At 68.0% G+C, this 54,091-nt stretch carries 56 protein-coding genes and 2 tRNA genes (2 of these 58 running past the window's edge); 34 read left to right on the top strand and 24 right to left on the bottom strand.

The window, feature by feature from the left end; translation table 11 throughout:
- Nucleotides 1-474, bottom strand: partial view of a methyltransferase domain-containing protein gene (locus tag AC6LKG_RS02860; RefSeq protein WP_498162565.1) — the 5' portion only. 459 nt of this gene lie to the left of the window's left edge; 474 of the gene's 933 nt are visible here — the first part of the coding sequence; its start codon is at nt 472-474; its stop codon lies off the left edge, out of view.
- 219 nt (nt 475-693) lie between these two features.
- Here AC6LKG_RS02860 and AC6LKG_RS02855 point away from each other — a divergent pair, with 219 nt between their 5' ends.
- Nucleotides 694-1,287 carry a ComF family protein gene (locus AC6LKG_RS02855; protein WP_498162564.1) on the top strand — a complete coding sequence of 198 codons (594 nt, stop codon included), beginning with the start codon at nt 694-696 and terminating at the stop codon, nt 1,285-1,287.
- 120 nt (nt 1,288-1,407) lie between these two features.
- The gene (locus tag AC6LKG_RS02850; RefSeq protein WP_498162563.1) at nt 1,408-1,878 is read left to right on the top strand and encodes a tRNA (cytidine(34)-2'-O)-methyltransferase; all 471 of its coding nucleotides are present in this window, start codon (nt 1,408-1,410) and stop codon (nt 1,876-1,878) included.
- A gap of 77 nt (nt 1,879-1,955) precedes the next feature.
- Here AC6LKG_RS02850 and AC6LKG_RS02845 read toward each other — a convergent pair whose 3' ends face one another.
- The 5 genes from AC6LKG_RS02845 to AC6LKG_RS02825 all read right to left on the bottom strand — a co-directional run bounded on the left by AC6LKG_RS02845 (nt 1,956) and on the right by AC6LKG_RS02825 (nt 5,409).
- Nucleotides 1,956-2,951 (bottom strand): Bug family tripartite tricarboxylate transporter substrate binding protein, encoded by a 996-nt coding sequence (locus AC6LKG_RS02845; protein ID WP_498162562.1) that lies wholly within the window; start codon nt 2,949-2,951, stop codon nt 1,956-1,958.
- 65 nt (nt 2,952-3,016) lie between these two features.
- Nucleotides 3,017-4,066 carry an NAD(P)H-dependent glycerol-3-phosphate dehydrogenase gene (locus tag AC6LKG_RS02840; RefSeq protein ID WP_498162560.1) on the bottom strand — a complete coding sequence of 350 codons (1,050 nt, stop codon included), beginning with the start codon at nt 4,064-4,066 and terminating at the stop codon, nt 3,017-3,019.
- Nucleotides 4,067-4,084: 18 nt separating this feature from the next.
- Entirely contained in the window at nt 4,085-4,618 is a 534-nt protein-coding gene (secB, locus tag AC6LKG_RS02835; RefSeq protein ID WP_498162559.1) for a protein-export chaperone SecB, read from the bottom strand.
- 61 nt (nt 4,619-4,679) lie between these two features.
- Nucleotides 4,680-4,937 (bottom strand): glutaredoxin 3, encoded by a 258-nt coding sequence (gene grxC / locus AC6LKG_RS02830; RefSeq protein WP_068950383.1) that lies wholly within the window; start codon nt 4,935-4,937, stop codon nt 4,680-4,682.
- 49 nt (nt 4,938-4,986) lie between these two features.
- A complete protein-coding gene (locus AC6LKG_RS02825; RefSeq protein ID WP_498162557.1) occupies nt 4,987-5,409 on the bottom strand; it encodes a rhodanese-like domain-containing protein in 423 nt (140 codons plus the stop codon).
- A gap of 161 nt (nt 5,410-5,570) precedes the next feature.
- Between AC6LKG_RS02825 and gpmA the strand changes: the two genes are divergently transcribed.
- From gpmA to AC6LKG_RS02790, 7 genes are all read left to right on the top strand, one after another.
- Nucleotides 5,571-6,323, top strand: a complete 753-nt coding sequence (gpmA, locus tag AC6LKG_RS02820) for a 2,3-diphosphoglycerate-dependent phosphoglycerate mutase (protein ID WP_498162556.1) — start codon at nt 5,571-5,573, stop codon at nt 6,321-6,323.
- A gap of 3 nt (nt 6,324-6,326) precedes the next feature.
- Nucleotides 6,327-7,910, top strand: a complete 1,584-nt coding sequence (locus tag AC6LKG_RS02815) for a murein hydrolase activator EnvC family protein (RefSeq protein WP_498162555.1) — start codon at nt 6,327-6,329, stop codon at nt 7,908-7,910.
- A gap of 41 nt (nt 7,911-7,951) precedes the next feature.
- Nucleotides 7,952-9,397 carry a S41 family peptidase gene (locus AC6LKG_RS02810; RefSeq protein ID WP_498162554.1) on the top strand — a complete coding sequence of 482 codons (1,446 nt, stop codon included), beginning with the start codon at nt 7,952-7,954 and terminating at the stop codon, nt 9,395-9,397.
- Nucleotides 9,394-10,149 (top strand): HesA/MoeB/ThiF family protein, encoded by a 756-nt coding sequence (locus AC6LKG_RS02805; protein ID WP_498162552.1) that lies wholly within the window; start codon nt 9,394-9,396, stop codon nt 10,147-10,149. The genes AC6LKG_RS02810 and AC6LKG_RS02805 overlap by 4 nt, the downstream gene beginning before the upstream one ends.
- Before the next feature lie 127 nt (nt 10,150-10,276).
- On the top strand, nt 10,277-11,467 hold the full coding sequence (locus AC6LKG_RS02800) for a diguanylate cyclase (RefSeq protein ID WP_498162551.1): 1,191 nt from the start codon (nt 10,277-10,279) through the stop codon (nt 11,465-11,467).
- 77 nt (nt 11,468-11,544) lie between these two features.
- Nucleotides 11,545-12,267, top strand: coding sequence for a FadR/GntR family transcriptional regulator (locus AC6LKG_RS02795; RefSeq protein ID WP_498162549.1), 723 nt, complete (start codon nt 11,545-11,547; stop codon nt 12,265-12,267).
- Entirely contained in the window at nt 12,264-13,676 is a 1,413-nt protein-coding gene (locus AC6LKG_RS02790; RefSeq protein ID WP_498162548.1) for an FAD-binding oxidoreductase, read from the top strand. The genes AC6LKG_RS02795 and AC6LKG_RS02790 overlap by 4 nt, the downstream gene beginning before the upstream one ends.
- A gap of 177 nt (nt 13,677-13,853) precedes the next feature.
- Here AC6LKG_RS02790 and thiC read toward each other — a convergent pair whose 3' ends face one another.
- Nucleotides 13,854-15,767, bottom strand: coding sequence for a phosphomethylpyrimidine synthase ThiC (thiC, locus tag AC6LKG_RS02785; RefSeq protein ID WP_498162547.1), 1,914 nt, complete (start codon nt 15,765-15,767; stop codon nt 13,854-13,856).
- A 380-nt stretch (nt 15,768-16,147) separates the two neighbouring features.
- On the opposite strand from thiC, the gene AC6LKG_RS02780 reads away from it, so the two are divergent.
- Complete coding sequence (locus tag AC6LKG_RS02780) at nt 16,148-16,714, top strand: SecDF P1 head subdomain-containing protein (RefSeq protein WP_498162545.1); 567 nt, start codon at nt 16,148-16,150, stop codon at nt 16,712-16,714.
- A gap of 75 nt (nt 16,715-16,789) precedes the next feature.
- Here AC6LKG_RS02780 and AC6LKG_RS02775 read toward each other — a convergent pair whose 3' ends face one another.
- Nucleotides 16,790-17,239, bottom strand: a complete 450-nt coding sequence (locus AC6LKG_RS02775; protein WP_498162544.1) for a helix-turn-helix domain-containing protein — start codon at nt 17,237-17,239, stop codon at nt 16,790-16,792.
- Nucleotides 17,240-17,318: 79 nt separating this feature from the next.
- Between AC6LKG_RS02775 and AC6LKG_RS02770 the strand changes: the two genes are divergently transcribed.
- A complete protein-coding gene (locus AC6LKG_RS02770) occupies nt 17,319-18,020 on the top strand; it encodes a response regulator transcription factor (protein ID WP_498162543.1) in 702 nt (233 codons plus the stop codon).
- Nucleotides 18,021-18,032: 12 nt separating this feature from the next.
- On the opposite strand, the gene proB is transcribed toward AC6LKG_RS02770, so the two are convergent.
- From proB to rplU, 4 genes are all read right to left on the bottom strand, one after another.
- Nucleotides 18,033-19,169: a glutamate 5-kinase gene (gene proB / locus AC6LKG_RS02765; protein ID WP_498162541.1), complete on the bottom strand. Its 1,137-nt coding sequence runs from the start codon at nt 19,167-19,169 to the stop codon at nt 18,033-18,035.
- A 57-nt stretch (nt 19,170-19,226) separates the two neighbouring features.
- Nucleotides 19,227-20,363 (bottom strand): GTPase ObgE, encoded by a 1,137-nt coding sequence (obgE, locus tag AC6LKG_RS02760; RefSeq protein ID WP_498162540.1) that lies wholly within the window; start codon nt 20,361-20,363, stop codon nt 19,227-19,229.
- A gap of 342 nt (nt 20,364-20,705) precedes the next feature.
- Nucleotides 20,706-20,966: a 50S ribosomal protein L27 gene (gene rpmA, locus AC6LKG_RS02755; RefSeq protein WP_006389959.1), complete on the bottom strand. Its 261-nt coding sequence runs from the start codon at nt 20,964-20,966 to the stop codon at nt 20,706-20,708.
- Between the two features lie 35 nt (nt 20,967-21,001).
- Entirely contained in the window at nt 21,002-21,313 is a 312-nt protein-coding gene (rplU, locus tag AC6LKG_RS02750) for a 50S ribosomal protein L21 (protein ID WP_006389960.1), read from the bottom strand.
- Nucleotides 21,314-21,743: 430 nt separating this feature from the next.
- Between rplU and ispB the strand changes: the two genes are divergently transcribed.
- The 3 genes from ispB (at nt 21,744) to AC6LKG_RS02735 (ending at nt 23,986) form a co-directional block, all read left to right on the top strand.
- Nucleotides 21,744-22,709: an octaprenyl diphosphate synthase gene (ispB, locus tag AC6LKG_RS02745; protein ID WP_049076730.1), complete on the top strand. Its 966-nt coding sequence runs from the start codon at nt 21,744-21,746 to the stop codon at nt 22,707-22,709.
- Nucleotides 22,710-22,859: 150 nt separating this feature from the next.
- Nucleotides 22,860-22,936, top strand: a tRNA-Pro gene (locus tag AC6LKG_RS02740).
- 132 nt (nt 22,937-23,068) lie between these two features.
- Nucleotides 23,069-23,986: a class I SAM-dependent methyltransferase gene (locus tag AC6LKG_RS02735; protein ID WP_498162539.1), complete on the top strand. Its 918-nt coding sequence runs from the start codon at nt 23,069-23,071 to the stop codon at nt 23,984-23,986.
- Between the two features lie 90 nt (nt 23,987-24,076).
- Here AC6LKG_RS02735 and AC6LKG_RS02730 read toward each other — a convergent pair whose 3' ends face one another.
- From AC6LKG_RS02730 to AC6LKG_RS02715, 4 genes are all read right to left on the bottom strand, one after another.
- Entirely contained in the window at nt 24,077-24,892 is an 816-nt protein-coding gene (locus AC6LKG_RS02730) for a carbon-nitrogen hydrolase family protein (RefSeq protein ID WP_498162538.1), read from the bottom strand.
- Between the two features lie 12 nt (nt 24,893-24,904).
- Nucleotides 24,905-25,768, bottom strand: a complete 864-nt coding sequence (locus AC6LKG_RS02725; protein ID WP_498162537.1) for a serine hydrolase — start codon at nt 25,766-25,768, stop codon at nt 24,905-24,907.
- An 11-nt stretch (nt 25,769-25,779) separates the two neighbouring features.
- Nucleotides 25,780-27,225: a gluconate:proton symporter gene (locus AC6LKG_RS02720; protein WP_498162536.1), complete on the bottom strand. Its 1,446-nt coding sequence runs from the start codon at nt 27,223-27,225 to the stop codon at nt 25,780-25,782.
- A gap of 437 nt (nt 27,226-27,662) precedes the next feature.
- Complete coding sequence (locus AC6LKG_RS02715; protein WP_498162534.1) at nt 27,663-28,049, bottom strand: MerR family transcriptional regulator; 387 nt, start codon at nt 28,047-28,049, stop codon at nt 27,663-27,665.
- Between the two features lie 90 nt (nt 28,050-28,139).
- Between AC6LKG_RS02715 and AC6LKG_RS02710 the strand changes: the two genes are divergently transcribed.
- Complete coding sequence (locus tag AC6LKG_RS02710; protein WP_498162532.1) at nt 28,140-29,048, top strand: alpha/beta fold hydrolase; 909 nt, start codon at nt 28,140-28,142, stop codon at nt 29,046-29,048.
- A 38-nt stretch (nt 29,049-29,086) separates the two neighbouring features.
- On the opposite strand, the gene AC6LKG_RS02705 is transcribed toward AC6LKG_RS02710, so the two are convergent.
- Nucleotides 29,087-29,521, bottom strand: a complete 435-nt coding sequence (locus AC6LKG_RS02705; protein ID WP_063569587.1) for a SecDF P1 head subdomain-containing protein — start codon at nt 29,519-29,521, stop codon at nt 29,087-29,089.
- Nucleotides 29,522-29,715: 194 nt separating this feature from the next.
- On the opposite strand from AC6LKG_RS02705, the gene AC6LKG_RS02700 reads away from it, so the two are divergent.
- The 6 genes from AC6LKG_RS02700 (at nt 29,716) to otnK (ending at nt 34,925) form a co-directional block, all read left to right on the top strand.
- On the top strand, nt 29,716-30,162 hold the full coding sequence (locus AC6LKG_RS02700; protein WP_498162530.1) for a hypothetical protein: 447 nt from the start codon (nt 29,716-29,718) through the stop codon (nt 30,160-30,162).
- 166 nt (nt 30,163-30,328) lie between these two features.
- Nucleotides 30,329-30,967: a 3-oxo-tetronate 4-phosphate decarboxylase gene (gene otnC / locus AC6LKG_RS02695; RefSeq protein ID WP_498162528.1), complete on the top strand. Its 639-nt coding sequence runs from the start codon at nt 30,329-30,331 to the stop codon at nt 30,965-30,967.
- A gap of 31 nt (nt 30,968-30,998) precedes the next feature.
- Complete coding sequence (otnI, locus tag AC6LKG_RS02690) at nt 30,999-31,790, top strand: 2-oxo-tetronate isomerase (RefSeq protein WP_498162526.1); 792 nt, start codon at nt 30,999-31,001, stop codon at nt 31,788-31,790.
- The gene (denD, locus tag AC6LKG_RS02685) at nt 31,787-32,764 is read left to right on the top strand and encodes a D-erythronate dehydrogenase (protein ID WP_498162524.1); all 978 of its coding nucleotides are present in this window, start codon (nt 31,787-31,789) and stop codon (nt 32,762-32,764) included. Before otnI (AC6LKG_RS02690) ends, denD begins: the two co-directional genes overlap by 4 nt.
- On the top strand, nt 32,761-33,666 hold the full coding sequence (gene ltnD, locus AC6LKG_RS02680) for an L-threonate dehydrogenase (RefSeq protein WP_498162522.1): 906 nt from the start codon (nt 32,761-32,763) through the stop codon (nt 33,664-33,666). Before denD ends, ltnD begins: the two co-directional genes overlap by 4 nt.
- Nucleotides 33,663-34,925: a 3-oxo-tetronate kinase gene (gene otnK / locus AC6LKG_RS02675; protein WP_498162521.1), complete on the top strand. Its 1,263-nt coding sequence runs from the start codon at nt 33,663-33,665 to the stop codon at nt 34,923-34,925. The genes ltnD and otnK overlap by 4 nt, the downstream gene beginning before the upstream one ends.
- Nucleotides 34,926-34,970: 45 nt before the next feature.
- Here the strand turns inward: otnK and AC6LKG_RS02670 are convergent, their stop codons facing one another.
- Together AC6LKG_RS02670 and AC6LKG_RS02665 are read right to left on the bottom strand one after the other, a co-directional pair.
- Nucleotides 34,971-35,678: a FadR/GntR family transcriptional regulator gene (locus tag AC6LKG_RS02670; protein WP_498162520.1), complete on the bottom strand. Its 708-nt coding sequence runs from the start codon at nt 35,676-35,678 to the stop codon at nt 34,971-34,973.
- Between the two features lie 49 nt (nt 35,679-35,727).
- Complete coding sequence (locus AC6LKG_RS02665; RefSeq protein WP_498162519.1) at nt 35,728-36,648, bottom strand: LysR substrate-binding domain-containing protein; 921 nt, start codon at nt 36,646-36,648, stop codon at nt 35,728-35,730.
- 176 nt (nt 36,649-36,824) lie between these two features.
- Here AC6LKG_RS02665 and AC6LKG_RS02660 point away from each other — a divergent pair, with 176 nt between their 5' ends.
- The 5 genes from AC6LKG_RS02660 (at nt 36,825) to AC6LKG_RS02640 (ending at nt 43,516) form a co-directional block, all read left to right on the top strand.
- Complete coding sequence (locus AC6LKG_RS02660) at nt 36,825-38,156, top strand: MFS transporter (protein WP_498162518.1); 1,332 nt, start codon at nt 36,825-36,827, stop codon at nt 38,154-38,156.
- Nucleotides 38,156-39,250: a M14 family metallopeptidase gene (locus AC6LKG_RS02655; protein ID WP_498162516.1), complete on the top strand. Its 1,095-nt coding sequence runs from the start codon at nt 38,156-38,158 to the stop codon at nt 39,248-39,250. The genes AC6LKG_RS02660 and AC6LKG_RS02655 overlap by 1 nt, the downstream gene beginning before the upstream one ends.
- Nucleotides 39,251-39,475: 225 nt before the next feature.
- Nucleotides 39,476-41,557 carry a TonB-dependent receptor domain-containing protein gene (locus AC6LKG_RS02650; RefSeq protein ID WP_498162676.1) on the top strand — a complete coding sequence of 694 codons (2,082 nt, stop codon included), beginning with the start codon at nt 39,476-39,478 and terminating at the stop codon, nt 41,555-41,557.
- 78 nt (nt 41,558-41,635) lie between these two features.
- Nucleotides 41,636-42,421 (top strand): 2-oxo-tetronate isomerase, encoded by a 786-nt coding sequence (gene otnI / locus AC6LKG_RS02645; RefSeq protein WP_498162514.1) that lies wholly within the window; start codon nt 41,636-41,638, stop codon nt 42,419-42,421.
- Between the two features lie 111 nt (nt 42,422-42,532).
- The gene (locus AC6LKG_RS02640) at nt 42,533-43,516 is read left to right on the top strand and encodes a Bug family tripartite tricarboxylate transporter substrate binding protein (RefSeq protein WP_498162513.1); all 984 of its coding nucleotides are present in this window, start codon (nt 42,533-42,535) and stop codon (nt 43,514-43,516) included.
- Between the two features lie 35 nt (nt 43,517-43,551).
- Here the strand turns inward: AC6LKG_RS02640 and AC6LKG_RS02635 are convergent, their stop codons facing one another.
- Entirely contained in the window at nt 43,552-44,451 is a 900-nt protein-coding gene (locus tag AC6LKG_RS02635; RefSeq protein WP_498162512.1) for an EamA family transporter, read from the bottom strand.
- Nucleotides 44,452-44,644: 193 nt separating this feature from the next.
- Between AC6LKG_RS02635 and AC6LKG_RS02630 the strand changes: the two genes are divergently transcribed.
- Both AC6LKG_RS02630 and AC6LKG_RS02625 read left to right on the top strand, forming a co-directional pair.
- On the top strand, nt 44,645-45,121 hold the full coding sequence (locus AC6LKG_RS02630; protein ID WP_498162510.1) for an Lrp/AsnC family transcriptional regulator: 477 nt from the start codon (nt 44,645-44,647) through the stop codon (nt 45,119-45,121).
- 12 nt (nt 45,122-45,133) lie between these two features.
- Nucleotides 45,134-45,742, top strand: a complete 609-nt coding sequence (locus AC6LKG_RS02625; RefSeq protein ID WP_498162508.1) for a LysE family translocator — start codon at nt 45,134-45,136, stop codon at nt 45,740-45,742.
- 101 nt (nt 45,743-45,843) lie between these two features.
- Here the strand turns inward: AC6LKG_RS02625 and AC6LKG_RS02620 are convergent.
- Nucleotides 45,844-45,919, bottom strand: a tRNA-Phe gene (locus AC6LKG_RS02620).
- Nucleotides 45,920-46,202: 283 nt separating this feature from the next.
- Here AC6LKG_RS02620 and hemA point away from each other — a divergent pair.
- The 5 genes from hemA (at nt 46,203) to AC6LKG_RS02595 (ending at nt 50,516) form a co-directional block, all read left to right on the top strand.
- Entirely contained in the window at nt 46,203-47,477 is a 1,275-nt protein-coding gene (gene hemA / locus AC6LKG_RS02615) for a glutamyl-tRNA reductase (RefSeq protein WP_498162506.1), read from the top strand.
- 81 nt (nt 47,478-47,558) lie between these two features.
- On the top strand, nt 47,559-48,641 hold the full coding sequence (prfA, locus tag AC6LKG_RS02610; RefSeq protein ID WP_498162504.1) for a peptide chain release factor 1: 1,083 nt from the start codon (nt 47,559-47,561) through the stop codon (nt 48,639-48,641).
- A 13-nt stretch (nt 48,642-48,654) separates the two neighbouring features.
- Nucleotides 48,655-49,482 carry a peptide chain release factor N(5)-glutamine methyltransferase gene (prmC, locus tag AC6LKG_RS02605; protein ID WP_498162502.1) on the top strand — a complete coding sequence of 276 codons (828 nt, stop codon included), beginning with the start codon at nt 48,655-48,657 and terminating at the stop codon, nt 49,480-49,482.
- A 139-nt stretch (nt 49,483-49,621) separates the two neighbouring features.
- Nucleotides 49,622-49,948: a Grx4 family monothiol glutaredoxin gene (grxD, locus tag AC6LKG_RS02600; protein ID WP_006391696.1), complete on the top strand. Its 327-nt coding sequence runs from the start codon at nt 49,622-49,624 to the stop codon at nt 49,946-49,948.
- A gap of 4 nt (nt 49,949-49,952) precedes the next feature.
- The gene (locus AC6LKG_RS02595) at nt 49,953-50,516 is read left to right on the top strand and encodes a UbiX family flavin prenyltransferase (protein WP_020926056.1); all 564 of its coding nucleotides are present in this window, start codon (nt 49,953-49,955) and stop codon (nt 50,514-50,516) included.
- Nucleotides 50,517-50,621: 105 nt separating this feature from the next.
- Here AC6LKG_RS02595 and AC6LKG_RS02590 read toward each other — a convergent pair whose 3' ends face one another.
- Nucleotides 50,622-51,695, bottom strand: a complete 1,074-nt coding sequence (locus AC6LKG_RS02590) for a DUF6817 domain-containing protein (protein WP_498162500.1) — start codon at nt 51,693-51,695, stop codon at nt 50,622-50,624.
- Between the two features lie 182 nt (nt 51,696-51,877).
- On the opposite strand from AC6LKG_RS02590, the gene AC6LKG_RS02585 reads away from it, so the two are divergent.
- A complete protein-coding gene (locus tag AC6LKG_RS02585) occupies nt 51,878-52,675 on the top strand; it encodes a MetQ/NlpA family ABC transporter substrate-binding protein (RefSeq protein WP_498162498.1) in 798 nt (265 codons plus the stop codon).
- A gap of 103 nt (nt 52,676-52,778) precedes the next feature.
- Here the strand turns inward: AC6LKG_RS02585 and AC6LKG_RS02580 are convergent, their stop codons facing one another.
- Together AC6LKG_RS02580 and AC6LKG_RS02575 are read right to left on the bottom strand one after the other, a co-directional pair.
- Nucleotides 52,779-53,594, bottom strand: coding sequence for an SDR family NAD(P)-dependent oxidoreductase (locus AC6LKG_RS02580; protein WP_498162496.1), 816 nt, complete (start codon nt 53,592-53,594; stop codon nt 52,779-52,781).
- Nucleotides 53,591-54,091 carry the 3' portion of a citryl-CoA lyase gene (locus AC6LKG_RS02575; RefSeq protein ID WP_498162494.1) on the bottom strand. The gene runs 288 nt beyond the window's last position, so 501 of the gene's 789 nt are visible here — the last part of the coding sequence; the start codon falls outside the window, past its right edge — the gene reads right to left on this strand; its stop codon occupies nt 53,591-53,593. The genes AC6LKG_RS02580 and AC6LKG_RS02575 overlap by 4 nt, the downstream gene beginning before the upstream one ends.

Raw genomic sequence — 54,091 nt, 5'->3', positions numbered from 1 at the left:
GATGCGGCGCCATTCCGCCAGCACGGCGTGCGGCTCGCGGTGCCAGTGCAGGGCCAGGTTGGACCACACCAGTTCGTGCGATTCCGGCGCCAGGCCGGTGGCGGCCAGATCGGCGTTGACGAAGCCGGTGGCCGGGCCCCGACGCGCCAGCTTGCCGATCCAGGCGCCCAGGCCGGCGGGGGCGTGGCGCTTGCGGGCAATGTCCAGCAACGGTTCGCAATTGTCCAGACCGGTGTAGGCGGCCTCGGCATAGCGTTCGCGCAGCAGGGCCAGGTTGTCGCCGGCGCCACAGCCGGCGTCCAGCATGGCCTGCGGCTGCACGCGGATGTACTGTAGCCGGCCGAGCATGCGGCGGGCGACTTCGCCATACAGGAACTGGGCTTCCGCCAGATCGCCGCGGCGGGCGAATTGGCGCGGCACGTCGGCGGCGACGAGCGGGAGCGAGGGCGGGGTGGCGGGTGTTGGAAGGGACATTTCGGTCGCGCCCGGGCCGGTGCCATGGGCGGAACATGATTTCATGTGGGGATGGCCCACATTATTGCCGATCCCGGCCGGGGGCGCCGATTGTCCCTACAGGCATTGGGGCGGTGGCTGCAGGCCCGTGTCCCTTGCGACTGCCCGCTATGCGGTTCCCGTGTCGGCGGGGCCAGGTTGTGCGAGGGCTGCGAGATCGATCTTGCCGCCGCGTCGCAGGTGCCGCGAGGTCCGCGCTGCGAGCGCTGCGCCTTGCGGCTGGGGCCGGACGTCCTGCACTGCGCCAGTTGCCTGGCGCGGCCGCCAGCCTTCACCCGCACCGTCGCCGCCTTCGATTACGAAGCGCCCGCCGATACGCTGATCCGCCAGCTCAAGACCCAGTTGCGGCTGAGCGCGGCGCCCGTGTTGGGGCGGCTGCTGGCGCATGCGGTATGGAGCGATCCGCTGCCGCAAGCCAGGCTGCTGCTGGTGCCGGTGCCGGCCAGCCGCGCGTCGTTGCGTCGGCGGGGCCTGAACCCGGCGGCCGAGATCGCCCGCAGTCTGGCGGCGCACCTGGATTGGCCGCTGCAGCGCGGGGCTTTGCGGCGGCGGCGCGAAACGCCCCGGCAGACGACCCTGGGACGCCGTGCGCGGCAACAGGGCGCGCGCGGGGTATTCCTCTGCCAGGCCGATTTGTCGGGCTGCCACGTTGGCCTGGTCGATGATGTCATGACCACGGCCAGTACTGCGGATGCTGCGGCGCGCGCCCTGCTCGCCGCGGGCGCGGCCAGCGTGACGGTGCTGGTGGCGGCGCGCACGCCGCGCGCCGCATGACCCGCGGCACTGGCTCGCCCCGGCGCCCCCGCGTGCCGGGGCGGCCGGCCAAATCGGCGACAATCGCTGCTGCGCGGTCGTTCCCGGCCGCCCGTCCTTCAACGTCTTTCGGCCTGCGCCATGTTCCACGTCATCCTCGTCTGCCCGGAGATTCCGCCCAACACGGGCAATGCAATCCGCCTTTGCGCCAATACCGGCGCGCAATTGCACCTGGTGCGTCCCCTGGGGTTCGAACTGGACGATGCGCGCATGCGGCGGGCGGGCCTGGATTACCACGAGTGGCAGCCGGTGCGGGTGCACGATTCCTTGCCAGAGGCGTTGGCCGATACGGGCGCGACGCCGTCGCATATCTATGCCTTGACGACGCACGCGCAGCGCAGCGTGGGCGAGGTGCGCTTCGAGGCGGGGGATGTGTTCGTGTTCGGACGCGAGAGCGCCGGGTTATCGGACGAACATCATGCGATGTTCGCGCCGCAACAGCGGCTGCGGCTGCCAATGCGGGCGGGGCAGCGCAGCCTGAATTTGTCCAATGCCGTGGCGGTCACGGTTTTCGAGGCGTGGCGACAGCTGGGGTATGAGGGCGGCGTTTGAATCCCGGCGGGGCTGCCTGCCGCCGGCGGATCCGCCGTGGCGGGCCGCTTGAGGGCCTGCCCGCGCCGCCTGCGGCATCAGTCGAGCGACAGGTTGAGCTTCTGGATCACCTGGTCCCAGCGCGCTTTTTCGTCCTGGATGCGGACGGTCAGGGCTTCGGGCGTGGAGGGCGCGGGGGTGAAGTACTGCAGCGCCATCTGCTTGCGGACCGCGTCGCTGGTGATGATGCGGGTCAGTTCGCTGTTCAGGCGCTCGATGATCGGCATCGGCGTCTCGGCGGGCGCCAGGATGGCGTTCCAGGAGATGGCTTCGAAGTCGGGGTACCCCTGCGAGGCCATGGTGGGGATGCCGGGCAGGGTGTCGCTGGGCTGCAGGCTGGTCACGGCCAGCACCTTGACCTTGCCGTCGCGGGTCTGCGGCATGGCGATGGCGGGGACCATGAAGCCGGCCTGGATGTCGCCGCCGATGATGGCGCTGATGACTTGCGGGAAGCCGGCGTAGGGAATGTGCGCCATGTCGATGCCGGCGCGTTCCTTGAACATCTCCATGGCCAGGTGGGCCGAGCTGCCGGGGCCGACCGAGCCGTAGTTCAGGGAGCTGCCGTGTTCCTTCACCATGCGGACGAAGTCCTGCACCGAGTTCACGTTCTTCAGATTGCCGGGCACGGTCAGCACGTTGGGGCTGGTGCCCACCAGCGTCACCGGCGCCAGGTCGTGCAGCGGGTCATACCCCAGCGTCTTCTTGTAGAGCGTGGGGGCGGTGACCAGCGGGCCGTTGATCGTATAGAGCAGGGTGTAGCCATCGGGCTTGGCCTGGGCCACGATGCGGGTGCCGATATTGCCGCCGGCGCCCGGCTTGTTGTCGACGACGATAGGCTGGCCCAGCGCCTGCGACAGCGGTTCCGAGATGGTGCGCGCCAGGATGTCGGGCGAGGAGCCGGGCGGGAACGGCACCACCAGGTGGATGGGCCGGTCGGGCCAGTCGGCGTGGGCGGCGGCTGGCAGGATGGCTGCCAGGCTCAGGCACAGGCCGCGCAGCAGGCGGCCGACCCGGAACTTGCGGGTATGCGTCATGAAGGATGTCTCCTGGGTGTCGGGCGTGGTGTCGTTATGGGGATCGGAAGGGGGCGCGGACGGCTTCAGCCGTCGCTTGCGTGTTCGTCGCGGGCGTTGCGCGCCAGCAGCGCAGAGACGGCCGTCATGGGCGCCACACCTTCGAACAGCACGGCGCATACGGCCTCGGTGATGGGCAGCTCGACGTTGATGGCGCGGGCGCGGTCCAGCGCCGCGCGGGCGCAACGCACGCCCTCGGCGGTGACGCCGCTGGCCAGGATGTCGGCCAGCTTGCGGCCGGCGCCGATTTCCAGGCCGACGCGGCGATTGCGCGACAGTTCGCCGGTCGCGGTCAGCACCAGGTCGCCCAGGCCGGTCAGGCCGGCGAAGGTCTCGGCCCGCGCCCCGAGCGCAACGCCGAAACGGGTCATTTCGGCCAGGCCGCGGGTGATGAGCGCGGCGCGGGCATTGGTGCCCAGCGCCAGGCCGTCGCCGATGCCGCAGGCCACGGCGATGACATTCTTCAGGGCGCCTCCCACTTCGACGCCGGTCAGGTCGTCGCTCGCGTAGACGCGCAGAGCACCTCCGTGCAGGGCCAGGGTGGTGGCGGCGCGCAAGCCGGCATGGTCGCTGGCGACGGTCAGCGCCACCGGCAGGCCCTGGGCGACTTCGCGGGCGAACGAGGGCCCGGACAGCACGCCGCCGATGGCGCCGGGAAAGGCTTGGCGCACGATCTCGTGCGGCAGCCGCGCCGTATCGGTCTCAAAACCCTTGCAGGTCCAGACGATGGGGGTGTCCTGCAGGCCCAGGGCGGGCAGGCGGCGGGCAAGTTCGGCACAGGTGGCGGCCAGGCCGGCCACGGGCACGCCCAGGATGATCAGGCCGCCCGCGCCATCCTGCTTGAGGCTGCGCAGCGTTGCGTCCAGATCGGCGGAAAGGGTCAGGGCCTGCGGCAAGGCGATGCCGGGCAGATAGCGCGTGTTTTCGTGGCGGGCGGCCATGTCGGCGGCCTGCGCCGGATCGCGCGCCCAGAGTACGGTGGGGTGGCGGCGGCTCGCGGCCGCCGCCAGCGCGGTGCCCCAACTGCCCGCGCCCAGGACGGCGATGCGCAGGCCGGGTGCAATGGGCTGGTTCATGGGGCGTCGCGGTCTGCCTTACTGGCGGGTGGCGCTGGCGGGCAGGATGATGCCCGAGTCGCCGCCATTGCCGTTGGCGTTGCCTTGCTGTTGTTGCAGCTCGGCCAGGCGCTGCTCGTACAGGGCCTGGAAGTTGACTTCGGTCAGGTGCAGCGGCGGCATCGAGGTGCGGGTGATCGCATCGGCGATGTTGGCGCGCAGGTACGGGTACAGCATCGTCGGGCAGACGATGCCCAGCAGCGGGTCGAGCTGTTCTTCGGGAATGTTGGCGGCTTCGAAGATGCCGGCCTGGGTGCCTTCGACCAGGTACACGACCTTGTCGTTGACGCGGGTGGTGACGGTGACGGTGACCGTGGTCTCGAACACGGTTTCGGCCAGGCGCTGGCCGCCCACGGTGATGCTCACCTCAACCTGGGGGGCTTCTTGCTCCAGGAAGACGTGGGGCGCGTTCGGCATTTCCAGCGAAAGGTCTTTCAGGTAGACGCGCTGCAGATTGAACGAGGGCGCGTCGTTGCCGCCTTCTTGCTGGGTGTTTTGGTCTTGATCAGCCATGAGTGTTTCCGTTGGTGGGAGGGGCAAAAAGGGGCGGTCGGCCAGGCGTCATGCCGGGGCTTCAGCCGTTGAGCAGGGGCGCCAGGCCGCCGGAGCGGTCCAGCGCCATCAGGTCGTCGCAACCGCCGACATGGGTATCGCCGATGAAGATCTGCGGTACGGTGCGACGGCCGGTGCGCTCGATCATGCGGTCGCGCTGGCCGGGTTCACGGTCGATCTGGATGATTTCCAGGTCGGTCACGCCACGCTGCTCGAGCAGCGCCTTGGCGCGGGCGCAATAAGGACAATAGTCCTTGCTGTACATGACAACTTTGTTCATAGGCGCTCCAGGCGGATTCTATCGGTAGGTGGGGGCGCATCGCGCCGCTTCAACCCTTCTGGGTGACCGGCAGGCTGGCGGCCAGCCAGGCGCGCATGCCGCCTTCGAGCGGCACGGCGTCGGCAAACCCCTGCGCGCGCAGCTTGGCGGCGGCGCGGGCGGACTCGCGGCCATTGTCGCAAACCACGATCAGCGGCTTGTTCTTGGGCAGCGAGGTTGCCTTCTGTTCGAGGTCGGCGGCGGGCACGCTGCGGGCCTGGGCGATGTGACCGGCCTGGAACTGCTCGGCGGGGCGCACGTCGACCCATACGGCCTGGCGCTGGTTCACCATCTGGATGGCCTCGCCGGTGCTGACGGCCGATCCGGTGCGGCCCTTGCGCAGGGCGGGGATTGCCAGCATGACCCCGGATACGATGGTTACGGCGACAATGAAGATGTTGTTCTTATCGAGCAAAAATTGCAGAAGGTCCACGGGGCATCCTGAAGAGCGGCGTCTAGCCTGGTAACGGCGAAGCCTCAAGCGCCACGCCGGGAAATCGACGGGTGCGCCGGGGCAAAATCAAGGGCAAAATCGCTCAATTATAAAATGAGCGCATTCCGCAACTTTAACCCGCGTTACACGCCTGCCAAACCATGCACAAACTCGTTCTGATGCGCCACGGCGAAAGCCAGTGGAATCTGGAAAACCGCTTCACCGGCTGGACCGACGTCGACCTGACCGAAACCGGCCGTGAACAGGCCCGCAAGGCGGGCGAACTGCTCAAGAAAGAAGGCTACACCTTCGACCTGGCCTACTCGTCGGTGCTCAAGCGCGCCATCCGCACCCTGTGGATCGCGCTGGACGCCATGGACGCCATGTACACCCCGGTGGGCGTGAACTGGCGCCTGAACGAGCGCCACTACGGTGCCCTGCAGGGCCTGAACAAGGCCGAGACCGCCGCCAAATATGGCGACGAGCAGGTCCTGGTCTGGCGCCGCGCCTACGCCATCGCGCCTGAGCCCCTGTCGCTGGACGACGAGCGCCACCCGCGTTTCGACAGCCGCTATGCCAAGATCCCGGCCGACCAACTGCCGGCCACCGAGTGCCTCAAGGACACCGTGGCGCGCGTGCTGCCGTTCTGGAACGAGTCGATCGCCCCGGCCATCCGCGCCGGCCGCAAGGTGCTCATCGCCGCCCACGGCAACAGCCTGCGCGCCCTGATCAAGCACCTGGACAACGTCTCGGACGACGACATCGTCAACCTGAACATCCCCACCGGCCAGCCGCTGGTGTACGAACTGGATGATGACCTGCGTCCCATCCGCCACTATTATCTTGGCGATGCCGCCGAGATCGAGGCGGCCATGGCCGCGGTCGCGGCCCAGGGCAAGGCAAAGAAGGACTGATACATGGCGCGCAAGGCGGGATGGTTGTTGGTGGTGGTGCTGGCTGGCGGGGCGCTGCCGGCGGGCGCTGCGCCCAACAATCTCGCCGATCGCCAGTCCGAGGCCGAACGGCAGCAGGCCCAATTGCGCGACCGTATCGAGAATCTGCAGAAGGACATCGACACGCGCGAAGCGGCCCGCAAGGAAGCCGCCGACGCCCTGAAGCAGTCGGAATCGGCGATCTCCCGGATCAATCTGCGCCTGAAGGAGCTGGCCGAGGCCGACCGTCAGGCAACCGCCGACCTGGCCAGCCTGGAAAAACAGATCGCGGCGCAGCAGGCGGTGCTGGCCAAGCGTCGGGTCGAACTGGCCGAACAACTGCGCACCCAGTACACCAGCGGCCTGTCGCCCTGGACCGCGCTGTTGTCCGGCGACGATCCGCAAGTGCTGGGGCGCAATCTCGGCTACCTGGATTACGTTTCCCAGGCCCGCGCCCGCGCCGTCGAGGCGCTGCGGGCCGATATCGACCGCCTGGCGGCGCTGCAGGGGCGTGCCGATGCCCGCCGCGCCGAGCTTGAAAAGCTGGTGGCCGAGACCTCCGAACAGAAGGCTGCGCTGGTGGCGCAGCAAAAGGAACGCGCCACACTGCTGGCGCGCCTGGAGGGGCAGATTGCCGCCCAGCGCGCGGAAGCCAGCAAGCTGGGGCGCGATGATCAGCGCCTGTCGCGATTGATCACGGACCTGGACGCGGCCATCGCCAAGCAGGCCGAGGAAGCCCGCAAGGCCGAAGAAGCGCGCCGCCGCGCCGAAGAAGCGCGTCGCGTCGAAGAAGCCCGGCGTGCCGAAGCAGCGCGCAAGCAGGCCGAGGCCGACCGCCGCGCCGAAGAGGCCCGTCGCAAAGCCGAGGCCGAGCGCAAAGCCGCCGCCGACAAGGCCGTGGCCGATTCCGCCCGCCGCGACCGCGAGGCGCGTGAGGCCGCCGCGGCGCGTGAACAGGTCGAAGCTGCCTCGCGCCAGGGCCGCGGGCCGGTCGCGGTGGCCGATCCCGACGCCGCCGGCCTGCGTCCTGCCGACAGCCGTCAACCCCGCCTGACCGGCCAGGCCGAGACGCCGCCCCCGGTAAAACCCGCGGAACCCCCAAAAAAGTCGGAACCCACCGAGGCCGGAACCACTCCAACCCGTACGGCGTCGGCCCAGCGTCCGGTGGCCGTCGGTGGCGGCAATGGCTTGCGCCATGGGCTGGCCGCGCCGGTGCGCGGGCCGGTGCAGGGCCGTTTTGGGGTCGACCGCCCGGATGGCGGCGTCTGGCGCGGCGTGGTGCTGCGCGCGCCCGAAGGCACGCCCGTGAAAGTGGTGGCCCCCGGCACGGTGGTCTACGCCGATTGGCTGAGGGGTTTTGGCAATCTCATCATTGTGGATCATGGCCAGCAATATCTGACCGTCTATGCTTACAACCAAAGTCTGCTCAAACGGGTGGGCGATTCCGTCGCGGCGGGGGATACTATTGCCACGGTAGGCGCAACCGGCGGCCAAGTGGAATCCGGCCTATACTTTGAAATTCGCCATCGCGGCGCTCCTGTGGATCCAGCCCAATGGCTGGCCCAGTAAGCCAAAAACCCTCAAGGGCGAAAACCATTCGGGAAGTGTGCATGAGCACTCGCAAGTTTCGCGGTTTCGGTCTGATTGCCATCGGTGCGGTGGCAGGTGTTCTGCTCAGCGTGGGCGTCACCGCTGTCGCCCAGCGCGGCAGTCCCTTGCCGCTGGATGAACTCAGGCAACTGAGCAACGTCTTCGCCGCCATCAAGAACAACTACGTCGAGTCGGTGGACGACAAGACGCTGATCGACAATGCCATTTCCGGCATGGTGTCGAACCTGGACCCGCATTCCGCCTACCTGGATGCCGACGCCTTCCGCGAAATGCAGACGGCCACGCAGGGCGAGTTCGGCGGCCTGGGCATCGAGGTTGGCGCCGAAGACGGCTTCGTCAAGGTCATCTCGCCCATCGAGGACACCCCCGCCGCGCGCGCGGGCGTCATGGCCGGCGACCTCATCATCAAGATCGACGACACGCCCACCAAGGGCATGTCGCTGAACGACGCCGTCAAGCTCATGCGTGGCGCGCCCAAGTCGCCCATCACGCTGACCATCATGCGCGCCGACCGGCCGCAGCCGATCGTGCTCAAGATCGTGCGCGACATCATCAAGGTGCGCAGCGTGCGCAGCAAGATGCTGGACAACGGCGTGGCCTATGTGCGCATCGCCCAGTTCCAGGAAAAGACCGGCGTCGATCTCGCCAAGCAGCTCAAGGACCTGGGCGCCAAGGAAGCGCCCAAGGGCCTGGTGCTCGACCTGCGCAATGACCCGGGCGGCCTGCTGACCAGCGCCATCGGCGTCTCCGGCGCGTTCCTGCCGGCCGACACCCTGGTGGTCTCGACCGACGGCCGCACCCCCGACGCCCGCCACAAGTACCTGGCCACCCCGTCCGAATACGCCCGCGGCGAAAGCAACTACCTGGCGGGCCTGCCGGCCTGGACCAAGACCGTGCCGATGGTGGTGCTGGTCAACGTCGGTTCGGCCTCGGCCTCCGAGATCGTGGCCGGTGCGCTGCAGGACCACAAGCGCGCCAAGGTGCTGGGCAACCGTACCTTCGGCAAGGGCTCGGTGCAGGTGATCCTGCCGCTGTCGGAATCCACCGCGGTCAAGCTCACCACGTCGCGCTACTTCACGCCCAGCGGCCGTTCGATTCAGGCCACCGGCATCGAGCCCGACTACGTCGTGGCCGATACCGCCGACGGTGATCTGTTCCGCCTGCCGCGCGAAGCCGATCTGCAACGCCACCTGTCGAACCCGGGCACGACCAACGAGATCAAGTCCAACGCCGACCAGAACAACGTCGACATCCCGACCAAGATCTTCGAGTTCGGCAGCAAGGACGACTTCCAGTTGCAGCAGGCGCTGAACCTGCTGGCCGGCAAGCCGGTGCAGAAAGGCTCGGCCCGCGCCCAGGCCAAGGCCGACGCCAAGCCCGGCACCGGCCCGACCCAGCGCCTGACGATCACGCCGACCGGAGTCGAGCCCAGCAAGAGCAAATGAACGACGAGCAACTGCTGCGCTACGCCCGCCATATCCTGCTCGACGAGTTGGGTATCGAGGGGCAGGAAAGGCTGCTGGCGGCGCGGGTGCTTGTCGTGGGGGCGGGGGGATTGGGTTCGCCCGCCGCGCTCTACCTGGCCACGGCCGGGGTCGGCGATATCACCCTGGCCGATGACGACGTCGTCGAACTGAGCAACCTGCAACGCCAGATCCTGCACACCACCGCCAGTGTCGGCCGCCCCAAGGCGGAGTCCGGCCGCGACATGCTGGCGGCGTTCAATCCCCAGACCCGCGTGCATGCCCGCGTCGAACGGCTGCAGGGCCAGGCCCTGTCCGACGCCGTGGCCCAGGCCGACCTGGTGCTGGACTGCACCGACAACTTCAGCACCCGCCACGCCATCAACCGCGCCTGCGTACAGCACCGCAAGCCGCTGGTGTCGGGCGCGGCCATCCGCTTTGACGGGCAGGTCAGCGTCTATGACCTGCGCGACCCCGAAGCGCCTTGTTACCACTGCCTGTTCCCCGAGGCCGACGATGTCGAAGAGGCCAACTGCGCCACCATGGGCGTGTTTGCGCCGGTGGTCGGCATCATCGGCAGCATGCAGGCGGCCGAGGCGCTCAAGCTGCTGTCCGGGGTGGGCGAAAGTCTGTCCGGCCGGTTATTGTGGCTGGATGTGCGCACCATGCAATGGCGCAGCGTCAACGTGCAGCGCGATCCCGAGTGCGCCGTGTGCGGTTCGCCCGGCCATTGAGCCGTACTTTACCGTCCCCAAAATTTCGCGGGCGATTGCCCTGGCGGACAATATTAAAGGCCTGGAATACCTGCTATAACGCCAGCCAGCCAGCCGCTTCATGGCAGGCAGCTATGGATGTGACGGAGTGGATACAGGACTGAGATTCAGCCTGCCGACATGGCGGCTGACCCGCTGGTTGACGGATTCCGGGCAGGATACGCCGGCGGATATCCGCGCCGCATTGATCGCCAGTCTGTTCGGTACCCTGCCGATATTTGCCGGCGGCGTCATGAATACCCTGATGATCTCGGGCGTGGTGGCATGGCGCCGTCCCGAACCGCTCTATATCTCCTGGCTGGTCCTCGAAATCCTGCTGGCCGTGGTGCGGGTCACGATCCTGAGGTCGGCCCTGCGCAACGCCGCGCGCGGTGGCAAGACCCATACCGACATCTACATTGTGCTGGCGCTGTTGTGGGCCTGCAGTGTCGGCTATGGCGTCTTCGTCACCTTCATCAACCAGGATTGGCTGGCCGCCACGCTGGCGGGCGTGTCCTGCGGCGCCATGGCCGGCGGCATCTGCTTTCGCAACTACGGCGCGCCGCGACTGGTGGCGGCCATGATCTTCCTGAGCCTGGGGCCGATGTGCCTGGGCGCGCTGTTCGCCGGGGAATACGTCACCGCCATCGTGTTCATCCAGATTCCGTTCTACCTGGTCAGCATGACCATCGCCTCGCAGCGGCTGCGGCGCATCCTGGTGTCCACCATGCTGGCCGAGCGCGAGAACGAGCGCCGGGCCAGCCTGGACGTGCTCACCGGGCTGTCCAACCGCGCCGGCCTGGAGGCTGCGCTCGATCGCATCTGTTCCGGCGCCCGCGTGCATGACAGCGCCGCCGCGCTGTTCTACATGGACATGGATGACTTCAAGATCATCAATGACACCCATGGCCACGCGGCCGGCGATCATGTCCTTAAGACGGTCGCGCAGCGCATGCGCGCCATGTTGCGGGTCGACGATGTCGCAGCCCGCATCGGCGGCGACGAGTTCATCGTGCTGGTCACCGGCATCGACGCCACGGCCGCGCTGCGCCTGGGCAACCATCTGCTGCGCGATGTCGGCCAACCTATCGCGCTGGCCGATGGCTCGCGCGTCAATGTCGGGCTTTCGATCGGCATTGCGATCATCTCCGGCGCCAACCGCAAAGCCCAGGCGATCCTGGATTCCGCCGATGCCGCGTTGTATCGCGCCAAGGCGCGGGGCGGCCGCTGCTGTTCCATTGCCGGCCTGCCGGACGGGGAGGACGCGCGCGAAACCGGAGACGCCGCGGCGACAGCCTGAGCGGCGCGCCAAGCCTGGCCGTATGCCCCGGCAAAGTTATCAGATAACCTGATAGGTTTCAGGTATACTCGGCCGCTATGCTGACCAAGAGCCTGACCCTGACCGAACAGGTCGCCCGCCAGATCGCGGACGACATCGCCCACGGCGTCTATCCCGTGGGCGCCAAGCTGCCGTCCGGCCGAATCCTGGCCGACCAATACGGCGTCAGCGCCGCGGTCATCCGCGAAGTCACCGAGCGCCTGCGCGCCCAGGGGCTGATCCAGAGTCGCCAGGGCTCGGGCAGCGTGGTGCTGGCGCGCACCGGCGCGCAGGGCTTCCAGGTGCCCGCCGACATCGCCGTCAGCCGCGAGCAACTGGCCAATGTCTACGAACTGCGCATGGAGCTGGAAGGCGGCGCCGCGGCGCTGGCGGCCGAACGCCGTACTGCCGCCGACCTGGACGCCATGGCGCGGGCCCTGGCCGAACTGGAGCGTCACCAGCACCATCCGGAACACGGCGTCGAGCACGATATCGCCTTTCACCTGGCGGTTGCGGCCGCGACCCACAACCCGTTCTACCAGGACCTCCTGCAGTACCTGAACCTGCAATTGCGCCTTGCCGTCACCACCGCGCGCGCCAACAGCCGCCAGTTGGCCGGCATGACACACGCCGTGCACCACGAACACGTAGCCGTGTTCGATGCCATCCGCGACCGTGATGCGGCCCGCGCGCGCCGCATGGCCGAACACCACCTGCGGCAGGCCGCCAGCCGCCTGCGTCTAGATTCCCTGTTTCCCGCCTCCAGGCAGACATCATCATGAGCACAACCGACATCGCCCAGCGCCTGATCCAGGCCCTGGGCCCCGACACCGTCTTCACCCGCCACGAGGATATCGCCCCCTGGCTGTCCGATTGGCGTGGCCTGTACAACGGCCATGCCCAGGCGGTGGTCCGCCCGCGCACCACTGCCGAGGTGGCCACCTGCCTGGCGCTGTGCAACGAGGCCGGCGTGCCGGTGGTCCCGCGTGGCGGCAACACCGGCCTGTGCGGCGGCGCGACGCCTGACGCCGCGCCCGTCAATGTGGTGCTAAGCCTGGACCGCATGAACGCCGTGCGCGCCATCGATACCGTCGCCAACACCCTGGTCGCCGAGGCCGGCTGCATCCTTGGCAACCTGCGCCGCGCCGCGCAGGACGCCGGCCGCCTGCTGCCGCTGAGCCTGGCGGCGGAAGACTCCAGCCAGATCGGCGGTAATGTCGCCACCAACGCCGGGGGCGTCAATGTGGTGCGCTACGGCATGGCGCGCGAACTGGTGCTGGGCCTGGAAGCGGTGCTGCCCAGCGGCGAGGTCTTCAACGGCCTGCGCACGCTGCGCAAGGACAACACCGGCTATGACCTCAAGCAACTGCTGATCGGCTCCGAAGGCACGCTCGGCGTCATCACCGCCGTGGCGCTGCGCCTGTCCCCGCGCACCGACGTGCGCTCGGTGGTGCTGGCTGCCGTCGAGTCCCCGGCCCAGGCTCTGCAACTGTTCGAGATCCTGTTCGAGCAATGCGGCGCCCGCCTGCAGGCCTTCGAATACTTCTCCGGCGATTGCCTCGACCTGGTGCTGGCGCATGCCGCCGGCGTGCAGGAGCCGTTCGACCAGCGCTACCCGGCCTACGTGCTGGTTGAACTGGCCGACACCGCCGACGAAGCGGCCCTGAACACGCTGCTCGAAAGCGTGATCGGCACCGCGCTGGAGCGTGGCTTGTGCCTGGACGCCGCTGTGTCCGCCTCGCTGGCTCAATTGCAGGCGCTGTGGAAACTGCGCGAGGAGATCTCCGAGGCCCAGCGCGCCGACGGCCCGCATCTCAAGCACGACGTGTCGTTGCCGATCGAACGCATTCCCGACTTCATGACCACGGCCGAAGCGCGCGTGCGGGCGCTGTACCCGGACATCCGCCCCTTCATCTTTGGCCACTTCGGCGATGGCAATCTGCATTACAACCTGTCGCGCCCCGCCGGCGCCGATCGCGGCTGGGTGGCCGAAAACGGCGCCGCGATCACGGACGCGGTGCTGGACGAGGTCAACCGTTATGGCGGCAGCATCAGCGCCGAACACGGCATCGGGCAGCTCAAGCGCGATCATTTCCTGCATAGCAAGGGTCCGCTCGAGCTGAGGTTGATGCGGGAAATCAAGCGGGTGCTGGATCCCAAGGGGATCATGAACCCGGGCAAGCTGTTGTAGGCGGCTTCAGGAACCGGAACGTCGCCATCCAAGATCGGACCAACTCCGAAAAAAACACCGCGGATAACAAAAAAGGGCCTGGAGCGCTTGCTCCAGGCCCTTTGCTTCGTCCCCGATCCGCCATCGGGCCGCCGCTCATGGCGGCGGTCCGGCATCCGGGCTGTCCGTACGGGAAGGTCACTGCCGGTGGTAAACCTCGGCGCCCTTCTTCACGAACTCGATCGACTTTTCCTGCATGCCTTTTTGCAGCGCTTCCTTCTCGGTGACGCCTTGCGACGCCGCGTAGTCGCGCACGTCCTGCGTGATCTTCATGCTGCAGAAATGCGGCCCGCACATCGAGCAGAAGTGCGCCACCTTCATCGAATCCTTCGGCAGCGTCTCGTCGTGGAACTCCTTGGCCGTGTCCGGATCCAGGCCCAGGTTGAACTGGTCGTCCCAACGGAACTCGAAGCGCGCCTTGGACAGCGCGTTGTCGCGGATCGCCGCGCCCGGATGGCCCTTGGCCAGGTCCGCCGCGTGCGCCGCGATCTTGTACGTGATGATGCCGTCCTTCACGTCCTTCTTGTTCGGCAGCCCCAGGTGCTCCTTGGGCGTCACGTAACAGAGCATCGCCGTGCCGTACCAGCCGATCAGCGCCGCGCCGATGCCCGAGGTGATGTGGTCGTAGCCCGGCGCGATGTCGGTCGTCAGAGGGCCCAGCGTGTAGAACGGCGCCTCGTGGCAGTGTTCCAGCTGCAGCTCCATGTTTTCCTTGATCATCTGCATCGGCACGTGGCCCGGGCCTTCGATCATCACCTGCACATCGTGCTTCCAGGCCACCTGCGTCAGCTCGCCCAGCGTCTTCAGCTCGGCGAACTGGGCTTCGTCGTTGGCGTCATAGCCCGAGCCCGGGCGCAGGCCGTCGCCCAGCGAGAAGCTGACGTCGTAGGCCTTCATGATTTCGCAGATTTCCTCGAAGCGCTCGTACAGGAAGCTCTCCTTGTGGTGCGCCAGACACCACTTGGCCATGATCGAGCCGCCGCGCGAGACGATGCCCGTCATGCGGTCCGCCGTCATGGGAATGAACGGCAGGCGCACGCCTGCGTGGATCGTGAAGTAGTCCACGCCCTGTTCGGCCTGCTCGATCAGCGTGTCGCGGAAGATCTCCCAGGTCAGTTCCTCGGCCTTGCCGTCGACCTTCTCCAGCGCCTGGTAGATTGGCACCGTGCCGATCGGCACCGGCGAATTGCGGATGATCCATTCACGCGTTTCGTGGATGTGCTTGCCGGTCGAAAGGTCCATGACCGTGTCGCCGCCCCAGCGGATCGCCCAGGTCATCTTCTCGACTTCCTCGCCGATGCCCGAACTGACGGCCGAGTTGCCGATGTTGGCGTTGATCTTGACCAGGAAATTGCGGCCGATCGCCATCGGCTCGACTTCCGGGTGGTTGATGTTGGCGGGGATGATGGCGCGGCCGCGCGCGATCTCGTCGCGCACGAATTCCGGCGTGATGGCGGCCGGGATGGCGGCGCCGAACGACTGGCCCGGGTGCTGGCGCAACAGGCGCTTGACCATCTTCTCGCCGTCCGGACCGCTGTCGCGCAGCGTCTGCAGGTAGTGCTCGCGGCGCAGGCTTTCGCGGATCGCCACGTACTCCATTTCGGGCGTGATGATGCCGCGGCGCGCGTAGTGCATCTGCGAGACGTTGGCGCCGGCCACGGCACGGCGCGGCGGGCGTTGCAGGTCGAAGCGCATGGCCGTCAGCTTGGGATCGGTCAGGCGCTGCTTGCCGTACTCGCTGGTCGGGCCCGACAGCACTTCGGTGTCGCCGCGCTCGTCGATCCAGGCGCGGCGCACTTCCGGCAGGCCGCGGCGGATGTCGATCTTGGCGTCGGGATCGGTGTAGGGGCCGCTGCAATCGTAGACAGTCAGCGGCGGGTTCTTTTCGCCGCCGAACATGGTGGGTGTGTCGTCCTGCTCGATCTCGCGGAACGGGACGCGGATGTCGGGACGGGAGCCGACCTCGTAGACCCGGCGGGATTTGGGCAACGGGGCGACCGCGGCCGCGTCGACTTCGGCGGTGGCGGCCAGGAATTTGGGATTGGCGTTCATGGAAAGCTCCAAGCGAATGGTTTGGAGCCGATCGGGAAGGGACTCCCGCCATGCGGGCATGGCGGGAATACGGCTCCCAGCATCGGCATTATCCGTACTGGTACGAAGGGACTCTCTCAACACGTCGGGCCGGTTCGGCGCGACGAGTACCCCTGCGCGAAGCCGAAGTATAGAGCCTGCCCGGCCGCCATGCGAATGCGGGTCGATGCTGCGCCGCCGCAGCGTGGTCGGTCGTGCGCCGGCGCGATACCCGGTAATGGTAGTACCGGTTTACATTTGGAATCAGTCTGCGGAGACACTGCCATGCAGGTTCTGTACACTTTTTCACGTCAGCCGGTGGTCAGCCCGCCGGCCCCAGTCCACTCAAGAAGGAAACGTGTATGCAACTGACCCTACGCAAACTGGCGCCCGCCCTGGTTGTCATGACCCTTGCGCTTGCGGGTTGCAAGACCGCCCCGACCAAGTCCGGGGCTGCGGGCACGCCCGACGCCAGCGGCCAGCAGCAGCCGTCCGCTCAGCAGCCGGCCACCGCGTCCGTGGTCGAGTTCTACGTGGCCCAGACCCAATCCGGCCCGGGCATGGTTGAAGTCAGCCTGCCCGACGGCAAGATCTACATGCAGCAGCAACCGGTGTTGACGCGCGCCGACCTGACCGAAGCCGCCGCGCTGGTCGACCGCCAGGGGGCCAACTTCGTCGGCCTGCGCTTTTCCGAAGCCGGCGCGCGCAAGCTGAACGAAATCAGCAGCAAGAACGTCGGCAACATGCTGGCGCTGGTCATCGATCGCGAACTGATCGCCGCGCCGCGCATCGGCGAGCCGCTCAATCGCGGCGTGCTGGCCTTCGGTGTGCCCTCGGCGAAGGCCGCCTCGGACATTGCCGCCAAGATCCGCGGTGACAGCGCCCCGGCCGCCGGCGCGGCCCCGGCTCCGGCCCCGGCCAAGCCCTGAGCGGCGCATACAACCGCAAAAAGCCCGGCGATGCCGGGCTTTTTTATCTCTGTCCCAGTCGGCGGCGGGCCGGCGTCAGGACTTGCGGCCGCGCGGCTTGATGCCGCGGCGAGCCAGCGCCGATTCAATGAAGGTCAGGGCCAGGGCTTCGAGCGTCACCCGATCGTCGGCGGTTAGCGTGTCGAACTGCGCGGGCGAGATGTTGGGAAAGGGCCATGGCGCAAGCGGGCGCGAACGCCGTGTCATCGAGCGCGGCGGCGGCTCGGCCACGCCGGTGGACGGCAAGGTGTCGCTCAGGTCGTAGCTTTCCATGGGCAATTCCATGGGCCCCTTGCCCGTCTCCAGCCATTCGAGTTCCACCTTCAGCACTTGCGCCAGCTTGCGCAGTGAACGGCTCGAATGGCGCAGTCCGCTCTCATAGCTGCCGATCGCGCTTTGCGACAGGCGGGCCATGCGCGCGAGGGTTTTCTGCGTGTAGCCACGCAGAAGACGGGCGTGCTTCAGTCGGTCTGAAAAAGTTTTCACGCGTCGATTGAAGCTTGCGCCTTAGGCACTTTGGTGGATATAAATATTACTTAAGTGATAACTTCAGAAAGGCTGTCCCATGCAGGAAAGAGGTTACGTCCTGGTCGTGCAACTTGGTGGAATGCCGTGCAACAAGTTCGTGCATACCTTGCGTCAATTCCAGTGGGAAGTCGGCTTGTGCCGGTCGCCGGATGGCGTGCTGACGCGGTTGCGCAACGAGCCCGCCGACGTGGTCGTGCTGCGCGGTTCGGATGACAGGCTGCCGGACCTGATCGCCGCGCTGCGTCGCACGGCGCCGGGATGCTCGGTGGTCTGGCAATCGCCCGACGACGTGCCGCAGGCGCGCATCGCGGCGCTCGATGCCGGCGCCCATGTCTGCGTGCCACCGCAAGCCAGTATTCCCGAATGGGACGCCGTGCTGCGCAACCTGATCCGTTGCCAGCATCCGGCCGCCGACAGCGCGCCGTGCTGGCGCGTCGATGGACGCGCGCGCATGCTGGCCGGGCCGGCGGGCGAGCGTCTGCCCCTGACGAACACCGAGCGTGCCTTTTTCGTCAGCCTGCTGAACGCGCCGCACCAATGCCTGCCGCGCGAGGGCTTCTTCCCCGAGGCCATGCGCGACCCGATGGACAGCGCGCGGCGCGTCGACGTGCTGGTCTCGCGCCTGCGCTCCAAGGCGCGCCGGCTCAACATCGACCTGCCAGTGCTGGCGGTGCGGGGGTGGGGTTATATGTTGATGCCGCAGGGGGGCGCCGGCCTGGAGGCGGCCGGGGCGGATTGATGCCGGCCTGCGTCAGAGCACGACCAGGTTGTCGCGGTGCATCAGTTCCGGGTCAGTCATGCTGCCCAGGATGCGGGCGATCTGCGATGACGGCTGGCGCAGGATGCGGCGGGTATCCGCCGATGAATAATTGATCAGGCCGCGCGCGCATTCACGGCCCTGGCCGTCGACGCAGGCCACCACGTCGCCGCGGCCGAATTCACCTTCCACATCGACCACGCCGATTGGCAGCAGGCTCTTGCCCTCGCGCAGCAACGCCTGTACGGCGCCATCGTCCAGCACCACGCGGCCACGCAGGCGCAGGTGGTCGGCCAGCCATTGCTTGCGTGCCGACCAGACCGGCAATACGGCGCGCAGTTCGCTGCCGATGCATTCGCCCTGCGCGAGGCGCGTCAGCACGTTGCGTTCGCGGCCGGACGCGATGACGGTGTGCGCGCCGCTGTGCGCGGCGCGCTTGGCCGCCAGCACCTTGGTCAGCATGCCGCCGGTGCCGATGCCGCTGCCGGCGCCGCCGGCCATCGCTTCCAGCGCCGGATCGCCGGCCTGGGCGTGCGCCATGAACTTGGCGGCGGGATTCTTGCGCGGGTCGGAATCGTAAAGACCGCGCTGGTCGGTCAGGATGATCAGCGTGTCGGCTTCGATCAGGTTGGTGACCAGGGCGCCCAGTGTGTCGTTGTCGCCGAGCCGGATCTCGTCAGTGACCACCGTGTCGTTTTCGTTCACGATCGGCACCACGCCCAGGCGCAGCAGCGCGAACAGGGTGCTGCGCGCGTTAAGGTAACGGTGGCGGTCGGCCAGGTCTTCGTGGGTCAGCAGGATCTGCGCGGTGCGCAGGCCGTATTCGGCGAAGGCTGCCTCGTAGGCCTGGCACAGGCCCATCTGGCCCACCGCCGCCGCGGCTTGGAGTTCGTGCATCACCGACGGGCGCTTGCGCCAGCCCAGGCGGGCCATGCCTTCGGCGATGGCGCCGCTGGAGACCAGCACGACCTGCTTGCCCTGCTTGTGCAGCGCGGCGATCTGGGCCGCCCAGTGCGCCACGGCGGCGCGATCCAGGCCTCGGCCTTCATTGGTGACCAGCGATGAGCCGACCTTGGCGACGAGGCGCTGGGCATTGGCGACAACGGAAACGGCGGGTGATTCGGCAGACATGATGGCGGCGGGCTGCGGCGCGGAGAAGGCGTAATCGGAAGAGACTGCGATTATGGCTTATTCGTGGCCGCGCGGCGTGGTCGGCTTCTCGTCGGCACCGCCGCGGGTATCGTCGAAGCGGGGGTCCTCGGCGACATAGGTGCCGTCGGCCTGGTCCTGCGCCAACTGTTCCTTTTCGCGTTCGGCGTCGAGGTAGTCCTGCAGCGCGTAGATCAGATCCTGGGTGCCTTCGCCGGACAGGCCGGAGATGCCGAATACGGGACCCTGCCAGCCGTACAGATCCAGGAAGCGGCGCTTGGTGTCTTCGGGATCGGGCACCATGTCGAGCTTGTTCAGCACCAGCCAGCGAGGCTTGTCGGCCAGATCGGGGTCGTAGCGCCGCAATTCCTCGACAATGGCGCGGGCATCGACCACGGCCTGCTCCACGGGGTCGGCATCGGGATCGGGCGTGGACACATCGACCAGGTGCAGCAGCACGCGGGTGCGCGCCAGGTGGCGCAGGAACAGGTGGCCCAGGCCGGCGCCTTCGGAGGCGCCTTCGATCAGGCCGGGAATGTCGGCCACCACGAAGCTGCGCGACGGCGAGGTGCGCACCACGCCGAGGTTCGGGTGCAGCGTCGTGAAGGGGTAGTCGGCGATCTTCGGCTTGGCGTTGGAGATGCGGGTGATCAGCGTGGACTTGCCGGCGTTGGGCAGGCCCAGCAGGCCAACATCGGCCAGCACCTTCAGTTCCATGCGCAGGTAGCGGTGTTCGCCTTCCTTGCCGGGGGTCCATTGGCGCGGGGCGCGGTTGACGCTGGACTTGAAGTGCATGTTGCCCATGCCGCCCTGGCCGCCGGCGGCCAGCACGACTTTCTGGTCGTGGCGGTTCAGGTCGAACAGGACTTCGCCGGTCTCGGCGTCATGGATGATGGTGCCGACGGGCACGCGCAGCGTGATGTCGGGAGCGGCCGCGCCGTATTGGTCCGAGCCGCGGCCGTTTTCGCCGTTCTTGGCGCGGTGCAGGCGCGCATAGCGGAAGTCGATCAGCGTGTTGATGTTGCGATCGGCCACGGCGAAGATGCTGCCGCCGCGTCCGCCGTCGCCGCCGTCCGGGCCGCCCTTGGGGATGAATTTTTCGCGGCGAAAGCTCGCCACGCCATTGCCGCCTTTGCCGGCGACGACTTCGATGGTGGCTTCGTCTACGAATTTCATGGTGTCTGCGCGTGTATGAATTAGAGGGCTGTGCCGCCGTGGTGGGGCATTGCCGGAAGGGCAGGGCGGAACACTCCGCTCATTCTGCCTTAAAACCGCCCGGCCTCGCGGCCGGCGGGTTCGCCACCGAGTGGCGCGGGCCGCCGCGTGTTTGCGGTGGCCGGGAGGGGGAAAGGCCCCCACGCTGCGCCTTCGGCTTGCTGCCCCCCGAGGGGGCTTTTTCATCTCGAGGCGGCTCGGCGATGAAAAAGCCCTGCCGCATGCGACAGGGCTTTGCCGTTCTGGCCGGCGGCGGATCGCTGAGGCGATCGCGCCGCTGGCCGGACCGTGCGGCGTCGAGGATTACTCGGCGGCGACGATCGAAACGGTTTGCTTGTTCAACGCGCCCTTGAAGCCGAATTGAACCTTGCCGTCGACCAGCGCGAACAGGGTGTGGTCCTTGCCCATGCCGACGTTCACGCCAGCGTGGAAACGGGTGCCGCGCTGACGCACGATGATCGAACCAGCGGGAATCAGTTCACCGCCGAAAGCCTTGACGCCCAGACGCTTCGATTCTGAGTCGCGTCCGTTTCGCGTAGAGCCGCCGCCCTTTTTCTGTGCCATGTTTAGCTCCTGCTAATGTGGTGCCGAGTCGCGTCTTAAGCCGTGATGGCTTCGATGCGGATTTCGGTGTAGTTCTGACGGTGGCCCTGACGCTTCTGATAGTGCTTGCGACGGCGCATCTTGAAGATCTTGACCTTGTCGTGGCGGCCTTGCGCAAGAACCGTTGCCTTGATCACGGCGCCGGCGACGAGGGGCGTACCAACTTTCAGTTGGTCGCCTTCGCCCACGGACAGCACTTGATCCAGGGTGATTTCTTGCCCAATGTCAGCCGGTATCTGTTCTACCTTGAGTTTTTCGCCAATGGCAACACGGTACTGCTTGCCACCGGTTTTTACGACCGCGTACATGGGGTATTCCTTAAATAGGTAAATGGGTTCATTCGCTTGCCGGCCCTGCTGGGCTGGCAGTACCTGCCTGGGGTTGCCACGATGGGGTTGCCAAGGCTGGGCGTGCGTAATTCACCGACGTAATTCGGCCATCTCTGACCGAATCCGGGATATTAGCCCGCGGCCGGGGAAAAGTCAAAAAGCGCTTGCAGGGTAAGGGCTTAGGTGTGGCCTGGGCGCTGCGTCGAGGTGGCTGGCGACCAAGAAAACGGGGGCGGGGCGATTCGGAACCGGAGGGCGGACGGGGCGTCCGCGCCCCGGGCAGGGGTGTCGCTACGTCCGGCTTCGGTTCCTGGCAGCCCGTATAATCGCTGGTCGAATCCCTCCGCCATGCCGGCGGCCCAGCGGTAAGAGCTGTTGCGAACGGCTCGTTTCACTCTCCGGATACGTCTTGAATCTCCCCGCGCTCATTGCCCCCATAGTTGACGATATGAAAGCCGTCGATGCGGTTATCCGCGAGCGGCTGAATTCCGATGTGGTGCTGATCCGTACGATCGGCGACTACATCATTGGCGCGGGCGGCAAGCGCATGCGCCCGGCGATGGTGCTGATGGTGGCCCGGGCCCTGGGGTATCAGGGGACGCACCACCAGTTGCTGGCCGCCGTGGTGGAGTTCATCCATACCGCGACGCTGCTGCATGACGACGTGGTCGACGAATCCGACCTGCGCCGCGGGCGGGAAACCGCCAACGCGGTGTTCGGCAACGCCGCCAGCGTGCTGGTGGGCGACTATCTGTATTCGCGCTCGTTCGAGATGATGGTCGAGGCCGACTCGATGCGCATCATGAGCATCCTGTCCGAAGCCACCACGGTGATCGCCGAGGGCGAGGTGCTGCAGTTGCTGAACGTGCACGATCCGGACGTCTCGCAGGAGCGCTACCTGCAGGTCGTGCGTTACAAGACCGCCAAGCTGTTCGAGGCCGCCGCCCAGGTCGGCGCGGTGCTGGCGGGCGCCACGCCCGAGCAGGAAGCCGCGGCCGCCGCCTATGGCCGCCACGTGGGCACGGCTTTCCAATTGGTGGACGACGTGCTCGACTACAGCGGCGATGCCGCCGCGCTGGGCAAGAACGTGGGCGACGATCTGCGCGAGGGCAAGCCCACGCTGCCGCTGATCCGCGTGATGGAGGTGGGCACGCCAGCGCAGCAGCAGTTGATCCGCGACGCCATCAAGACGGGCGACGCCGACTTTGCCGCCGTGGCCGCCGCCATCCAGGCGACGGACGCGCTGGAACACGCCCGCCAGGCCGCCGTGGCCGAGGCGGATCGGGCCCGCGAAGCACTTTCCGCCTATCCCGTTTCCCCTTTTCTAAATTCTCTGTTAGAATTCTGCGCTTTCGCGGTGAATCGAGATCGCTAGCTGAAAAACAGCACTGCAAGCGCTGCTTTGAGCAAGGTTGGAATTCACGAAGGTTGAAATTCACGAAGCGGAAAGTTGATTTGGTTGCACTGAGCGCAACGAAGTCAGTAGCTGTAAGGCGTGGGAGATGTACAAGCCCATGCCCAGACTCGGGGCGTAGCTCAGCCTGGTAGAGTACTGCGTTCGGGACGCAGGAGTCGGAGGTTCGAATCCTCTCGCCCCGACCACTTATCTGTGGTCGAATTCTTGAAGGTGTTTCCCGACACCTTTGGCTGAAAGCCGGTACCGCGCAAGCGTTGCCGGCTTTTTTGCGTTTGTCTTCGTTCCCGGTGGACAGCGCGACCGCGACGACCGCATGCATGCGCCATGCGCATCGTGCTGTGGTGGCTTGGAAGTCCTCCCTGGTTGCGGACGGAGTGAAGGTGGAATGTCGGACTCATCGTTTTCCTGACATATTGATTTCGCCCTGCCGGATCGGCAAACATGATCACCGCTATATCGGTACTGATGGGATTGCATTGGCAGTTCAGCTTGCCGGTAACCACCACGCCTGTTTTTCAGGCTTATGGGTCCAGGGGCTGACGGACGCCGCACGGAATTTCGATTCCCAGCGCATCCCATGCCGCGGGCCGGTTCTTGAGGATCCTCGCGGGAACGTAATGAAGGGCATGCGCAAGTTGAAGTACCTCGGCAAGCGGGCTTTGTTCAGGCTGTCGCCCGTGCTGGCCGAATGTTGCGGGGTCGATTTCAGGCTGGACGTGCCGAATCGGGTCTTTCTCGAACAGCACATCTTCGGATATCTGAACCGGCTGGCCGCCGAGGGCCGGGCTGCGCAGGAGCTGTTGTTCCTGGGCCTGGACAAGCACAACTGGCACTATCCGCGGTTGCTGCGCGCGAACTTCCATTCGCTTGACATCCTGCCCCGCAGCGCTGTCTACGGGCGCCCCGGGCGGCACTGGGTCGGCGATGCGCTCGAGATGGCGGCGCACTATGGCCCGGCAACCTTCGACGTGGTAATCGCCAACGGCGTGCTCGGCGCCGGCATTGACGGCGAGGCTGGCCTGCGCCGCCTGCTGGCGCAATGCCACGCGGTGCTCAAACCCGGCGGCGTGCTGGTGCTGGGCTACAACGATCTGCCCGAGCGTACGCCTTTTCCGGTCGTGATCGACGGCGGCTTCGAGGAGTTCGTGCCCGACATCGAAGGGGTGATCGCTTCGCGCCACATGGTGGACGATCCCTTCCGCCATATCTACTGCTTTTGCCGCAAGGCTGGCTGAACGCAATTCCAGCCGCGCGCCCGCCACCCGGGATGCTGGGATGGCGGGCAGTCGGACCGGCTTCTCGCGCGGAGCCGCGGTTGGCGTCGATCAACCCGGGTAGAGGTCGGTGCGGCGATGGTCCCAGGCCGGCAGGCCAGCGCGCAGCGTGGCCACGCGCTTGGGATCGAGGTCGGCCGTGATGTGGCCCGTGCGGTCCGGCATGCAGGCCAGCACCGTGCCCCAGGGGTCGATGATCATGCTGCGGCCAAGGCAGGGCAGGCCCGGGCCGTCGCCGCCGATCTGGGCGGCGGCGATCACGTAGCACTGGTTCTCGATGGCGCGGGCGCGCAGCAGGGTTTCCCAATGATCGCGCCCGGTGTGCAGGTTGAAGGCCGCGGGCACCACCAGCACGTTGGCGCCGCGCCCGCGCAGCGCGCGGTAGAGTTCGGCGAAGCGCAGGTCGTAGCAGATGCTCAGGCCCAGCGTCAGGCCCGCCGCGTCGACGGTACGCAGGTGCGCACCGGGCGCGAAGTCGGCGGATTCGCGGTAGGGGGTGCCGTCGACCACCGCGTCATACAGGTGCACCTTGCGGTAGGAGGCGGCGATGCGGCCGTCCGGGGCGAAGGTGACGCCGGTGTTGCCGAGCCGGTCCTGGTCCGCCAGGCGTTCATGCATCGAGCCCAGGTGGATCCAGCAAGCGTGGCGTTGCGCCAGCGCGGCGATGCGCGCCGTGACCGCGCCGGGGATCGGACTGGCGGCGGCGCGCAGCGTTGGTGTGTCGCCGCGCACATCGCTGTACTCGGGCGTGACGATCAGTTTCGCGCCGTCGTTGGCCGCGGCCGTTATCCAGTGTTCCAGCGCCGCCAGGTTGGCCTCGCGGTCACGGCGGCTATCGAGCTGGATGGCTGCCACTCTGATGGACATGCGGGCTCCTTGTCAGTGTGCGTGTGCCTGGGCTTTCAGGCCGAGCGCGACCGCGCGCGCGATCTGTCCCAGCAGGGCGGCGCCTTCGCCGCCCTGGAGTGTCTGTGCGGTCTGCCAGTCGGTGAAGCCGTCGGCCAGCACCGCCAACACTACGCTGCGGTCCTCGACCGTGAGGATGCCGGCGTCATGGCGCAGGCCCGGCAGTTGGCCGGCCTTGCTGGCCAGATGAGCCGGCGCCGGCAGCGCGGCGCCGAAGTGGGCGCGCTCGCGCTGGTCGGCCAGGACGTCGAGCGCGAAAGTGCGCAGGGACGCGGGCAGGGCGCCGTCGCGCAATAGCCAGCAGAGCGCGGCGGTGGCGTCGCCGGCGCTGGTGAAATTGTCGCGGCCGGCCTCGCGCGCGGCGGCGTCCATCATGCGGCGTTGCAGGCGCGTCGCCTCCAGGTTGGCGCGCTGATTCCATTGGTTGATCGCGTCGAAGCCCAATAGATCGATCAGCGCGTTGGTGGCGACGTTGTCGCTGAGGACGATCATCAGCCGCGCCAGTTCGGCCAGCGACAGGCTGGTGACGCTGTGCAGTTGTGCCAGGATGCCGGTGCCGCCGGCGCGGTCGCCGCTCGCGGGCAGGGCCTGCGGCTGTTCGAGCGTGTAGCGGCCGTTGGCCACCGCTTCGAGCAGCGCCAGCAGGATGGGCACCTTGATGATGCTGGCCGACGGTTGCATGCGGTCGGCGTGGCGCGCCAGCACGATGCCGCCGTCCAGGTCGCGCAGGCTCAGCGAGATCCGCGCGGGCGTGGCCGCAAGCAAGGGCGCCAGCGCCGCGTCGACGTGCTGGCGCAAGGCGTCGCGGTCCAGCGGTTGCGATCCCAACGGGAACATGGTCGATCTCCTCAGACCAGGAAGAAGAACAGGGACGAGAACAGGCAGAGGTTCACCAGGATCACCGCCCAGCCGTTGTAGAGCATGTATTTGAGCTCGCCCGAGCGCGCCAGGCCCATCTGGCCGAACATGTCCGAGGTGGGGAAGGGGCCGAACCAGTCGATCTGCGAACTGCCCAGGATAACCGCGGTGGTGGCCGCGGGGCCGACGCCGGCGGCCGCCAGCAACGGGCCGAAGATCTTGGCGGTGAAGGTCATCTGCGCGACGGCCGCGCCGGGAATATGACCGATGACGTTGAACCACAACACGATGACGCACAGCATGGCGCCGCCAATCCCCGCCAGGTGTGGCTTGGCCAGTTCCAGGACGGCATGGTAGGCGTTGAGCTGGTCCACCAGCACCAGTACGGGATTGAACAGCCAGAAGAGAAAGAAGATCCAGATCAGCTTGCCGGTGCCCGCGTACATGGCCTGCAGGATTGCACGCGGACCCATGCCGCCCGCCAGCCCGGTAGTGGCGGCCAGCGACACCATGACGATGATGGCGAAGGCATAGCCGGCCTTGGCCAGCACACCGGCGACCGCCAGGATGATGATGGTCAGGCAGAATGCCCACGCCGCGCGCAGGGCGGTGGGCGCCGGCGCGGCGTCCAGCTTCAGCGTGGCCAGTCCGGCGCCGGCTTCTTCATATTGGTGGCTGGCCTCGGTCATCTTCTGGATTCGGCCCGACATGAACCAGCCGGCCAGCAGGGTCGCGGCAGCCATCGGCAGGCCCGCCACCAGCAGGTACTGGGGGTAGCTCAGGCCGGTCAGGCCGGTCACCGTGACCACGTTGGGCGTGAACGGCCCCAGCACCAGCCCGGCCGATCCCGCGGTCTGGAACAGCGCGGCCACCGCGGGCGGCGACAGGCGCACGGCCGCCGCGATGGGGATAACCACCGCGGCAATGATGGCGTTGCCGCCGGCCAGTGTGCCCAGCGCGCCGCAGATCAGGGTCGAGGTCACCATGATGCCCAGGCGCACGCGCACCTGGTTCGACAGGCCGATGCGGCGCACGATGGCGCGCACCATCTGTTCGGCGGCGCCGGTGCGTGCGGCGACCTCGCCCACGCCCGCGCCCAGCACGATGATCAGGCCGACCACGGCGATGAACGACCCGAGCGATTCGGCCAGCAGCTTGCTCATGGCGATGGGCGTGGTGCCGGTCATGATGGCGCCGAGCACGATGGCGGCGATGGTCGACAGCACGATGTCCACGCCCAGCAGCGCGATGATGGCGAATACCAGTACCGGCGTCAGGCCCCACAGGCTGGTCTGGCCGGGCAGGGTGAAGTGGGTGTACAGCGCGATGGCCAGGCCCACGAGGAATACCGCGATGGCGGCGTTGCGCCGGCGAGGTTGCAGCACGGCACCGGCGGGCGGGCGTGGCGCCGCCGCCGTCTGTGTCAATGAGGTCATGTCTTCTCCGTCCCTATCGTCTCTGTGGCCAGGCCGTGACGCGCTGCGCGTCCGGCGGTTGTCGGCCTATTGTTGTGATCCTGCCTTGCAATGTTGCAGGCATGGATGCCCTGCGGTCCAACGTCCAGGCCGCCCGGCCCCATCGGAGGGCCTGGCGCTGGACGGTGAGAGTGTGGGCGCGGCGGGCGACAGGTTCAAATGAGTGGAGCGGGTGCGGCCATAACCAAAGGTTATGCGTTCGGCGCGGTGGTGCTTCCGTCTGTGACCGCGATGCCATGCCGCAACGGTTGGCGGTGGCGGGCAAAGCGCCCGTCCGCGATCGCTGGCAGGCGGTGTTCCCGGACCTGCGCCGGTCGACGGCGGTCAGGGCGGCGATGGATTTCCTGGCGGGGTGCGCGCGGCAGGAGCGCGCCTGCGCGCCGGAGGGCGTGGCGCCGTTATCGGCGGGGCGCCGCCGCGCCCTCGGCCAGCATCTCGCGCAGGCGGGCGCGGCGGCGTTCGAGGTCGGCGATCTGTCGTTCGACCGAGGCCAGCCGCTGGCGTTGCACCGCGGAGGTTTCCGGGCAGGCGGCCGCGCCTTCGATCATGCGCATGCAATCGGGAAAGCCCTGGATCTCGGCAAGGCTGAAGCCGGTCGCGATCAGGCGCTGGATCTGCCGCACCTGGCCGATCGCCGCGGGCGCGAAGCTGCGGTAGCCGTTGTCGGCGCGGGTGCACGCCAGCAGGCCGTGCGCGTCGTAATGGCGGATCGAACGCAGGCTGGCGCCGGTGGCGCGGGCGAGGGCGCCGATCGACATCGGCTTGGCGGCGGGCTGGGGTGTCATGGCAAACATTCACGAAACGACCGCTTGACTCTAACACCGGTGTGACGGTTGAGACTGTGATTCCCCTTTTGTCTTCCAGGAGTCACTTCCATGCCGGACCGCCTGTTTTTCCGCTGCTTGCGCCACCTGCTGGTGGCCGTCACCCTGCTGTCGACGAACGCCTTGGCGTTTGCCGACAGCCGTGAGTACACCGCCGTCGCGCCGGACGGCGTGACCCTTGCCATCCAGGAGGCCGGCGATCCGGCCGGCCCCGCCGTCGTATTCGTCCACGGTCTGCTGGGCAGCCGCCTCAGTTGGGAAGCGCAGTTGTCCAGCCCGTTGTTGCAGCGCTATCGCCTGATCACCTACGACCTGCGCGGCCATGGCCAGTCCGGCAAGCCGACCGCGCCGCTGGCCTACACCGACGGACGCCGCTGGGCCGATGATCTGGCGACCGTGATCGCGGCCTCGGGCGCGCGCCGGCCGGTGCTGGTGGGGTGGTCGCTGGGCGCTGCCGTGACCACCAACTACCTGGCCGCGCATGGCGACGCGGACATTGCCGGCGCGGTCTACGTCGGGGGCGTGATCGAACTGCAGGCCAGCCAGATCGCGTCGCACCCGGCGGTATATCGCGGCATGGCGTCGGCCGACCTGAAGACGCACCTGGACGCCGAACGCGCCTTTCTGGCGCTGTGCTTCGCGACGCAGCCGGACGTGGCCACGTTCGAACGCCTGTTGGCCAATGCCGCCCTGGCCTCATCCGAGATGCAGGCCGCGGTACCGGCCATGACGATCGCGGCGCGCGAAGGGTTGGGCGCGATGCGCAAGCCGCTGTGGCTCATCTATGGCGCGCGCGATGCGCTGGTGCGCGCCGTGCCGTCGATGGAACGGGCCCGGCAACTGCATCCGCGCCTGCGGACCACGCTGTATGCGACGGCGGGACATGCGCCGTTCGTGGAAGAGGCCGAGCGGTTCAACCGGGACCTGGCGGCCTTCGTCGACGCGACCGCCAGGCGCTGACGTTCGCGGTGCGCGGAGGCCGTCGGCCGCGGATCGGCTCAAGCGCCGGGAGACGGCGTGGATCGCTTGGTGGGCCGGGTGGGGAAGTCGCCCGGCGTGCTGCCTTCGTCGTCCACCGTGAGGCCGCCGCCGGAAGTGATGCCGCGGGCGATCTCGTCGGCGGATTTGCCGGCAAAGCCGTGTTCGCCGGCGACGATGCGGAAGCTGTCGCCCTCCAGGGGGCTTTGCAGCGTGGCCGAGGACAGCAGTACGCCATTCGAGCGCAGCTGGATGCGTTTGCCGACGCGGTCGCGGGTGAAGTCGGCCAGGGCCTGGCGGCTGTCGGGGTGCAGCACCACGTCGACGTAGCGCATCGACGTCTGCGGGTCGATACCGGCGGTGGCCTTCTCTGCCCGCAGGGCCACGCTTTCGGCGTGGGTTGCGGCGGCGGCCAGCAGCAGGGCGGCGCAGGCGAGGGATCGGAAAGCGGTCATGGGCGGGCTCCGGGTGGCGGGCGGATCGATGACGGCATCCTAGCCCGATCGGCGCCGGCGCATATTACGACTTGTATGCGAACGCTGGCATTGCCTGCCGCCGGCCACGGTTTGGCGATTCCTGTCTGGCCGCTAATATGGCGGCTCGATGAACGGTCCGGGCCGTGTCCGGCCGCCCCACGGAAACCCACGCCATGAAACCGTCCGCGCCCTGGTTCCTGTCCTGCCTGCTGTTGGCGGGCGCCGCCCATGCGGGCTCGGCGCCGGCCGAGCTGTCGTGTGTTTCGGAAAGCGGCAAGGTGGCGCTGCGAGGCGCCATCCCGTCGCCGTCGTCCGAGGAGCTCAGCCTGACGCTGACGTACGGCAACGCCGAGCAGTCCTTCGATTCGGGCGATGGTCCGGCCTACGTGGTGTCGGATTTCCGGTTGGGCGTATTCACGCTGGTCGCGCCGGACGACGCCTGGCCGCTGACGCTGTATGCGTTGCCGGCCACCGTTGCGGTCAGGAAGGTCGCCAATGGCGATATCGCGGGCACCTTCCAGGCCAAGCTGAGCGGGCCGCGCCCGGGAGGAACGAGCGCCTCGGGAATGGGCAATCCGCTCACGGCGATCCTGAATTGCGATTACCGGTATTCGCTGTAGCGGCTGGCGTCCGGTAGCCGCGCCGGGGCGCGGGCCACCCCATCGGGTAATCCCGCTACCGGGGATTTCAGCAAAATTTGTATGATGACCATATGAATTTGCCGAAGGAGATCCGCATGCCGCAAGTCGTTTTCGTCGCCCGTGGCCGTGTCGCGGGCGGTGCCCGATGACGCCGGAAGCCCGTATCCGCGAGGAAATCTGCACGGTCGGCGCCAGCCTCTATCAACGCGGCTACACCGTGGGCGCCGCAGGCAACATCAGCGCGCGGCTCGATGACGGCTGGCTGATAACGCCCACCGATGCCTGCCTGGGCCGGCTCGATCCGGCCGAACTGGCCAAGGTCGATCTGGCCGGCAACCGGGTCTCGGGCGGCAAACCGTCCAAGACCCTGGCGCTGCACCAGGGCATCTACCAGGCCGACCCGGCCACGCGTGGCGTGGTGCACACGCATTCGACCCATCTGGTGGCGTTGACGCTGGCGGGAGTCTGGCGCCAGGACGAGGTGCTGCCGCCGATAACGCCCTACCAGGTGATGAAGGTCGGCCGCATTCCCCTGATTTCCTATCGGCGTCCCGGCGACCCGGCGGCGGCCGCGCAGGTGGCGGCGCTGGCCGCCCAGGTGCGTGGGGTGTTGTTCGAACGCCTGGGGCCGGTGGTGTGGGAGCGTTCGGTGTCGCACGCCTCCTACGCGTTGGAGGAACTGGAGGAAACGGCGCGCCTGTGGCTGATGGCCCAGCCGCGCCCCGCCCCCTTGTCCGAGGCCGCCATCGACGAACTGCGCGCCGTGTTCGGGGCGCGCTACTGACCCGCGCCCACCTCAACCCGAAGGAGCCGACATGCCGCGCCTGGCCGCGAACCTGAGCATGATGTACGCGGAGCACCCGTTTCTGGAGCGATTCGCCGCCGCCGCGCGCGACGGCTTCCAGGGCGTGGAGTTCCTGTTTCCCTACGATCATCCGGCCGCGGAAATCCGCGCGCGCCTGGACCGCCACGGACTGGCGCAGGCGTTGTTCAACGCGCCGCCGGGCGACTGGGCCGGCGGCGAGCGCGGGATCGCCGCGTTGCCGGGCCGCGAGGACGAGTTCCGCCGCGGACTGGACCGGGCGCTGGAGTACGCGACGGCCTTGGGCAATCGCAGCCTGCATGTGATGGCCGGGCTGGTCCCCGCCGGGCAGGACCGCGCCGCGCATCGCCAGGTGTATCTGCGTAACCTGGAACTCGCCGCGCGCGTTGCCGCCACGGCCGGCGTGACCATCCTGATCGAGCCGATCAATCCGCGCGACATGCCGGGCTATTTCCTGACGCGCCAGGACGAGGCCCAGGCGATCCGCGCCGAAGTCGGCGCCGACAACCTGCGGGTGCAGTTCGATTGCTACCACTGCCAGATCGTCGAGGGCGACCTGGCGGTGAAGCTGCGCCGCGACATGCCGGGCATCGGCCATATCCAGATCGCCGGCGTGCCGGATCGCCACGAGCCCGACCTGGGTGAACTGAACTACCCCTATCTGCTGGCGCTGGTCGACGCGCTGGGCTACGCGGGCTGGATCGGCTGCGAGTACCGGCCCGTGGGCGCCACCACTGCAGGACTGGGCTGGGCCAGACCCTATCTCGCGGGAGGCGGGCGATGAAGATACTGATCACCGGCGGCGCTGGTTTTCTGGGGCAGCGCCTGGCACGCAAGCTGCTGGAGCAGGGCCGCCTGTCGCTGGACGGCGAGCGCGCGCCCATCACCCAGATCGACCTGCTCGACGTCACCCGGACCGATGCCATCAACGACACGCGGGTGCGGTCGATCGAGGGCGACGTCGCGGATCCGGCCTGCCTGCAGGCCCTGATCGGCGCCGATACGGCGGTGATCTTCCACCTGGCGGCCATCGTCAGCGGTCAGGCCGAATCCGATTTCGACCTGGGCATGCGCATCAACCTGGATGCCTCGCGCGCGCTGCTGGAGGCGTGCCGCCAGCGCGGCCATCGGCCGCGGGTGGTGTTCACCAGTTCGGTGGCGGTGTACGGCGGGGCGTTGCCGGAAACGGTGCGCGACGACACCGCGCTCAATCCGCAATCTTCGTATGGCACGCAAAAGGCGATCGCCGAACTGCTGCTGGCCGACTACACGCGCCGCGGCTTCGTCGACGGCCGCGCGTTGCGCCTGCCCACGATCAGCGTGCGTCCGGGCCGGCCCAACGCGGCGGCCTCGTCGTTCGCCAGCGGCGTCATCCGCGAACCGCTCAACGGCGAACCGGCGACCTGCCCGGTGGCCGCCGATACGCGCCTGTGGCTGTTGTCGCCGCGCCGCGCGGTGCAGGCGCTGATCGCCGGCTGCGAGCTGGATGCGGGGGCGGTGGCGGATCGCCGGCCCATCAACCTGCCGGGGGTATCGGTGACCGCGGCGGAGATGGTGCGGGCCTTGCGCGAAATCGCGGGCGACGCAGTGGCCGACCGCGTCGGCTGGCAGGCCGATGCGCGGGTGCAGGCCATCGTCGGCAGCTGGCCGGGGCGTTGGGATACCGCGCGCGCGGCGGACCTGGGTTTGGCGGGTGACGGCGATTTCGCCGAAATCATCCGCGCCTATATCAATGACGACTTGCGGGGGAAAGTATGAGCCAGTCCAACGAAGCGCGCGCGGTCGGTGTGATCGGCCTGGGGGCGATGGGCGCGGGTATTGCACAGAGCCTGCGGCGCGGCGGGTGCCGGGTGCATGCCTATGACATCCGGCCCGGCGTCGCGGCGGCGTTCGCGGAACAGGGGGGCGTGGCTTGCGAGACGCTGGCGGACATGGCCGCCGCCTGCGACGTCGTGGTCAGCGTGGTGGTGAACGCGCAGCAGACCGAAAGCGTGCTGTTTGGCGAAGGCGGCATTGCCACCGCCCTGCGGCCCGGCAGCGTGTTCGTGATGTGCTCGACGGTGGACCCGGCCTGGTCGAGCGCGCTGGAGTCGCGCCTGGCCGCGCAAGGCATCCACTACCTGGACGCGCCGATCTCCGGCGGGGCCGCCAAGGCCGCCGCGGGCCAGATGACCATGATGACGGCCGGCACCGCCGACGCCTACGCGGCCTGCGGCCCCGTGCTGGAGGCCATGGCGGGCAAGGTATACCGGCTGGGCGACCGGGCCGGCGCGGGCAGCAAGGTCAAGATCATCAACCAGTTGCTGGCTGGCGTGCACATCGCCGTCGCGGCCGAGGCCATGGCGCTGGGCCTGCGCGAAGGGGTCGACGCCGCTGCCTTGTACGAGGTGATCATCCACAGCGCCGGCAACAGCTGGATGTTCGAGAACCGCATGGCGCATGTGCTGGCGGGCGACTACACGCCGCTGTCGGCGGTGGACATCTTCGTGAAGGACCTGGGGCTGGTGCTGGACACCGCGCGCCACAGCAGGTTTCCGCTGCCGCTGGCGTCCACCGCGCACCAGATGTTCATGCAGGCGTCGTCTGCCGGGCACGGGCGCGAGGACGACAGCGCGGTCATCAAGATCTTTCCCGGAATCACCCTGCCGGAGTCCGCATGACGATCAAACTGGGCTGCATCGCCGACGACTTCACCGGCGCCACCGACCTGGCCAACAACCTGGTGCGCGCCGGCATGCGCACCGTGCAGGCCATCGGTGTACCGGGCGGGCCCCTGGAGACGCCGGCGGACGCGGTGGTGGTGGCGCTCAAGACCCGCACCCTGCCCGCCGACGAGGCGGTGGCGCAATCGCTGGCGGCGCTGGCCTGGCTGCGGGCGCAGGGCGCCGGGCAGATTTACTTCAAGTACTGCTCGACCTTCGATAGCACGGCGCGGGGCAATATCGGCCCGGTGGCAGACGCGCTGATGGCGGCGCTGGAGACGGATTTCACCATTGCCACGCCGGCCTTTCCCGATAACAAGCGCACGGTGTTCAAGGGCTATCTGTTCGCCGGCGACGTGCTGCTGAATGAGTCGGGCATGCAGCATCATCCCTTGACCCCGATGACCGATCCGAACCTGGTGCGGGTGTTGTCGGCGCAGACCCGCCGCAAGGTCGGCCTGATCGACTATGCGGTGGTGGCGCGCGGCAGCGATGCGATTCGCGGCCGCATCGACGCGCTGCGAAGCGAGGGAGTGGAGATCGCCATTGTGGATGCCATCTCCAATGACGACCTGATGGCGCTGGGGCCGGCGCTCAAGGGCATGCCGCTGGTGACGGCCGGGTCGGGCGTGGCGATCGGCCTGCCCGGCAACTGGGGCTTGGCGCCGGGCGCGGCCGCCGCATTGCCGCGCGAGCCGGGCGCCCAGGCGGTGGTGGCGGGCAGTTGCTCAAGCGCGACCCAGGGCCAGGTGGCGGCGTTCATCGCGGCGGGCCGGCCGGCGCTGGCGCTCGATCCCTTGCGTCTCGCCGCGGGCGACGACGTCGTGGCGCAGGCGCTGGCCTGGGCCGCGCCGCGCCTGTCCGACGGCCCGCTCTTGATCTATTCCACGGCACGGCCCGATGCCGTGCAGGCGGCGCAGGCCAGCCTGGGCGCGGCGCGCGCCGGCGCGCTGGTCGAGGAGGCCATCGCCCGGATCGCGGCGGGCCTGGCGCGGCTCGGGGTGCGGCAGTTGATCGTCGCCGGGGGCGAGACCTCCGGCGCCGTGGTGCAGGCGCTGGGGTTGACGCAACTGGCCATCGGCGAGCAGATCGACCCGGGCGTGCCGTGGTGCGCCGGTTACGCGCAGGCGGCGCAAGCGCGCATCAGCATCGCCTTGAAGTCGGGCAATTTCGGCGGCGTTGATTTCTTCACGCGGGCCTTCCGTCGGGCTGCCTGATGGTTAATCGCTGATTCCCGTGCCGCGCCGTTGCCGCTGGTGCGTTCAGCGATGCGCCTGACGCAGTCGCTTGGCGGCGTTGACCATGTGGATGCGCGCGGCTTCGCGCGCCGCCTCCACGTCCTGGCGCCGGATGGCTTCGACGATGGCTTCGTGTTCCCGCAGCACCGCGCGCATCTGGTCGGCGTGGCGCGCCTCGTTGCCGCGCGTGACGCGGGTGGCGGCTTCGAGATACTGGCTGACGAAGGCCAGGGTGGCGAGAAAATACGGATTGCCGGTGGCGCGGGCGATGCTGCGATGGAAGGCCACGTCTTGCGCGACGCCGTCGCCGCCGTTGTCCACCGCCATGGTGATGGCGGCCAGCGCGTCGTCGATGGCCGCCATGTCGCGCTTGCCGCGCTGGGCGGCCGCCTGCGCCGCGATTTCGGTTTCCAGCGCGCGGCGCAGATCGACGACGTGCAGCACCGCGTCCAGTGAGCCCAGTTCGGCCGCGTCGATGCGCAACGCGCGGTTGCCGCCCTGGCCGGTGACGAATACGCCGCTGCCCTGGCGCGCTTCGACGATGCCGTCCTGGCGCAGGCGCGACACCGCTTCGCGGATGACGGTGCGGCTGACGCCGAATTGCTCGGCCAGGCGGGTTTCGGTGGGCAGTTTTTCGCCCGGCTGCACGCGGCCCGCGTCGATCTCGGCGAGCAACTGCTTGGCCACTGTGTCGGTCAGCGAGGGAGGCGTGTGGAGTCGGGGAAAGGCCATGGCATGGGGCCGTGAGAAGAGGGCGCGGCACCGCCCCGGGACAGGGGCTTCATGATAACCCGGCGGCTCCGGCCGCCGCGCGGGCGCGGTTCAGGCAGTCGATGAAAAGCTGCGCGGCCGGCGTCGGCGGCGAGTCGGCGCGCGTCAGGATCGATACCCGCGCCGCCGGCAGCGGGTGCGCCAGCGGCAGGATGCACAAGGACGTCGGCGCCAGCACGCGGTGCAGGCCATTACGCACGAAAAAGCCCACCGCGTCGCTCTGTCCCAGGATGGCCAGGGCGATGGCGATGGACTGGCACGGGATCACATCGGCGGGCGGCGGCAGGCCGCGTTCGGCGTAGGCCAGGCGCAGCAGATTGGTGGGCGTCTGCGTATTGCCGGGCATCAGCCATAGCAGGTCGCGCAGTTCGGCCAGGTCGGTTGCGTGGCGCAGGGGATGGTCGGCGCGCGCGCCCACCGCCAGCGGCAGGGTGAACAGGGTGGTGCGGGCAAAGCCGTCGTAGATGTCGCCGTCGTATTCGGTCTGCACCACGAGGTCGTAGCGGCCCGTCTCCAATTGGTCGTGGCTGTAGGGCGGCGCGACCTCATGGAAGGCCACCGCCACGCGCGGCATGCGGGCGCGAAACGCCGCCAGCGCGGCCGGCAGTATCGGCAGCACCGACGAACTGATGGCCAGGTTGAGCGTGCCGCCCTCGCCGTCGCGCATCTGGTCGATGTCTTCCTGCGCGCGCCGCGCTTCCTGCAGGATCAGCACGGCGCGCTTGTGCAGCGCCTGGCCATAAGGCGTCAGCTCGACCCCCTTGGCGCTGCGCCGCACCAGTTCCGCGCCCAGGCTCTGTTCCAGTTCGCGCAGGCTGCGCGTGGCCGCCGGCTGGGTCACGCACAGGGCGCGGGCGGCGGCGCGGATGCTGCCATGTTCGGCGATCAGCACGAAGGCGCGCAACTGGCGCAGGTTCATCGGAGCAGGCACGGCGGGCTATAAGCAAAAGTCATCACTGCGCGAAAAATACTGTCTTTTGCGTTTCGGCGGCCATCCGTATATTCACTAGGGCCTGTTCGCACTAAAAGGAGCTTTAGTGTGAACAGGCCCTAGCCACGGCTTCGGAAACACGGGCCGGCATAGAGATCGGACATCAAGGGGAAAACATGTCTATCGCCATCGCGGCCGGCGCCGGCGCGCACAGCCTGCATACGCCTTCGATGCGCCGGCGGGTCATCGCCGGCACCACCATCGGCAATGCGCTCGAATTCTTCGACTTCACCGTCTTCACGTTCCTGATGCTGGTCATCGGGCCGCTGTTCTTTCCGGCGGCCTCCAGCTACGGGCAATTGCTGCTGACCACGGCTACTTTCGGCGTCGGCTTCCTGATGCGGCCGGTGGGCGGCATGCTGATCGGTTCGTACGCCGACCGCCATGGCCGCCGCGCCGCCATGACCTTGACGCTGTGGTTGATGGGCCTGGGCTGTGCGCTGATCGCCGCCGCGCCCACCCATGCGCAGATGGGGCTGCTGGGGCCGGTGATGATGGTGCTGGCGCGGCTGATCCAGGGTTTTGCGGCTGGCGGCGAGGTGGGCGCGTCGACCACGCTGCTGGTCGAGCATGCGCCGCCGTCGCGGCGCGGTTTCTATTCGAGTTGGCAGTTCGGCAGCCAGTCGCTCGGCGTGGCGCTGGGAGCGGTGGTGGTGGGCGTGCTGACGGCCGCGCTGACGGCCGAACAGATGCAGGCCTGGGGCTGGCGCGTGCCGTTCTTGATCGGCATCCTGACTGTGCCAGTGGGCGCCTATATCCGGCGCAATCTCGAAGAGACGCTGCACCTGGACGAACCTGGCACGGGCCAGCCGCGCGCCAGCGGCCACCAGCCGTTGCGCCGGATTTTCACCGAGCACAAGGCGGCGGTGGCCAAGGGCATCCTGCTGATGATCGGCGGCATGGTGTGCGCGCAGATCATCGGTTTCTACATGCCGTCGTACGCGCATCGCGAGCTGGGCCTGCCGGCGACCTCGACCCTGTCGGCCAGTGTCGTCGTGGGCGCGGTCGGCTTCCTGTTCGCGCCGCTGGTGGGCATGCTGGCCGACAGGGTTGGGCGCAAGCGCGTGATCTTCTGGTCGCGGGTGACGACGGTGGCGGTGTTGCTGCCGTGTTTCGAATGGCTGATCGGCGCGCCCAGCAGCCTACGGCTGATGCTGGTGGTGGCGTTGCTGTCGATCCTGCTGGCGCTGCAATCCGCGCCCGGCATCACCATGCTGCCCGAACTGTTTCCGAAATCCGTGCGTACCACTGGCATGTCGGTGGTGTACGGTCTGGGGATTTCCGTGTTCGGCGGCTTCGCCCAATTCTTCGTGACCTGGCTGCTGCACGTGACCGGCAATCCCATGGCGCCCGCCTGGTACCTGATGGTGGCGGTGGCGCTTTCCACGGTGGTGCTGTTCTGGATCCGCGACCGCACCGGCGATGATATCGATAACCAGGAGGCCTGATGCAATCCGCTACGCCGTACTTTTCCCGCAGTTACGCCGAGGCGCGCGAACGCTTCGCCGCGTCGGCCCGCCCGCTGGCCACGCAATTCGCGTCCTATCCGATCGAGCCCACGGGGCGCGAAGGCGAAGCGTTGACCACCGATGTCGCGTTGATCGGCGACGCGGATGCCAGCCGCCTGCTGATCATGACGTCGGCCACCCACGGCGTGGAGGGCTTCTGTGGCTCGGGGTGCCAGTTGGCGCTGTTGGACGATGCCGAGATGCTGGCGCGCGCGCGTCAGGCCGGCGTGGCGCTGCTGTTGGTGCATGCCGTCAATCCGCACGGGTTTTCCTGGATCGCGCGCACCGATGAAGGCAACGTAGACCTGAACCGCAATGCGCAACCGTTCGGCACCCAGGCCTTGCCGGCCAATCCTGAGTACCAACGTATTCACGAGCTGTTGCTGCCGGCGCAGTGGCCGCCGTCGGCGGACAACCGTGGGCAGATCGACGCCTACATCGCCGAGCATGGCGTGGCGGCCTTCAGGCAGGCCGTGACCCGGGGCCAGTACACGCACGCCGATGGGCTGTTCTATGGGGGCGATCGCCCGGCCGCTTCGCTGCTCAATCTGCGCCGCATTCTGCAGGAGCATGCCGCCCGGTATGCGCGGATCGGCTGGATCGACGTGCACACCGGGCTGGGGCCGCGTGGCCATGGCGAGAAGATCTATGCCGGCCGCCGCGACGAGGCCGAAGTGGCGCGTGCGCGCCGCTGGTGGGGTAGCGATATCGCCGTGCCCTACCAGGGCACCTCGGCTTCGGTGGACATCACCGGGCATCTGGCCGGCCTGATCTACCAGGCGTGTCCGGATTCGGTGCCGACGCTGATGGCGCTGGAGTACGGCACACAGCCATCGGAACAGGTGGTGGATGCGCTGCGCGGCCGCAATTGGCTGCGGGCCCATCCCGAGGCATCGGCCGCGCTGCGCGACCAGATCCTGCGCGAGACACTGGAGGCGTTCTATTGCGACGCGCCGGATTGGCAGGGCGCGGTGCTGGGGCAGAGCCGCGTGGCGGTGTTGCAGGCCCTGTTGGGGTTGGCGGCTGACGCCTGAGGCGGGGCACGGGGGCGTCGGCCTGCGGGCGGGTCGAGGCGGGAGCGCGCAGCCGATCGCCTGGGCTGCGCGGGCGCTCGTTCCCTGGGGACGCATTTCCCTGGGGCTTGCTTTGTCATCGGAATGTTATATCATCCTTCAGCTATTTGTAATGATATAACATCCATGAGGGTAACGATGACTGGCAAGATGCAGGGATGGCGGGCCATCCGGGGCAAGCGTGAGATGGCGGCGGCGCGGCGCGGGCGTGGCGCGCGGGCATTCAAGCCGCTGGTCTGCTCGCTGATGCTGGCCGCGCCGGTGGCGCAGGCCGAGACCGAGACCGAGGCCGATCCGTCGCGCCATCGCACGCTGGCGCCAATCACGGTGTCGGCCGTTCCGCTGGGCCTGGACCTGAACAGCACCATGCTGCCGGCTTCCGTGCTGGAAGGCGATGAACTGGTCGAGCGCCGCGCCGGCACGCTGGGCGAGACGCTCAAGAGCCTGCCGGGCGTGAACAGCGACACCTTCGGCGGTGGCGCCAGCCGGCCGGTGATCCGCGGCCAGACCGCGCCGCGCGTCAAAGTGCTGTCCGACGGCTCCGAAGTGTTGGACGCCTCCGGCATTTCGCCGGATCACGCGGTGACGGTGGAACCGTTGCTGGCCGAACGCATCGAGGTGCTGCGCGGGCCGGCCACCCTGCTCTATGGTGGCGGCGCGATCGGTGGCGTGGTGAATGTGGTGGACAAGAAGATTCCCACCGTCGTGCCCGAGAAGGGCGTGGAGATGGAAGGCGAGCTGCGTGGCGCCACCGGCACCAAGGAGCGCGCGGGCGCGGTCGGCATTACCGCTGGCGAGGGCCAGTTCGCGGTGCGGGTCGAGGGCATGAAGCGGCGCACCAGCGACTACGACGTGCCGGATTGGCCCGGCGGCAAGCTGGCCGGGTCGTACAGCGAGTCCACGCAGGGCACGGTCGGGCTGTCGTGGATCACGCCGCGCGGTTATGTCGGCCTGGCCTTCACGCACCTGGAAAGCACGTATGGCCTGCCGGGCCACAGTCACGAATACGAAGGCTGCCATCCGCACGGCGCGCACCTGCATTGCGGCGGCCACGACCATGACCATGGCGACGAAGGCGAGGAAGGCCATGATCACGATCAAGAACATGGCGGCGTGCCTTACGTCAAGCTGCGCAGCAACCGCCTGGACCTGCGCGCCGAATACCAGGACCCGTTCGCGGGGTTCGAGAAGATCCGCGTGCGCGGCGGCCTGACCGACTACCAGCATGACGAGATCGAGGGCGGCCAGGTTGGCACCCGCTTCAAGAACAAGGGCTACGACCTGCGCGTGGAACTGCAGCACAAGCCGCTGGCCGGCTGGCGCGGGGTGATCGGTCTGCAGAACTCCTACAGCGACTTCCGTGCCGACGGCGAGGAAGCCTTCCTGCCGCGCAGCCGCACGCGCTCGAACGGATTGTTCGTGCTGGAGGAGTACCAGTTGAACGACTGGCGCTTCGAGCTGGGCGCGCGCCAGGACTGGCAACGTATCGCGCCATCGGGGGGCGCGTCGCGCACCAGCCTGTCGGGCACCTCGCTGTCGGCGGCCGCCATCTGGGACTTCGCGCCGCAGTACTCCGTGGCCCTGTCGCTGTCGCGCTCGCAGCGCCTGCCGACCGCGCAGGAACTGTATGCCGATGGCGTGCACCTGGCCACCAATACCTACGAGCTGGGCAACTCGGGCCTGGGCCGCGAGACCTCGCACAACATCGACCTGACCCTGCGCAAGCATGCTGGCGACACCACCTTCTCGGCCAGCGTGTTCCATAACCGTGTCAAGAACTACATCTACGCCGACACGCTGGACCGCCACGAGGATTTCCGCCTGATCGAGTACACCCAGCGCGACGCCGAGTTCACCGGCGTCGAAGGCGAGCTGCGGCACCAGTTCACGCCGGTGTTCTCGGCGGCGGTGTTCGGCGACTATGTGCGCGGCAAGCTGACCGGCGGCGACGGCAACCTGCCGCGCATTCCGGCGGCGCGCGCCGGGCTGCGCGGCAACGTCAAGTGGCAGCAATGGTCGGGCGGCGTGGAGTATGCGCGGGTGTTCTCGCAGAAGGACATTGCCGCGTATGAGAGCAGCACGCCAGGCTACAACCTGGTCAATGCGGTGGTGGCGTATCGCGGCCGCTACGGCGCGACGGACTACGAGGTCTACCTGCGCGGCACCAACCTGCTGAACCGGCTGGCCTACAACCATGCCTCGTTCATTTCGTCGGTGGCGCCGCTGCCCGGGCGCAGTGTGATGCTGGGCATGCGCCTGACCTACTAAGGAGCGCTGGCGCGGCGGGATTTCGCGGGCGGATGGATGTGCTAAGTTCCAGCCATGCCGCCCGCCCCGGAATCTGCCATGCTGAAATTCGCCGCCAACCTGTCGATGATGTACCCAGAACATGCGTTCCTGGACCGCTACGCGGCCGCCGCGGCCGACGGTTTCGCGGCGGTCGAATGCATGTTTCCCTACGAGGCGCCGGCCGCGTTCGTGCGCGAGCGCATGGATGCCGCCGGCGTCGCGCAAGTCCTGTTCAACGCGCCGCCGGGCGTTACCGCGCGCGGCGAGCGCGGATTGGCCGCGCTGCCTGGCCGCCAGGATGAATTCCGGGACGGCATCGAGCAGGCGCTGGGCTACGCCACGGCGCTGGCCTGCGCCCAGGTTCACGTGATGGCCGGCGTGGCGCCCGCCGGCCTCGAGCGCGCCGCCATGCTGGACTGCTACCGCGAGAATCTCGACTGGGCCGCGCGCCAGGCGCGTTCGGCCGGCGTGACGCTGCTGATCGAACCCATCAACACGCGCGACATTCCCGGCTACTTCCTCAATCGCCAGGAGGAGGCACACGAGGTGGTGCAGGCGGTCAACGCGCCCAACCTGAAGGTGCAGATGGACCTGTACCACTGCCAGATCGTCGAGGGCGACGTCACCGCCCGCTTGCGCCAATACCTGCCTACCGGACGGGTCGGGCACCTGCAGATCGCCGGGGTGCCGTTGCGCCAGGAACCCGATCGCGGCGAACTGGACTACGGCTGGATCTTCTCGGTGCTGCGCGAACTGCGCTACGCGGGCTGGATCGGTTGCGAATACCGTCCCGCCGCCGGCACCTCGGCCGGCCTGCGCTGGCTGGCCGCGGCGCGAGCCTGAGCGCGTGGGGCCCGGGGGCCTGCCCATTCATGAGCGGCGCCACGGCTATCGCGCCGCGCCGAAAATATAGTTAATATGTTAATTAAATCGAGAACACCAGGAGACAACTCCATGTCCAGAAGAGGCTTCATGCGCCGCGCGCTGGGAACCGTGGCCGTGGCGGCATTCGCCGCGCAGGCCGCGCCCGCGCTGGCCGGCGAATTCCCCGACCATCCGATCCGCTGGCTGGTGCCGTTCAGCGCCGGCGGCGGCAGCGATCTGGCCACCCGCATCGTCGCCAGGCATGTCAGCCAGACACTGGGCCAGCCGGTGGTGGTGGAGAACCGTCCCGGCGCCGCCACGATCGTTGCGGCCCAGGAAACCGCGCGCGCCGCGCCCGACGGCTACACGGTAATGACCGCGGGCATGAGCACGCTGGCCCTGAATCCTTGGCTGTACAAGCAACTGCCCTATGACCCATGGAAGGACCTGACGCCGGTCTCCACTCTGGTGGCGCTACCCATCGTGCTGGTGGCCTCGCCGGCCTCCGACCTGACGAACATGCCCGAAGTGATGGACTATCTGTCGCGCAACAAGACGGCCAGCTATGCGTCGCTGGGCGTGGGCAGCCCGCACCATCTGGCGATGGAGTTGTTCCTGTCGATGTTTGGCGGCAAGGCCACCGCGATTCCCTACAAGGGTACGCCGCCGGCCTTGCAGGACGTGGCCGCGGGTGTGGTGCCACTGATGATGGCGGACTTGGCGGCGGCGCGGCCGTTGATAGAGGCAGGCAAGTTGCGCGCCATCGCGGTGCCGGCGTATGAGCGTTCGGAGCAGTTGCCCGAGGTGCCCACCTTCGGCGAGAGCGGCGGGCCGCCGCTGGAGGCCGCCGCCTGGCAAGGAGTGGTGGCCCCGGGGCGCACGCCTCGCGAGGTGGTGGACAAGCTCAGCGGCGCGATCCAGGCGGCGTTGAAGTCACCCGAGGTGGTCAAGCAGCTCAAGTTGCAGGGCATGGAGCCCATGGGCAGCTCCTCGAGTGAATTCTATGACTTTGCGCGCCGTCAGTATGACAGTTGGGGCGCGGTGATCCGCCAGAAGAACATTTCGGTGGATTGACGCTGCGTGGCGGCGCGCCCGCCGTGCCCTGCGGCCTACCCGGCCGCGGCGGCGCGGTTCTGGCGGCGCGCGGTGGCGGCGCAACCGGCCGAGGCGATGATGATGCCGCAGATCGCCAGCCATTGCGTACCGGACAGGTGTTCGTTCAGTACGATGACGCCGGCCAGCGCGCCCATGGCGGGTTCCATGCTGAGCAACACGCCGAAGGTCTTTTGCGGCAGGCGCCGCAACGCCACCATTTCCAGCGAATAGGGCAGGGCGCTGGACAGGATGCCGACCGCGACGCCGGCCAGGATCAGCTTCGGGTCCAGCAGTGCCATGCCGGCGTGGGCGGCGCCCACTGGCAGCGCCACCATGGTGGCCGCCAGCAATCCCAGCGAGGTGGCCTGGCCGCCGTGCACGTTGCCGGCTTTCTTGCCGAAGATGATGTACAGCGCCCAGCACACCGCCGCGCCCAGCGCGTAGCCGATGCCGGCGGGATCGAGGTCGTGCATCGACTGGCCTGTCGGGATCAGCAGCACCAGTCCGGCCAGTGCGCAGGCGATCCAGACGAAGTCGATGGCGCGCCGCGAGAGCGCCACCGCCAGCGTCAGCGGCCCGGTGAATTCGATGGCGATGGCCACGCCCAGCGGCAGGGTCCGCAGCGCCATGTAGAACAGCAGGTTCATGCAGGCCAGCGTCACGCCATACAGGGCGATCTTGGCGGCGTTGCGCCGCGTCAGTGGAAAGCGCCACGGGCGCCAGAACGCGATCAGGATGATGGCGCCGATGACGATGCGGTAGGCCGTCGTGCCTTGCGCGCCCACCTCCGGAAACAAGGACTTGGCGAACGACGTGCCGATGCACAGCGAGGCCATGGCGCCGATCAGCGACAGCGTTGGCATCAGGGTGGAGGCGTAGGTATCGCGTCCGGAGGGGAGGGCGGCGGTGGTCATGGTGCTGCGGCTACGGGAAAACCAGAAGGGGACGGGAGGCTTCCCAGTGTAAGCAAGGCGCTTGATTATTTCCTGCGCCCGGCGGTCCGCAAATGAAGTTTCCCGTCGAATTCGGGGCGGGGTGGGGCGCGGCCACGTTTAGAATCCCCGAACCGGCCCATCCGGCCGGGACCGCCGCAGTCCGAGACCCCCCATGGAACTAGACGATTTCGACCTTCAGATCCTGCAGAGCCTGCAGGAAGACAACCAGCGCACCAGCCAGGAGGTGGCCGAGCGCGTCAACCTGTCGCCGGTGTCGTGCCTGCGCCGCATGAAGCGCCTGCGTGAGTCCGGCGCGGTCCTGGACGACGTCGCGGTGGTGGACCCGGCGGCGGTGGGGCGCGACATCATGATGGTGGTGCTGGTGTCGCTCGAGAGTGAGCGCGCCGACAAGCTCGATACCTTCAAGCGCGCCATGCGCAACGCGCCGGAGATCATGCAGTGCCTGGCGGTCACGGGCGAAGTGGATTTCGTCGTCACCATGACCGTGCGCGACATGGCGGAGTACGATGCCTTCGCGCAGCGCCACTTCTGGGGTGATCCCAACGTGAAGCGCTTTTCGACGCTGGTGGTGATGAATCGCGTGAAATACGGGCTGGCCGTGCCGACGGCGCGGCCGGACGAGGAATAACAAGGAGTTCCCATGGCCCTGCATAGCTGGCTCATCTACCTGTTGGCCGTGATTGGCCTGTCGATCACGCCCGGTCCCAACACCTTGCTGGCGCTGACCCACGGCGCGCTGCATGGCCACCGCAAGGCGCTGTGCACCATCGCGGGCGGGGCGGTCGGCTTCATCGCGTTGATCGCGCTGTCGATGCTGGGCATCAGCGCGCTGCTCAAGGCCTGGGGCCCGGCGCTGACCGTGTTGAAGTGGGCCGGCGGCGCCTACCTGATCTGGCTCGGCATCCAGCTATGGCGCTCGCCCGGCGTGCAACTGCGCCCGGCGCCCGACATGCCGCGGCTGCGCGGCACGCGCATGTTCAGCCAGGGGTTCTTGTCGGCGATCGCCAACCCCAAGGCCTTGCTGTTCTACGGCGCGTTCCTGCCGCAATTCATCGATCCGGCGCGCAGCCTGTTCACGCAATTCCTGATCATGGCCGCGACCTTCGTCGCCATCGAGTTCCTGGTGGAGTACGTGCTGGCGCGCCTGGCGCACCGCGTGCGGCCTTGGCTGGAGCGCGCGGGGCGGCGCTTCAACAAGGTGTGCGGGGGATTGTTCGCGGCGATGGGGGTGGCGTTGCCGGGGTCGTGAGCGCGCGCAGCGCCAGGGGCGCTGGCGGTCGAGGCGACGCGCGCCACTATCCGCCGCCACAATGCAAAAGCCCGGCTCCAAGGAGCCGGGCTTTTTAATTCTGGTGGCCTGGGGCGGAATCGAACCACCGACACGCGGATTTTCAATCCGCTGCTCTACCAACTGAGCTACCAGGCCAACGAAGTCCGCAACTATACACAATTTTTTAGACTTGTGCCAGTCGCGCCGAAAAAGTCTGAAGAATTTTCGGGCCGCCTTCCAACGGGGCAAGGGGCAGGGGGCGAATACTACAGCAAATGGAGATTGCATGGGGTGCGACGCAAGGTCGCGCCCAGGGCCGCGGATGGCGTGGGGATAACCCGCGGGAGTATAATCATGGCCGGTCCGCTGTTACATGCACGCTGCACCGCATGGGCTTTGCGGGGACCACAGCTCTAATACTTACGGCCTTGTCCTTTACATGTCGGTAGCTGTCCTAGCCTTCGGTCTGAATCACACGTCCGCGCCGGTGTCGGTCCGCGAACGCGTGTCCATGCCCGTCGATCTGGTCAAGCCGGCGCTGGAAGGCCTGCGTTCCGCGTTCGGCGGGTCGGTGCGCGAAGCCGCCATCCTGTCGACCTGCAACCGCACCGAAATCTATTGCGCCGCCGACGGCCACGTGGCCGACCAGTTGCCCGCGTGGCTGGCCGAGCACAACCGCCTGGATGCCGGCACGCTGCGCCCGCACCTGTATCGCCACCAGCATGACGATGCCGTGCGCCACGCCTTCCGCGTGGCCAGCGGGCTCGATTCCATGGTGCTGGGCGAAACCCAGATCGTCGGCCAGATGAAGGACGCCGTGCGCGCGGCTGGCGAAGCCGGTTCGCTCGGCACGCTGCTGCACCAGATGTTCCAGCGCACCTTCTCGGTGGCCAAGGAAGTCCGCTCGCAGACCGCCATCGGCGCGCAGTCGGTGTCCATGGCCGCCGCCGCGGTGCGCCTGGCCGAACGCGTGTTCGGCAACCTGGACCAGGCCCGCACGCTGTTCATCGGCGCCGGCGAAATGATCGAACTGTGCGCCACCCACTTCGCCGCGCAGCGTCCGCGTAGCATGGTGGTGGCCAATCGCACGGCCGAACGCGCCGAGCTGCTGGCCAATCGGTTCTCGGCCAGCACCATGAAGCTGTCGGACCTGACCGACCGCCTGTCCGAATTCGACGTGGTCGTCTCCTGTACGGCCAGTTCCCTGCCAATCCTCGGGTTGGGGATGGTGGAACGCGCCACGCGCCTGCGCCGCCACCGTCCCATGGTGATGATCGACCTGGCGGTGCCGCGCGACATCGAACCCGAGGTCGGCCGCCTGGACGACGTCTACCTGTATTCCGTCGATGACCTGGGCCGCCTGGTCCAGACCGGCACGGACGCCCGCCGCGCCGCCGTGGTGCAGGCCGAGGCCATCATCGAAACCCGCGTCCAGGGCTTCATGCACTGGATGCAATCGCGCGAAGTGGTGCCCGTCATCCGCGACCTGCACCAGGCGGCCGAAGACGTCCGGGCCGCCGAACTCGAACGCGCCCGCCGCCTGTTGGCGCGCGGCGAATCGCCGGAGGCCGTGCTCGAGCAGTTGGCGCACGGCCTGACCCAGAAATACCTGCATGGCCCGCTGGCGGCGTTGAACCGCAGCGAGGGCGACGACCGCAAGCAGTTGCTTGCCTGGATGCCGCGCCTGTTCCCCGGCCGCGACTCGCGCCGTTAGCGGCGCTGCTCCGCCCCGCCTTGCGGCGGGCGCTCGTCCTGGGCGCCCGCCATTCCTGTTTTCCCTTGCTGAATCCCCATCATGAAATCTTCCATGCGCAGCCGGCTGGAGCATCTGTGTCACCGCCTGATCGAGGTGGACGCGCTGCTGGCCGAACCGGAAACCGCGTCCGACATGGACCGCTTCCGCAAGCTTTCCCGCGAGCGCGCCGAACTGGAACCGGTGGTCGAGGCGTTCACCGCCTTCGTGCGCGGCGAGGAAGACCTGGCGACCGCGCAGGAGATGCTGGCCGATCCCGAACTGAAGGCGATGGCCGAGGATGAGATCAAGACCGGCCGGGCCAAGCTGGAATCGCTGGAAGCGGCGTTGCAGGTCTTGTTGCTGCCGCGCGACCCCAACGACGGCCGCAGCGTGTTCCTGGAAATCCGCGCCGGGACCGGCGGCGATGAAAGCGCGCTGTTCTCCGGCGATCTGCTGCGCATGTACACGCGCTACGCCGAACAGCGCGGCTGGCGCGTCGAGCTGATGTCGGAAAGCCCCTCGGAACTGGGCGGCTACAAGGAGGTGATCGCGCGCATCGAGGGCGACGGCGCCTATGGCCGCCTGAAATTCGAATCCGGCGCGCACCGCGTGCAGCGCGTGCCCGCCACCGAGGCGCAGGGCCGTATCCACACCTCGGCCTGCACCGTTGCCATCATGGCCGAAGCCGACGAGATGTCGGAGATAGTCATCAACCCGAGCGACCTGCGCATCGACACCTTCCGCGCCAGCGGCGCCGGCGGCCAGCACATCAACAAGACCGATTCGGCCGTGCGCATCACGCACTTGCCGACCGGGCTGGTGGTGGAATGCCAGGACGACCGCTCGCAGCACCGCAACAAGGACAAGGCCATGCAGGTGCTGGCCGCGCGCCTGAAGGACAAGGAAACGCGCGAGCGCCAGAGCAAGGAAGCGGCCGAACGCAAGAGCCTGATCGGCTCGGGCGACCGTTCCGAGCGTATTCGCACCTACAACTTCCCGCAGGGCCGCGTCACTGACCACCGCATCAACCTGACGTTGTACAAGCTGCAGCAGATCATGGAGGGCGATCTGGAGGAACTGACCGGCGCCCTGATCGCCGAGCACCAGGCCGAGCAGTTGGCGGCGCTGGGCGACGACATCTGATTGGCGCCTGCGCATGACCGCCCAGATCAGGAGCCTGTTGCTGGACACGCGCCTGCCCCGGCTCGAGGTGCGCATGCTGCTCGAGCACGTGCTGGCCAAGCCGCGCGCGTGGCTGCTGGCGCACGACACCGATCCGCTGGCGCCGGAAGTGGCCGCGGCCTACGAAGCGCTGGCGCAGCGCCGCCTGGCCGGCGAGCCGATGGCCTATCTGCTCGGGCAGCGAGAATTCATGGGGCACCTGTTCCGCGTGACGCCCGATGTGCTGATTCCTCGTCCGGACACCGAGGTGCTGGTGGAAACCGCGCTGGAGTCCGTGGCCGGACAGTCCGCGCCCGCGGTGCTGGACCTGGGCACGGGCAGCGGCGCCATCGCCATCTCGATCGCCCTGGCACGGCGCGATGCCCGCGTGATGGCCAGCGATGTCAGCGCCGCGGCGCTGGCGGTGGCCGCGGGCAATGCCTGGGAGCTGACGGCCTCGGTGCGTTTCGTCGAGGGTAGCTGGTACGGCGCGCTGCCGGCAGGCGAGGGCTTCGACCTGATCGTGTCCAACCCGCCCTATGTCGCCAGCGACGATCCGCACCTGGGGCAGGGCGACGTGCGCTTCGAGCCGCGCGGCGCGCTGACCGACGGCGCCGACGGCCTGGAAGACCTGCGCCGCATCGTGGCCGGCGCCCATCGCCACCTGAAGGCGGGGGGCGCGTTGTGGATGGAACACGGGTGGGACCAGGCCGAGGCGGTGCGCGGCCTGCTGGTTGCCGCGGGCTTCACGGACGTGCACAGCCGGCGCGACCTGGCCGGTATCGAACGCATTTCCGGGGGCCGTTGGCCCGGGCGCGGCTGACGCCGGGCCGGCGATTTGTAACCTGCCGCCGCGCGGCGACCGGCCGATTCCCGGGGGCCGCCCCGGGGAATCCGGGACGAAATCCCGCCTGTACCTATAATTGGCGTATTCCGTTATGCCTCCTGTCCAAGAGACCACCATGAGCGACGTTCAAGAATTCATCCGCGAAACCGTGACCCAGCACCCCGTCGTGCTGTTCATGAAGGGCACCGCCCAATTCCCGCAGTGCGGCTTTTCCGGCAAGGCCATCCAGATCCTCAAGGGCTGTGGCGTCAAGAAGCTGGTCACCGTGAATGTGCTGGAGGACGACGAAGTCCGCCAGGGCATCAAGGAATTCTCGAACTGGCCGACGATTCCGCAACTGTATGTGGCCGGTGAGTTCATCGGCGGTTCGGACATCATGAATGAGATGAACGAGTCGGGCGAGCTCAAGACCCTGCTGGAGCAATCCGGCGCCACGGCCTGATTCCATGCGGCGACTGGTCGTCGGCATCACGGGCGCCACCGGCTCCCTGTACGCGGTGCGCATGCTGCAGGCGTTGCGCGGCGTGGACGACGTCGAGACGCACCTGGTGGTGTCGGCCTCGGGCGTGCTCAACATCAAGCACGAACTCGATGTCAGCCGCCATGATGTCTACGCGCTGGCCGACCACGTGCACAGCGTGCGCGATGTGGGCGCCACGCTGGCCAGCGGCGCGTTCCAGACGGCCGGCATGGTCATCGTGCCGTGCTCGATGCGCACGCTGGCGGCCGTGGCTCATGGCCTGTCCGACAACCTCATCACACGCGCGGCCGACGTTACGCTCAAGGAGCGCCGCCGCCTGGTGATGATGGTGCGCGAAACGCCGTTCAACCTGGCGCACCTGCGCAACATGACCGCCGTCACCGAGATGGGCGGCATCGTGTTTCCGCCGCTGCCGGCGTTCTATCACCGGCCGGCCAGCATCGAAGAGATGGTGGACCACACCGTGGCCCGGGTGCTGGAGCTGTTCGACATCCATGTGCCCGGTCCCCACTGGGAAGGCATGAAATAAGCGCCGTCGCGGCCCACGGGCGGTGAAGGTCAAACGCCCCGGGGATTTCCTGGGGCGTTTTCGTTTTTGTCTTGCGCGTGGTTGCCGTGGTTCAGCGCGCCGCGATCACGCCACCAGCCCCAGGCCGTTCAGGGCCGCCAGGTTCTCCGGCCAGCGGCGGGCGCGGGCGTTCTGCAGTTCGATGCGGGCCCAGGCCATCCAGCCGGCCCACTCGATGCGCTTGTCCCAGGCGGTGCCCCAGGCCTGCAAGGCGGCCAGGCCGGCGGCCGCGTGGCCTTCAGCGGCCTCGAAGTCGCCGGCGGTCAGCGCCAGTTGCGCCAGCAGCAGGCGCGGCTCGGCGACCCACGGGTTGTGCGCCACCGCGGCTTCCAGCATGTGGCGGGCGGTGTCCATTTCGGTCTGCGGATGCATGCGGGTGACGACCTGCCAGTACAGCGCGCTGGCGGCGGCCTCGTCGCGCGGGCTGAGCGTGGCGCGGCAATGGTCGAAGGCGGGCGGCAGCGGGATGCCGGTATCGGCCGGTAGCGCCGACAGCGGCGCCAGCAGGTGCGACAGCATCGACAGGATGTTCGACGGCGGTTTCAGCGGGCCGGGCCACAGCGAGGCGGCCCAGTGTGATTTGAGGTCGCGGCGCTGCTGCTGCGGATAGCCGGCGAAGATCTCGTCCTGCCAACTGTGCCATTGTTCGCCGATGTCGGCGGCCGACACCACGATGAAGGCGGCGACCTGGCGCGGCGTGAAGGTGAAGACCTGGCCGTCGGCCCCTTCCAGCGTCAGGCCCTCGGGCCCCTGGCCCTGGCCTTGCAGGATGGCCTGCACGAAGCGGGTGCGCGGCATGGCGCAGAACAGGCTGATCCATTCCTCGGCCTCGGCGCCCAGCACCTCGCGCAGTGTGTTGCGTTCGCGCTCGCGGTCGAACAGGGTCAGGTCGACGTATTCGTTGCCATATACGCTGTGGAACAGGCCCAGCAGCCGCACTTCGCGCGGTTGGTTCCACAGCGTCAGGGTGCGGTAGACGCCCAGCAGGTGGTGCTTGAAGGTGCCGGCCTTGTGCCAGTCTTCGCCGGCGCTGCGGGCAAACAGCAGGTCGAGCAGGACGGGCAGGTCGGCATCGACGGCGGCATAGTGGTCGGCCAGCAGGGCGCGCGCGTGCGGATGCAGTTCGGTGGGGGTGGACATTGGCAATGACGGCAAGGGGTTGGGAATCCAGCCGCTATTGTGTCGTGCGCAAGCGTGCTTGTCATGGCGCGGCGCTTATGTGGAAATACGCATATCAATATGAAAATTCATCGCTTCCGGTTTTGAAGAGCGCTCACTAGAATCCGGGGCTTCCCTTCCCTTGTTCGATTGCCGAGATTCCCATGCGTCTACGCCACACCCTGGCCGCCCTTGCCACCCTGATCGGATTCGCCGCCGCCGCGCCGGCCATGGCGCAGGACGCCGAACTGAAAGTCGGCGTGACCGTCGGCCCGCACGCCCAGATCGGCGAAGTGGTGCAGCAGGTCGCGGCCAGGCAGGGCCTGAAGGTCAAGCTGGTCGAGTTCAGCGATTTCATCCAGCCCAACGCCGCGCTGGACGCCAAGGAACTGGACCTGAACATCTACCAGCACAAGCCCTTCCTGGAATCGCAGAACAAGGCGCGCGGCTACAAGCTGGTGCCGGTGGCCACGGCCGTGGTGCAGCAGATGGGCATCTATTCCAAGCGCGTGAAGTCGCTGGACGACCTGCAGCCGGGCGCCAAGGTGGCGATCCCCAACGACCCGACCAACGGCGCTCGCGCGCTGCTGGTGCTGCAGGCCGCCAAGCTCATCAAGCTCAAGGACGGCGTGACCGTGACGGCCTCGCTGTTCGACGTGGTCGACAACCCCAAGAAGCTCAAGTTCGTCGAGATCGAGGCCGCGCAACTGCCGCACTCGCTGGCTGACGTCGACGCCGCCGCGGTGAATTCGGCCTACGCCATCCCGGCCGGCCTGTCGCCCGCCAAGGACGCGCTGGTACTGGAAAGCAAGGATGCGCCGTTCGCCGCCGTGGTCATCGCCGCGCGCGAGGACAACAAGAACGATCCGCGCATCGCGCGCTTCATCAAGGCCTACCAGTCCGACGAGGTGAAGGCCTTCGTGGCGCTGAAGTTCCCTGGCGCGTACTCGACGTCCTGGTAAGCGATGGCGCGCCGCCGCTCCGTCGGCCGGCGGCCGGGTCGCGGTCGGCGGCCACGCGGCCTCGACGCGGGCGTGGCGCCCGCGTTTTGCCCCGCGGCCCGTCTTACGCGTATTTGCCTGTCAGTCCCCCATCAACCAGCAGCTCTGTGCCGGTGATGTAGGACGCTTCATCCGAGGCCAGGAACGCCACTGCGTTCGCCACTTCCCACGGCGTGCCCATGCGGCCCATCGGCACCTGCCGGTCGCGTGCCGCGCGCGCGGCTTCCAGATCGTCCTTGGCGAACATGCCCGCCACGTTCTTCGCGACGCGCGGCGTGTCGATCAGGCCCGGGATCACCGTGTTCACGCGGATGCCGTCTGCCGCATACTGCTGCGCCGCCATGCGCGCGAAGTGGATCACCGCGGCCTTGCTGACGCTGTAGGCCAGGTGGGGATAACCGGTGTAGCGGATGCCGGCGATCGACGAGACGGTGACGATGGCGCCGCCGCCTTGCGCACGCATCACGGGCGCCAGCAGGCGCGTGGCGATCAGCAGGCTGGTGACGTTGACGCGCTGGATGCGCTCCCAGTCCGCCAGATCGATGTCCTCCGGACCGCCGACCTTGCCGATGCCGGCGTTGGCCTGCAGCACGTCGATGCGGCCGTAGTGGGCCAGCGCCGCGTCCACCGCCGCGCGCATCGCATCGGCGTCGGCCACGTCGGCCTGCACGGGCAGCGCTGTGCCACCGGCCCGTTCGACTTCATCGGCCGCGTCCTCGGCCGCCGCCAGGTCGGCGTCCAGCGCGATGATGGCCGCGCCCTGGCGCGCCAGGGTCACGCAACTGGCCTTGCCGATGCTCCAGCCAGCCGCCGAGGAGCCGGCGCCAGCCACCAGCGCGATCTTGCCGGCCAGCCGCGCATCGGGCGCGGGCGGCGTCACGACGGATCTCCGTCGCGTTGGTGCGACTTGCCCTTGCCGACGTAGGGAATGGCGTGGTCGATGGTTTCCCAGATGAAGCGGCCGCTCGGGCTCTGCTGTTCCTCGGCCACGTGCGACACCAGGCCGGCGGCGCGCGAGATGACCGCAAAACCGCGCATCAGCGCCGTGGGCACGCCGATCTCGCTGAGCAGCGCGGCGACCGCGCCGGTGGCGTTGATGGTAATGTGCTTGCCGTAGGTCTCGTCGATCGCCGCTGCGAGCAGGCGCAGCGCTTTGAGCGAATCGCCGGGCAGGTCCGGCTCGGCTTCGGCCAGCCCCAGCAGCTTGATCGAACGCGGGTCGTCGGGCTTGTGCAGGTGGTGGCCGAAGCCCGGCAGCGGCTGGCGGCTGGCGCGGAATTCCTGCGCGATCGCCAGCGCTTCGGCGCGGCCGTCGGCGGCCTGGCGGATGCGGTCCAGCAGGCGCGAGCAGTTCTCCATGGTGCCGACGAACTGGCT

The organism is Achromobacter sp. 46006 (genome assembly GCF_059761975.1).
This window is presented reverse-complemented; position numbering and strand designations above follow the sequence as displayed.

Excerpts from the sequence above, each read along its gene's own strand:
- AC6LKG_RS02850 (WP_498162563.1), top strand. The coding sequence starts at position 1,408 with ATGTTCCACGTCATCCTCGTCTGCCCGGAGATTCCGCCCAACACGGGC.
- AC6LKG_RS02845 (WP_498162562.1), bottom strand. The coding sequence starts at position 2,951 with ATGACGCATACCCGCAAGTTCCGGGTCGGCCGCCTGCTGCGCGGCCTG.
- AC6LKG_RS02840 (WP_498162560.1), bottom strand. The coding sequence starts at position 4,066 with ATGAACCAGCCCATTGCACCCGGCCTGCGCATCGCCGTCCTGGGCGCG.
- secB (WP_498162559.1), bottom strand. The coding sequence starts at position 4,618 with ATGGCTGATCAAGACCAAAACACCCAGCAAGAAGGCGGCAACGACGCG.
- grxC (WP_068950383.1), bottom strand. The coding sequence starts at position 4,937 with ATGAACAAAGTTGTCATGTACAGCAAGGACTATTGTCCTTATTGCGCC.
- gpmA (WP_498162556.1), top strand. The coding sequence starts at position 5,571 with ATGCACAAACTCGTTCTGATGCGCCACGGCGAAAGCCAGTGGAATCTG.
- AC6LKG_RS02815 (WP_498162555.1), top strand. The coding sequence starts at position 6,327 with ATGGCGCGCAAGGCGGGATGGTTGTTGGTGGTGGTGCTGGCTGGCGGG.
- AC6LKG_RS02810 (WP_498162554.1), top strand. The coding sequence starts at position 7,952 with ATGAGCACTCGCAAGTTTCGCGGTTTCGGTCTGATTGCCATCGGTGCG.
- AC6LKG_RS02805 (WP_498162552.1), top strand. The coding sequence starts at position 9,394 with ATGAACGACGAGCAACTGCTGCGCTACGCCCGCCATATCCTGCTCGAC.
- AC6LKG_RS02795 (WP_498162549.1), top strand. The coding sequence starts at position 11,545 with ATGCTGACCAAGAGCCTGACCCTGACCGAACAGGTCGCCCGCCAGATC.
- AC6LKG_RS02790 (WP_498162548.1), top strand. The coding sequence starts at position 12,264 with ATGAGCACAACCGACATCGCCCAGCGCCTGATCCAGGCCCTGGGCCCC.
- thiC (WP_498162547.1), bottom strand. The coding sequence starts at position 15,767 with ATGAACGCCAATCCCAAATTCCTGGCCGCCACCGCCGAAGTCGACGCG.
- AC6LKG_RS02780 (WP_498162545.1), top strand. The coding sequence starts at position 16,148 with ATGCAACTGACCCTACGCAAACTGGCGCCCGCCCTGGTTGTCATGACC.
- AC6LKG_RS02770 (WP_498162543.1), top strand. The coding sequence starts at position 17,319 with ATGCAGGAAAGAGGTTACGTCCTGGTCGTGCAACTTGGTGGAATGCCG.
- proB (WP_498162541.1), bottom strand. The coding sequence starts at position 19,169 with ATGTCTGCCGAATCACCCGCCGTTTCCGTTGTCGCCAATGCCCAGCGC.
- obgE (WP_498162540.1), bottom strand. The coding sequence starts at position 20,363 with ATGAAATTCGTAGACGAAGCCACCATCGAAGTCGTCGCCGGCAAAGGC.
- rpmA (WP_006389959.1), bottom strand. The coding sequence starts at position 20,966 with ATGGCACAGAAAAAGGGCGGCGGCTCTACGCGAAACGGACGCGACTCA.
- rplU (WP_006389960.1), bottom strand. The coding sequence starts at position 21,313 with ATGTACGCGGTCGTAAAAACCGGTGGCAAGCAGTACCGTGTTGCCATT.
- AC6LKG_RS02735 (WP_498162539.1), top strand. The coding sequence starts at position 23,069 with ATGCGCCATGCGCATCGTGCTGTGGTGGCTTGGAAGTCCTCCCTGGTT.
- AC6LKG_RS02730 (WP_498162538.1), bottom strand. The coding sequence starts at position 24,892 with ATGTCCATCAGAGTGGCAGCCATCCAGCTCGATAGCCGCCGTGACCGC.
- AC6LKG_RS02725 (WP_498162537.1), bottom strand. The coding sequence starts at position 25,768 with ATGTTCCCGTTGGGATCGCAACCGCTGGACCGCGACGCCTTGCGCCAG.
- AC6LKG_RS02720 (WP_498162536.1), bottom strand. The coding sequence starts at position 27,225 with ATGACCTCATTGACACAGACGGCGGCGGCGCCACGCCCGCCCGCCGGT.
- AC6LKG_RS02715 (WP_498162534.1), bottom strand. The coding sequence starts at position 28,049 with ATGACACCCCAGCCCGCCGCCAAGCCGATGTCGATCGGCGCCCTCGCC.
- AC6LKG_RS02710 (WP_498162532.1), top strand. The coding sequence starts at position 28,140 with ATGCCGGACCGCCTGTTTTTCCGCTGCTTGCGCCACCTGCTGGTGGCC.
- AC6LKG_RS02705 (WP_063569587.1), bottom strand. The coding sequence starts at position 29,521 with ATGACCGCTTTCCGATCCCTCGCCTGCGCCGCCCTGCTGCTGGCCGCC.
- AC6LKG_RS02700 (WP_498162530.1), top strand. The coding sequence starts at position 29,716 with ATGAAACCGTCCGCGCCCTGGTTCCTGTCCTGCCTGCTGTTGGCGGGC.
- otnC (WP_498162528.1), top strand. The coding sequence starts at position 30,329 with ATGACGCCGGAAGCCCGTATCCGCGAGGAAATCTGCACGGTCGGCGCC.
- otnI (WP_498162526.1), top strand. The coding sequence starts at position 30,999 with ATGCCGCGCCTGGCCGCGAACCTGAGCATGATGTACGCGGAGCACCCG.
- denD (WP_498162524.1), top strand. The coding sequence starts at position 31,787 with ATGAAGATACTGATCACCGGCGGCGCTGGTTTTCTGGGGCAGCGCCTG.
- ltnD (WP_498162522.1), top strand. The coding sequence starts at position 32,761 with ATGAGCCAGTCCAACGAAGCGCGCGCGGTCGGTGTGATCGGCCTGGGG.
- otnK (WP_498162521.1), top strand. The coding sequence starts at position 33,663 with ATGACGATCAAACTGGGCTGCATCGCCGACGACTTCACCGGCGCCACC.
- AC6LKG_RS02670 (WP_498162520.1), bottom strand. The coding sequence starts at position 35,678 with ATGGCCTTTCCCCGACTCCACACGCCTCCCTCGCTGACCGACACAGTG.
- AC6LKG_RS02660 (WP_498162518.1), top strand. The coding sequence starts at position 36,825 with ATGTCTATCGCCATCGCGGCCGGCGCCGGCGCGCACAGCCTGCATACG.
- AC6LKG_RS02655 (WP_498162516.1), top strand. The coding sequence starts at position 38,156 with ATGCAATCCGCTACGCCGTACTTTTCCCGCAGTTACGCCGAGGCGCGC.
- AC6LKG_RS02650 (WP_498162676.1), top strand. The coding sequence starts at position 39,476 with ATGGCGGCGGCGCGGCGCGGGCGTGGCGCGCGGGCATTCAAGCCGCTG.
- otnI (WP_498162514.1), top strand. The coding sequence starts at position 41,636 with ATGCTGAAATTCGCCGCCAACCTGTCGATGATGTACCCAGAACATGCG.
- AC6LKG_RS02640 (WP_498162513.1), top strand. The coding sequence starts at position 42,533 with ATGTCCAGAAGAGGCTTCATGCGCCGCGCGCTGGGAACCGTGGCCGTG.
- AC6LKG_RS02635 (WP_498162512.1), bottom strand. The coding sequence starts at position 44,451 with ATGACCACCGCCGCCCTCCCCTCCGGACGCGATACCTACGCCTCCACC.
- AC6LKG_RS02630 (WP_498162510.1), top strand. The coding sequence starts at position 44,645 with ATGGAACTAGACGATTTCGACCTTCAGATCCTGCAGAGCCTGCAGGAA.
- AC6LKG_RS02625 (WP_498162508.1), top strand. The coding sequence starts at position 45,134 with ATGGCCCTGCATAGCTGGCTCATCTACCTGTTGGCCGTGATTGGCCTG.
- hemA (WP_498162506.1), top strand. The coding sequence starts at position 46,203 with ATGTCGGTAGCTGTCCTAGCCTTCGGTCTGAATCACACGTCCGCGCCG.
- prfA (WP_498162504.1), top strand. The coding sequence starts at position 47,559 with ATGAAATCTTCCATGCGCAGCCGGCTGGAGCATCTGTGTCACCGCCTG.
- prmC (WP_498162502.1), top strand. The coding sequence starts at position 48,655 with ATGACCGCCCAGATCAGGAGCCTGTTGCTGGACACGCGCCTGCCCCGG.
- grxD (WP_006391696.1), top strand. The coding sequence starts at position 49,622 with ATGAGCGACGTTCAAGAATTCATCCGCGAAACCGTGACCCAGCACCCC.
- AC6LKG_RS02595 (WP_020926056.1), top strand. The coding sequence starts at position 49,953 with ATGCGGCGACTGGTCGTCGGCATCACGGGCGCCACCGGCTCCCTGTAC.
- AC6LKG_RS02590 (WP_498162500.1), bottom strand. The coding sequence starts at position 51,695 with ATGTCCACCCCCACCGAACTGCATCCGCACGCGCGCGCCCTGCTGGCC.
- AC6LKG_RS02585 (WP_498162498.1), top strand. The coding sequence starts at position 51,878 with ATGCGTCTACGCCACACCCTGGCCGCCCTTGCCACCCTGATCGGATTC.